Raw genomic sequence first — 55823 nt, forward strand, 5'->3', positions numbered from 1 at the left:
ACGGCGTCCGGATGGCCTAAGAAAACCCCTCTCCCTTTGGGAGAGGGCCGGGGTGAGGGAGCCACGACTACCGCCGCATCGGCATCCGGTCGATGGTGCCGAACAGCGCCTTGAGCGACCAATCCTGCTGCTCCCGCACCTTGACCCCGCCGTCCTTGCCCACCAGATAGAGCGTTGCCGGCTGGCCAGCGCGGGCGTCCAGGGCCTTGAGCAGCGCCCGGGTCTGCTTCGGCCGCAGCGGCTCGCCGTTGCGGCTGCCGGCCTCGCCCACCACCGTATAGAGCACCATTTCCCGCTCGACGAAGGCTTCGCGATTGGCCGGCTGCGCCAGTTCTTCGCGAAGCTTCGCGACCTGGGGATCCTTCGCCGTCGGCGCCACCAGGATCAGCGGCCGCGTCTTCCAGCGTTCCGCCTCCAGAGGGTTGTCGGCGGCCTGGGCCGCCGACGCCAAGCCGGCGATCAGGGTGGTCGCCAGCCCTGCCAGCACCAGAGTCTTCATGGACGCCTTCCTTCCGTTCGTTTGCAGGGAATCGTCCAAAATTGACCCCAACCCGACGCCAGGGATCGCCCCGGCGATTTCGGGTTACACAAAAAACAAAAACCCGCTTTTTTAGAAATCACCAATAACCAGCCTCAGCCAGCAATAAATCATCAGCAAATCGCGCTGATCGAACATTCCTGCCAATTTCAAAAAGAACATTGCGAGGCCTGGCCTGGGCGGACTAACGTAAGCGCCATGCACAACGCCCATACCCTCATCCTCCTCCGGCAGCACCGCTGCCTGCGACTGGTCAGTCCACGACTGCGAAGCTCGACCGCGCTCGCTTCGTAAGTCCCGACCACGCCCAAGGAAAGAATCGCCATGACCATGCTCAAAGATCCCTCGCAGAAGTACCGTCCCTTCACGCCCGTCGCCCTGCCCGACCGCACCTGGCCGGACAAGGTCATCGACAAGGCGCCGATCTGGCTGTCCACCGACCTGCGCGACGGCAACCAGTCGCTGATCGAGCCGATGGACGCCGAGAAGAAGATGGCCTTCTTCAAGTGCCTGGTCGCCGTGGGTCTGAAGGAGATCGAGGTGGGCTTCCCCTCCGCCTCCCAGACCGACTTCGACTTCGTCCGCGAGCTGATCGAGGGCGGTCACATCCCCGACGACGTCACCATCCAGGTGCTGACCCAGGCCCGTGACGACCTCATCGAGCGCACCTTCGAATCGCTCAAGGGCGCCAAGCGCGCCATCGTCCACTACTACAACGCCTGCGCGCCGAGTTTCCGCCGCATCGTCTTCGGCCAGGACAAGGCCGGCGTCAAGGCCATCGCCGTAGCCGCCGGCCAGACCATCGTGCGCCTGGCCGCCGAGCGGCCGGAGACCCAGTGGGGCTTCGAGTACTCCCCCGAGGTGTTCAGCTCCACCGAGACCGACTTCGCCGTCGAGGTGTGCAACGCGGTGATCGCGGTGTTCGCGCCGACCCCCGCCAACAAGCTGATCCTCAACCTGCCCGCCACCATCGAGTGCGCCACGCCCAACAACTACGCCGACCAGATCGAATGGTTCGGTCGCCACATCGACCGCCGCGACAGCGTGCTGATCAGCGTCCACACCCATAACGACCGCGGCACCGGCGTCGCCGCCTCAGAACTGGCGGTGATGGCCGGCGCCGATCGCGTCGAAGGCTGCCTGTTCGGTAATGGCGAGCGCACCGGCAACGTCTGCCTGGTGACCCTGGCGCTCAACCTCTACACCCAGGGCGTCGACCCCGAGCTGGACTTCTCCGACATCGACGCCGTGCGCAAGACCGTCGAGGAGTGCAACCAGCTGCCGGTGCACCCGCGCCATCCCTATGTCGGCGATCTGGTCCACACCGCCTTCTCCGGCTCCCACCAGGACGCCATCCGCAAGGGCTTCGCCCAGCAGAAGCCGGACGCCCTCTGGGAAGTGCCCTACCTGCCCATCGACCCGGCCGACATCGGCCGCGACTACGAGGCGGTCATCCGCGTCAACAGCCAGTCGGGCAAGGGCGGTATCGCCTTCCTGCTGGAACAGGAATACGGCATCAGCCTGCCGCGCCGCATGCAGATCGAATTCAGCCAGGTGGTGCAGCGCGAGACCGATCGCCTGGGCCTGGAGATGACCGCGGCGCAGATCCACGCCCTGCTCGAACAGGAATACCTGCAGGCCAAGAGCCCCTACGCCCTGGTCAGCCACAAGCTGCGCGAGGAAGACGGCACCTCCACCGTCGACATCAAGGTCGCCGTCGAAGGTCGTACCGAGCACTGGCACGGCACCGCCAAGGGCCCGCTGGAAGCCCTGGTCGCCAGCCTGCCGCAGGCGGTGGAAATCATGGACTACCACGAGCACTCCATCGGCGCCGGCGCCAACGCCAAGGCCGCTTCCTACATCGAGGTCCGCCTGGAAGGTCAGCGTCCGCTGCATGGCATCGGCATCGACGAGAACATCACCACCGCCAGCTTCCGCGCCCTGCTCAGCGCCCTGAATCGCGCGGTGACCCAGGCCCAGGCCAAGGCCGCCTGAAACTGACATTCGTCAAACCAAAGGGAATACCTGTCGGTGTTCCCTTTTTTTATGGCGAATCAGCGGAGATACTCCCCGCTTCCTAGGGATCGTCTCGCCTGCCCGCTTCGGCCAGCCGGGCAGCTTGTCTGGATAGGCAATGACCTTCACTCTGTCGCGAAACACCTCTCTGCTGCGTGACGCCACCGCGCTGGCGCTGCTGTTCCTGATCAGTTCGGTCCTGTGCATCCTCTTCACCCGCCAGGCGTCCTCCACCGTGGCCACCCTCTGGTTGCCCAATGGCCTGGCGATCGCCTGGCTGCTGCGCTCGGCGCCCCGGCGCTGGCCGCTGCAACTGCTGGCGGTCTGGCTGGCCGGCGCCCTGGCCGAGTTGCCCTTCAGTGGGGACCCGGCCATCGGCGCGCTCTATTCCCTACCCAATCTGGCCGAGATCCTGTTCGGCGCCTGGCTGCTGCATGGCCGCATCCTCCATCCCGAACGCAATGTCGCGGCCATGGGCCGACTGCTGTTCTACGGGGTGCTGGTGACGCCCCTGGCCGGTACCGCCCTGGGCACCCTGATCGCCGCTCAGCAGGGCAATCCCGAGCTGCTGCGGGTGGCCCTGCACTGGTACCTCGGCGACGCCCTCGGCCTGCTGGTGATGATGCCCCTCGCCTTTCTCGGCCGCCCGCTGCAGTGGCGGCAATTCAGTCGTCAGGGTGCCCGTGAGTTCATCGTCCTGCTGCTGATCAGCCCCGTGCTGGTGCTCGGCCTGCTGGCCTATGTGCCCTACCCCTTCGTCTACGTCTCCACCCTGCTGCTGCTGATGACCCTGAGGCTCACTGCCCTGGGTACCGCGGTGGTCGGCGGCCTGAACATCCTGATCTTCACCTACCTGGTGGCCCACGGTTATCTGCTCGGCGTTCGCGGCGCCACCCTGGTGCAGGAAGCCCTGACCTACATTCCCGTGGCCCTGATGCAGATTCCCCCACTGTTGCTGGCCGCCGCCGTGCAGCAGAGCCGTCACCACAACCAGCGCCTGGCGCGCAACGAGGCACGCTTTCGCCATGCCCTGAGCGCCGCGCCCTACGGCATGGCGCTGCTGTCGGTGGAGGGCCGCCTGAGTCAGGTGAATGCCGCCCTGGAGGCCATGCTCGGCTATCCGCGCCACAGCCTCGACGGCCGGTCGCTCAAGGAGTTGATCGCCGATGGCGAAGAACCCCTGACGATCGAGGAAGGCGAGCAGACCCGCCGTCTGCTGCACCGCGACGGCCAGGGACTGTGGATGCAACTGGCGCTGTCGCCCGACCATGATGATGGCGACCTGCTCACCGGCTATCTGCTGCAGGCCCGCGACATCGACGCCCAGCGCCGCGCCGAGGCGACCAACGCCCGGCTCCGCGAGCGACTGCAACTGGCCATTCGCGCCAGCAACGTGGGGATCTGGGAGTGGGATACCCGCAGTCCGGGTTTCAATGCCGATGCACGGCTGCGCGATCTCTATGGCATCGCCCCGGACAATCTCAGTCGGGACATGGACTTCTGGCTCACCTTCATCCACCCGGACGACAAGGCGCGTTCGCTGGAGGTGTTCGACAAGGTCGCCAGCGAGTCGATGTTCTACACCTTCAACTTCCGCATCAACCGCGGCGGCCCCGGCGGCGAGGTGCGCCATATCCGCTCCGAGCTGATCTCGGTGGTCGAGGCCGACGGCCATGTACGCCTGGTCGGCAGCAACAGCGACGTCACCGAGCACCACCAGCTGACCACGGCGCTCTACGAGGAAAAGGAACGGCTGCAGGTCACCCTGGCCTCCATCGCCGACGCCGTGCTGACCACCGACGTGGACGGGCGCATCCTCTTTCTCAATCCGGTCGCCGAGCAGCTCACCGGCTGGTCGCTGGCGGATGCCCGGGGCCGGCCCCACGAAGAGGTGTTCCTCATCCACGACAGCCAGAGCGACGAGGTCCTGCCCAGTCCGGTGACCCGCTGCCTGCGCGAGCAGACCATCACCTCCCTGGACGAGGGCGCGGTACTGCTCAGCCGCCAGGGTGACAGGCACGAGGTGCAGGATTCGGCCGCGCCAGTGCGTACGGTGGATGGCCGCATCATCGGCGCGGTGCTGGTGTTCCAGAATGTCACCCACGCGCGCAATCTGCAGCGCGAACTGAGCTACAACGCCTCCCACGACGCCCTGACCGGCCTCTACAACCGCTTGAAGTTCGAGCAGGAGCTGGACGCCGCCTGGCAGCAGGCCCAGGCCGGGACCGTCCAGCACGCGCTGTGCTTCATCGACCTCGATCGCTTCAAGGTGGTCAACGACTCCGCCGGCCATGCCGCCGGGGATCTGCTGCTGCGCGAACTGGGCACCCTGCTGCGCGACTCCCTGCGCGGCTCGGATGCCGTGGCGCGGATCGGCGGTGACGAATTCGCCCTGCTGCTGCGCGACTGCGATCTGGTGCAGGCCGAGGCCGTGGCCGAAAAGCTCATCGCCAGCATCGGCGCCGTGCGCTTCAACTGGCAGAGCCGGATCTATGACGTCGGCGCCAGTGCCGGCATCGTCGCCATCACCGCCGAAACCCCGAGCCCGGCCGAATTGATGAGCCAGGCCGACGTGGCCTGCTACACCGCCAAGCACGCCGGGCGCAATCGCGCGGCGCTCTATCGCGCCGGCAGCGAGGACGTCGAGCGCCAGCACCGCGAGATCCTCATGGCCAGCGGCCTGCGCGAGGCCCTGGAGCAGCACCGCTTCGAGTTGCACGCCCAGGCCATCGTCCCTACCCGGAGCCGCAGCGACGCGGCGCAGCATGTCGAGTTGCTGCTGCGCCTGCGCGATGTCCAGGGCCAGCTGATCTCGCCGGCCACCTTCATCCCGGCCGCCGAGCGCTTCGGCCTGATGAGCAGCATCGACCGCTGGGTGGTGCGTCAGGTGCTGGTCGAGCTGGTGCCCTGGCTGCAGGAACGACCCGGGCTGCACGTGGGCATCAATCTCTCGGGCAACAGCCTGAGCGATCCCGACTTCCTGCCCGAATTGCTGGAGCTGATCGCGGCCTCGCCGCTGGATCCGCAGCGCCTGCTCTTCGAGCTGACCGAGACCGCAGTGATCAACAAGCTCTCGGTGGCCTCGGCGCTCATCAGCCAGGTCCGCGAACGCGGCTGCCGCATAGCCCTGGACGACTTCGGCGCCGGCCTCAGCTCCTTCGCCTACCTCAAGCACTTCCGCGTCGACTACGTGAAGATCGACGGCAGCTTCATCCGCAGCCTCGACCAGGATCCGCTGGATCGCGCCATCGTCGAGTCCATCAACCAGGTCGCCCACCACCTCGGCGCCGAGACCATCGCCGAATTCGTCGAGTCCCAGGCCACCTTCGAATTGCTCGGCACCATCGGCGTGGACTACGCCCAGGGCTATGCCCTGGGCAAACCCCTCCCCCTGCGGGAGTGGCCCGGGCCTACGCGCCTCGAACCTTGAGCCGCGGCCATCGGTCGTAACCTGCATGACTCCCCCAACCGGATGAGGATTCCATGCACACTCGTACCCTTGGCCACTCAGATCTCCAGGTGCCCCCGCTCTGCTTTGGTGGCAACGTCTTTGGCTGGACCCTGGACGAAGCCCAGTCCTTCCGCATGCTGGATGCCCTGCTCGAAGCGGGCCTGACTTTCATCGACACTGCCGACGTCTATTCGCGCTGGGCACCGGGCAACCGCGGCGGCGAATCCGAGACCTTGCTGGGCAAGTGGTTCGCCCGCAGCGGCAAGCGCGACCAGGTGATCCTGGGAACCAAGCTGGGCATGGACATGGGTGAGGGTCGCAAGGGCCTCAAGGCCAGCTATGTGCAGCAGGCAGTGGAAGCCTCGCTGAAGCGCCTGCAGACCGATCGCATCGACCTCTATCAGGCGCACTGCGACGACGAGGACACCCCGCTGGAGGAAACCCTGGGCGCCTTCGCGCGGCTGGTGGAACAGGGCAAGGTGCGGGTGATCGGCGCCTCCAACTACAGCGGCCAGCGCCTGCGCGAAGCGGCCCAGGTCGCCGAACGCCTGGGCGTGCCGGCCTACCAGAGCCTGCAGCCCCACTACAACCTGCATGCCCGCCAGGACTACGAGACCGAGCTGGAACCCGTGGTCAAGGAACTCGGCTTGGGCGTGATCAGCTATTTCTCCCTGGCCAGCGGCTTCCTGACGGGCAAGTACCGCACCAAGGACGATCTCCAGGGGTCGCGCGCGGAGATGGTCAAGCGTTACCTGGACGAACGCGGCATGGCCATCCTGGCCGGCCTCGACGAGATCGCCGAGAAGCACGACGCCACCCCGGCCCAGGTCGCCCTGGCCTGGCTGATCGCCCGCCCCAGCATCACCGCGCCGATCGCCAGCGCCACCTCCCAGGCCCAACTGGACGACCTGGTGGCCGCCACCCGGCTGCAACTACCGGCCGACGACATCACCCTGCTGGATCAGGTCAGCGCCTATCGCTGAGGTGTCGCGGCCAGGGGCCGCTCCTACAGGCCTGATCCATACCCCGTAGGAGCGGCCCATGGCCGCGATAGCCCAATCCTCCTACCGCACATAATCCAGCGGCAAGGCGGTGCTGTACTTGATCTGCTCCATGGCGAAGCTGGAGCTGACGTCCAGCAATCCCGGTACCTGGATCAGCCGCTTGTAGACGCCATCGTAGGCGGCGATGTCCGGCACCACGATGCGCATCAGGTAGTCGGTATCGCCGGCCATGCGATAGAGCTCGACCACCTCCGGAATGGCCGCTACCGCCTCATGGAAACGCTGCAGCCAGTCCATGGCGTGCTGATTGGTGCGCACGGAAACGAAGACCGTCACCCCCACGTTGAGCTCACGGGGATCGAGCAGCGCCACCCGGGCGCGGATCACGCCCTGCTCCTCCAGCTTCTGGATACGCCGCCAACAGGCCGTGGTACCCAGGCCGATGCGCTCGGCGATATCGGCCACCGGTCGGGTGCTGTCCTGCTGCAAGATCTCGAGAATGGCACGATCGAAGCGATCCATGAATTCATTTTCTCTACAACGGCTATTAGAGAGAATTCTATTCTGCTCGAAAGCTCAATGAGCGATAAAAAAGCAAATTTCTTCACGCGCGCCAGCGTTAGCCTAGGTCCATTCAAATGCCCGAGGCCGCCATGGACGCTTATCCCCTGTATTTCGATTACGCCGCTACCACCCCTGTCGACGATGTCGTCATCGAAGCCATGCTGGGCTGTATGGGGCGCCAGGGCGTCTTCGGCAATCCCGCCTCTCGCGGCCATGCCTTCGGCAACGACGCCCAGCGCGCCGTGGACACCGCCCGCCAGCAGGTGGCCGACCTGGTTGGCGCCCGGCCCGAACAGCTGATCTGGACCTCCGGCGCGACCGAATCCAACAATCTCGCGCTGCTCGGCGTGGCCCGGCGTCGCGGGCATGGCCATCTGATCACCAGTTGCCTGGAGCACCGGGCGGTACTGGATACCGCCGCCCAGCTGGAAGCCGAGGGCTTCACCGTCACCTACCTGGCGCCAGACGCGGCAGGCCTCATCACCCCTGAGGCCGTCGCCCAGGCCTGGCGAGCGGACACTTGCCTGGTCTCGCTGATGATGGTGAACAACGAGCTGGGTACCCTGACCGATATCGACGCCATCGGCCGGCTGGTGCGCGTCCGGGGCGCCCTCTTCCACGTGGACGCCGCCCAGGCCACCGGCAAGGTCGCCATCGACCTGGCCGGCCTGGAAGTCGATCTGATGTCCTTTTCCGCGCACAAGACCTATGGGCCCAAGGGCATCGGCGCCCTCTATGTCGGTCCGCGCGCCGAGGGTGCCCTGCAGGCGCAGATCCACGGTGGCGGCCATGAGCGCGGGCTGCGTTCCGGCACCCTGGCCACCCACCAGATCGTCGGCATGGGGACCGCTTTCGCCCTCGCCGGCCAGGCCATGGCGCGAGAGAGCGAGCGTCTCGGCCAGTTACGCGAGCGATTCCTGGCCGGGGTACAAACCCTGAACGGCATGCGGCTCAATGGCTGCGCCCGGCAGCGCATTCCCCACACCCTGAATCTGACCTTCGCCACGCCGCTGGACACCGCGGCGCTGCAGCGGCAGCTGGCCTTCTCGACCACCTCGGCCTGCAGTTCGGCCAAGGCGGCGCCCTCCCATGTGCTCCTGGGCCTCGGCCTGACCGCCGAACAGGCGGCGCGCAGCTACAGATTCAGCCTGGGTCGCTACACCACCGCGGCGGACGTGGACCAGGCCATCGCCCTGATCCACCAGCATGCTGCCCAGCCAGCGCCCTTCTGGGCCTGATCAGTCCAGGCGGAAGGCATCGGCATCGCGCTGCGCCGGAAAGCGCTCGCGATAGGCCGTGAGGGCTGCAGCGGACAGCGTGGCGTGGAAGATGCCGGATTCCGCGCCGGCGTCGATCAGGGGCTCCCCCTGGAAGTCCAGCACCTGGCTGTCACCGGCATAGGGATGACCGTTGCCGTCACTGCCGATGCGATTCACCGCGGCGACATAGCAGAGATTCTCGATGGCCCGTGCCGGCAGCAGGCGATTCCAGTGACCGCGCCGCGGCGCCGGCCAGTTGGCCACATAGAGCAGCAGGTCGGTGTCGTCCTGGGCGCGACTCCAGACCGGGAATCTCAGGTCGTAGCAGATCAGCGGGCGGATCAGCCATCCCTTGAGCGACACCCGCAGTCGCTGCTCGCCCGGGGCATAGTGCTCGTGCTCGCCGGCCATGCGAAACAGATGGCGCTTGTCATAGTGCTGCAACTCGCCATCCGGCGTCGCCCACAGCAGGCGATTGCGGTGCTGTCCAGCCGCGTCCCGCACGATCAGGCTGCCGGTGACCACCGCGCCGAGCCGCTGCGCCTGTTCGCTCATCCAGGCCGCTGTCGGACCCTCCACGGGCTCGGCGAGCGCGGCCGATTCCATGGAAAAGCCGGTGGTGAACATCTCCGGCAGGATGATCAGGTCGGTCTCGCCCACGTCCCTCAACAGCGCTTCGAAATGGGCACGGTTGGCGGCCGGGTCATGCCAGGCCAGTTCGCTCTGTACCAGCGCCAGGCGCAGGTCCTGGATGGGGGTCAGATCGCGCATAGCCGCTCCGCTGCCTGGCGCAGGGTGTCTTCGCGCTTGGCAAAGCAGAAGCGCACCAGGCGCAGGTCCGCGGGTGGCGCCTGGTAGAACACCGACAGCGGAATGGCGGCGACGCCATGCTCGCGGGTCAGCCATTCGGCCATGGCCACGTCGTCCAGCTCCGGGCGGATGGCGGAGTAGTCGACCACCTGGAAATAGGTGCCGGCGGCGCGCTGGAAGGTGAAGCGCGAGTTGCCCAGCAGATCGCAGAAGAGATCGCGCTTGGCCTGGTAGAAGGCCGGCAGCTCGCTGAGATGCTCGGGATGGACGGCCATGAAGTCGGCCAGGGCGGCCTGGATCGGCGTCACTCCGCAGAAGCTCACGTACTGGTGCACCTTGCGCAATTCCGCCGACAGCGCCGGTGGCGCCACCACATAGCCGGTCTTCCAGCCGGTGACGTGATAGGTCTTGCCAAAGGAGCTGACCACGAAGGCGCGGGCATAGAGTTCGTCGTGGGCGATGACGCTGGCATGGCGCTCGCCGTCGTAGACCAGGTGCTCATAGACCTCGTCGCTGACCAGATAGAGATCGCGCCCGCGGATCAGCGCGGCCAGGCGGTCCAGCTCGGCGGCGCTGACCAGGGCGCCACTGGGGTTGTGCGGGGTATTGAGTACGATGGCACGGGTGCGCGGACTCAGGGCCGCCTCCAGCGCCGGCCAGTCGATACCAAAGCCCGGCAGCGCCAGGGGCACGTGCACGCAGCGCCCGCCGGCCAGTTGCACCGAGGGCTCGTAGCTGTCGTAGCAGGGATCGAAGACGATCACCTCGTCACCTGGCCGCACCAGCGTCTGCAGGGCGCAGAACAGGCCCTGGGTGGCGCCGGGTACGATGGTGACCTCGGTCTCGGCATCCACCTCTCGGCCATAGAAGGCGGCGACCTTGGCTGCCACCTGCTGGCGCAGCGCCGGCAGCCCGGTCATGGGCGCGTACTGGTTGTGGCCGGCCGCGACATGGCGACCGACCGCCGCGAGCAACTCGGCCGGGCCATCGAAATCGGGAAAGCCCTGGGACAGATTCAGCGCACCGGTCTGGGCGGCGAGCTGGGACATGCGGGTGAAGATGGTGACGGCGAGGCCGGGAAGCTTGCTCTGGATCATCGCGCGGGCACAGGTCTGGCTGGAAGGAGATCGGCAGACTGCGATTTTTTGTGCGAGAGGGCAAGTAGTGCTAAGCCGATCAGCCAGCCAGCGGTCTAGGCATAGCCTGGGTACAAGGCCTGATCCGAACATCCCCTCTCCCTCCGGGAGAGGGCCAGGGTGAGGGCAACCGCTGGCAGTCAGGTCACCCCTTGGCGAGGCGAAGGGGACAAGGCTACGATCTTTTTCACTGCTAGGCCGTCGCAGGGATCACCCTCACCCCAACCCTCTCCCAAAGGGAGAGGGGGAAGTTCGGTGTGCGAGGAGCCTCCTCGCCAGAATCCGCTAACAAAGAGAAAGGGGGCTATTAGCCCCCTTTCCTTCACAACGCCCGACCGGCTTACCGCCGCTTGTCCTTGCGCTTCTTCTCGGCCTTCTTGTGGTGGCTCATCAACCGGCGCTTCTTGTTGACCTGGCGCTCGGTGAGGGTGTTCTTCTTGCCCTCGAAGGGGTTCTCGCCACCGCGGTATTCGATGCGAATCGGCGTCCCCACCAGCTTGAGCACCCGGCGATAGGTCTTTTCCAGGTAGCGGGTATAGGACTTGGGCACCGCTTCCGTCTGGTTGCCGTGGATGACGATCAGCGGCGGGTTGGCGCCGCCCAGGTGGGCATAGCGCAGCTTGATGCGGCGTCCGCTGACCATCGGCGGCTGGTGCTCCTGCACCGCGTCCTCGAGGATCTGGGTCAGGCGGCTGGTAGGCCAGCGGGTGGTGGCCGAGGCGAAGGACTGCTGCACCGACTTGTACAGATGGCCCACGCCGGTGCCATGCAGCGCCGAGATGAAGTGGATGTCGGCGAAGTCGACGAACAGCAGCCGGCGTTCCAGCTCGGTCTTGACGTAGTCGCGCTCGCCGGACTCCATGCCGTCCCACTTGTTGAGGGCGATCACCAGGGCACGACCGGTCTCCAGCACGAAGCCGAGCAGGTTGAGGTCGTGCTCGACCACGCCTTCGCGGGCGTCCATGACAAAGATCACCACGTTGGCGTCCTGGATCGCCTGCAGCGTCTTGACCACCGAGAACTTCTCGACCGCCTCGAAGACCTTGCCACGCCGGCGCACGCCGGCGGTGTCGATCAGGGTGTAGCGTTCTTCGTTGCGCTCGAAGGGGATGTAGATGCTGTCGCGCGTGGTGCCGGCCTGGTCATAGACGATGACCCGTTCTTCGCCGAGCATGCGGTTGACCAGGGTCGACTTGCCGACGTTGGGTCGACCGATCACGGCGATCTTGATGCCGGTGGTCTCGTCGATGCCCTGCACGCGCCGGAAGACGTCACCGCCCTCTTCCGCGGCCGCCCGCACCTGCTCCTCGGAGAGCTCCTCGACCTCGACCTCGTCCTTGGGGAAGACGCCCAGGGCGGCTTCCAGCAGGTTGTTCACGCCACGGCCGTGGGCCGCCGCGATGGGAAAGGCGTCGCCGATGGCCAGCGGGCTGAATTCCGCCCGGGCGATTTCGGGATCGACGGTGTCGACCTTGTTGGCCACCAGGAAGGTGCGCTTGTTTCTCTTGCGCAGGTGCTCGGCGATCATCTGGTCGGCGACGGTCATGCCGTCACGGGAGTCCACCAGGAACAGCACCGCATCGGATTCTTCGATGGCCTGCAGCGACTGCTCGGCCATCTTCAGGTCGATGCCTTCCTCGTCACCGGAGATACCGCCGGTGTCGACCACGATGTAGGTGCGTCCCTGCCACTTGGCTTCGCCGTACTTGCGATCGCGGGTCAGGCCGGCGAAGTCGGCGACGATGGCGTCCCGGGTCTTGGTCAGGCGATTGAAAAGCGTGGATTTGCCGACGTTCGGCCGCCCCACCAGGGCAATTACGGGAACCATGCGGCTCTCCCAGAGCAGAAAACACGATGGCCGCTACCGAACTTCACGGTAGCGGCCATCGGTTGAGGATAATAGTTTCTAGCGCAGACGATAGGCGACGAGTTTACCGCCATTGCCGTAAACGTAGAGCATATCGCCGACGACCAGTGGCCGTACCCGGACGCCGTCACCGTCGACCTTGGTGCGACCGACGAAACGCCCATCGACCTGGCTCAGCAGGTGGATGTAGCCGGCGTAGTCACCTACCACCACGTTGCTCGACCAGACCACCGGCCCGGTGAGCTGGCGACGGGCCAGATCGGCGTTGGTCCAGAGCGCGGAGGTCGAGGATTCCTCGACGGCTTCCACGGTGCCGTTGTCCAGGCTCAGGTAGACGTTGCCGAAGCCTTCGGCCACGCCGTCGTAGCTGGAGGCGTCACGCTGCCAGAGGATCTGGCCGTTGGCCGGATTGAGCGCGACCACGCGGCCGTTGTAGCTGACCACATAGAGGGTGTCGCCCGACAGCGAGAGGCCGCCGTCCACGTCGACGATGCGCTCCAGTTCGGAACGGCCCTTGGGCACGGCGATCTGCTGTTCCCACAGCGGCAGGCCACGCTGCACGTCCAGGGCGACCACCTTGCCGCTGGCGAAACCGGCCATCACCACCTGGTTGGTGACCAGAGGGGCACCGGTGCCCCTCAGACTCAGCACCGGCTGGGTGTCTTCGTAGATCCAGCGACGGGTACCGCTGCCCAGCTCGAAGGCCTGCAGCTTGTCGTCCTGGGACTGCACCACCACCACGTCGTTGTTGACGACCGGAGCGGACAGCACCTCGCTGGAGGCCTGGGCGCGCCACTTCTCGTCGCCGCTGCCGGCGTCGAGGGCGATGACCTGGCCACGCAGGGTACCGACCAGCACCAGACCGGAGCCGACTCCGACGCCGCCGGAGACCGGCAGGTCCAGGTCCTTCTTCCACAGCACCGCACCGGTCTCGCGATTCATCGCCATGACCCGGCCATCGGCATCGGCGGCAAAGATGGTCTGGCCGTCCACGGCCGGGACCAGGCGGTTGTATTCCTTGCCCTGGCCATCGCCCACCGAGCGACTCCAGACTTCATCCAGCCGGACCTCGGCCTTGATGTCCTTCAGCTCGGCCGGCGGCAATTCCTTCTTGCCGGTGCTGCTGCACCCGACGACCGCAAGGGCGAGACCCAGTACCGCGATAGGCTTCCAGCGCAACATCAGGCGTCTCCTTTGGCGAGATCATCGAGTTTCATCTGCAGCACGCCTTCGGCTGCATCGTTGGGCAGCGCGGCGCGGGCTTTTTCGTAGGCGGCGCGGGCCTCGGTCGGCTTCTTCAGCGCCACCAGCAGATCGCCCCGCAATTCTTCGCGGTTGGCGACATAGGCCTTGGGCGCCTCGCCATCCAGCAGCTTGAGGCCCTCTTCGGCCTTGCCCTCGGCCGCCAGCACCCGGGCCAGACGCTGCCGCGCCAGCTCGCCGAGTTCGGCATCGTGGGGCTTGTCCACCACGGCCTTGAGTTCGGCGGCGGCGTCGTCCAGGCGATTGTTCTCCACCGCCACCTTGGCGACGAAGAGACTGCCGTACTGGGCGTAGGCGGTACCGGAATAATCCTGCTTGAGCTTGCCGTAGGTATCGGTCACCCGCGCGGTGTCGACCTTGCCACCGGGCGCCAGCGCGGCTTCCACCAGCTGCTGATAGAGCACCGAGGCGCCTTGCGCCTGGTTGTTCTGATAGCGCTGCCAGCCCTGCCAGCCGAGTACCGCCACCAGGGCGATGACGCCACCGGCCACCAGCGGCTTGCCGTTACGCTGCCACCAGGCCTTGGCGACCACCAGATTGTCGTCGTCGATGGAACTCAAATCCGTTCTCCTCAATTCCCGCGACCGGAACCGGCCGGGGGCAAAATCTCGTCCAGACGAGCGGCCAGGGCCGCGAAATCGACCTTTTCCTGGGGCGCCTCGCCACGCAGGGGCTTGAGCGCCACCTGTTGCGCGGCCAGTTCGTCCTCACCCAGGATCATCGCCCAGAGCGCGCCGCTCTTGTCGGCCTTCTTGAACTGGCTCTTGAAGCTGCCGGCGCCGGCGTTGACCAGCAGACGCAGGTCGGGACGGGCATCGCGCAGCTGCTCGGCCAGCTTGAGGCCGGCCAGTTCGGCCGCCTCGCCAAAGGCGCAGAGATAGAGATCGGCGGGGCGCTGCAGATCACCGGGCAGGCACTCCAGGGTTTCCAGCAGCAGCACCAGGCGCTCGACGCCCATGGCGAAGCCGACGCCCGGGGTGGGCTTGCCGCCGAACTGGGTGATCAGGCCGTCGTAGCGGCCACCGGCGCAGACGGTGCCCTGGGCACCCAGCTTGTCGGTGACCCACTCGAAGACGGTCCGGCCGTAGTAGTCCAGGCCACGCACCAGCTTGGGATTGATCTGGTAGCGGATGCCGGCGGCGTCCAGGCGGGCCTTGAGGCCATCGAAGTGGGCGCGGGATTCGTCGTCCAGGTAATCCGCCAGGGTCGGGGCGTCCTGCAGCAGCGCCTGGGTCTGGGCGTTCTTGCTGTCGAGGATGCGCAGCGGATTGGTGGTCAGGCGGCGCTGGCTGTCTTCGTCGAGTTGCTCGAAGCGTTCCTGCAGATAGGCCACCAGGGCTTCGCGATAACGCGCGCGATCGGCGCTGGAACCCAGGCTGTTGAGCTGCAGGGTGACGGCGTCGGTCAGCCCCAGGCGCTGCCAGAGGCGCGCGGTGAGCACGATCAGCTCCGCGTCGATGTCCGGGCCGGGCAGGTTGAACACCTCCACGCCGATCTGGTGGAACTGGCGATAGCGCCCCTTCTGCGGCTTCTCGTAGCGGAACATCGGGCCGGCGTACCAGAGCTTCTGTACCTGGCCACCCCCGGTCATGCCGTGCTCGAGCACGGCCCGCACGCAACCCGCGGTGCCTTCCGGCCTCAGGGTCAGGGACTCTTCGTTGCGGTCGAGGAAGGTGTACATCTCCTTGTCCACCACGTCGGTGCCCTCGCCGATGCCGCGGGCGAAGAGTTCGGTGAACTCCATGATGGGCAGACGGATCTCGTGGTAGCCATAGCCGTCGAGCAGCGTCGCGAAGGTACGTTCCAGGTAGCGCCAGGCCGGGGTCTGCTCCGGCAGGATATCGTTCATGCCACGGATGGCTTGCAGGGACTTGCTCACGAAAGGGCCTTATTCCTTGATCTTTCAGCTGCGCGCGATGAGCGCGGCATCCGCTTCGGCCTTTTCGGCCGCCTTGCGGCGGATGAGCCCTTCCAGCTCGTCCACCAGATTGTCGTTGTTCAGCTTGGAGGCGGGCTTGCCGTCGATGTACACCAGGTTGTTGGGCGTACCCCCGGTCAGGCCAACATGGGCCTCCTTGGCTTCGCCGGGGCCGTTGACCACGCAGCCGATCACCGCGACGTCCAGGGGCACCAGCAGGTCCTCCAGGCGCCCTTCCAGCTCGTTCATGGTCTTGACCACATCGAAGTTCTGCCGCGAGCAGCTCGGGCAGGCGATGAAGTTGATGCCGCGCGAACGCAGGCGCAGGGATTTCAGGATGTCGAAACCGACCTTGATCTCCTCGACCGGATCGGCCGCGAGCGAGATGCGGATGGTGTCGCCGATGCCTTCGGCCAGCAACATGCCCAGGCCCACGGCGGACTTCACCGTACCCGAACGCAGGCCACCGGCTTCGGTGATGCCCAGGTGCAGCGGCTGCTCGATGCGGGTGGCCAACTGGCGGTAGGCGGCCACGGCCATGAAGACGTCGCTGGCCTTCACGCTGACCTTGAAGTCCGGATAGTCCAGCTTCTCCAGGTGGTCGACGTGGCGCATGGCCGATTCCACCAGGGCTTCCGGGGTGGGCTCGCCGTATTTCTTCTGCAGGTCCTTTTCCAGCGAACCGGCGTTGACGCCGATGCGGATCGGAATGCCGCGCTCGCGGGCCGCGTCGACCACCGCCCGGACCCGGTCTTCGCGACCGATGTTGCCGGGGTTGATGCGCAGGCAGTCCACGCCCAGTTCGGCCACGCGCAGGGCGATCTTGTAGTCGAAGTGGATGTCGGCCACCAGCGGCAGGCTGACCCGCTGCTTGATGCGACCGAAGGCTTCGGCGGCGTCCATGTCGGGCACCGAGACGCGCACGATGTCGGCACCGGCGTCCTGCAGGCGCTGGATCTGCGCCACGGTGGCGTCGACGTCGCAGGTTTCGGTGTTGGTCATGCTCTGCACGGCGATGGGGGCATCGCCGCCGACCGGCACCGAGCCGACCCAGATCTTGCGGGACAACCGACGTTTGATGGGCGATTCGCTATGCATGCTGGTTTCCCATGGGGTCGCCGGACGTCATTGTCCGGCCTGACCGAGTTTGATGCGGGCGGTCTCGCCCTTGGTGTAAGGCGCGAGGTCGACGACCTGGCCGTTGTAGGAGATCTGGGCACCGCGGGCAAAGCCGAGACGGATGTTCACCGGCGCCTTGATCGAGGCGTATTCGAGGCTCTCGCCGCCTTTCTTCACGCCGCTGAAGAGGATCTTGCCGCTACCGTCGCTGACCTGCGTCCAGCAATTGGCAGTGAAGCGGATGTTCAGGCTGTCGCTGCCGGCGACGGGCGCCGCGGCAGGGGCGCTGGCCGGCGCGGCCGGGGTCGCGGCGGCGGGTGCCGTGGGCGCTGGCGAGGTCGAACCCGTGACCGGGGCCGGGGTGGGCGCGGCGGTCGGGGCGGTCATGGCGGCGACGGCATTGGCATCCGGCGTCGGCGTGCCCACCGGGGACGGCAGGGTGGCGGCCGGCTGCTGGGCGGTGACCGGGGGCTGTTCTTCCGGCTCGTCGATGGGATGGATCTCGGTCTTGCCGTCGGCGCCCTCGACCTCGACATGCTCCATGCTCACGGCACTGGCGCTGGAGGCCTGGCGACTGCGCTCCTGCCACCAGAACAGGCCCATGGCGATGATCAGCACCACCAGGATGAAACTGACGAATCTCAGGACATTGCGCGACAACCGCACCGGCTCATCGAGACGCCCCAGGCTGTGCACGGTGCTGCCCTTGGCATCGGTGCCGGTGTAGCCGTCGAAGGTCCGCACCAGTTCGACCTGGTCCAGGCCGAGCAGCTTGCCGTAGGCCTTGGTATAGCCGCGGGCAAAGGTGTGCCCCGGCATCTGCTGATAGTTGCCGGACTCGAGCTGCTCGATGATGCGCTCGCTGAGATTGAGATTCTGGGCGACCTGGGCCTGGCTCCAGCCAAGCGACAGGCGCTTCTGACGCAAGATCTCACCGGGATTGCCCCGTCCGGCGTGTACCGCTTCGGATTGCACTGCGGTCATTTCTGCTCCGACTGAAGTTGACGATATTCAGGTGAGTTCGGGTAGAGGCGCTTCAGCTGCAGGGCATAGCTCGCGGCGGTGTTGCGATCATTGAACACCTCGGCGAGGCGGATCCCGAGCAACAGGCTGCGGGCATCCTGGGGACTGAGCTGGCTGAAGGCCTGGTAATAGCTCCGGGACGGCACATAGTCGCGCGTCTGGTAGGCCAGTTGAGCCAATTCGAACAGGGCCCTGGGCTGATTGCGATCCAGCCGCAGGGATTTTTCCAGATTTTCCTTGCCCAAGTCGACCTGATTGAGTCGCAGGGCGGTCAGGCCGAGATTCTCGAACACCCGGGCGCGCTCGGGGTAGAGACTGTCTTCGGCGGCCTGGGTGAAACGTTCGTAGGCATCCTTGTAGCGCCCCTGCTCATAGAGGAAGCTGCCATAGTTGTTGAGGATGCGGGCATCGCGGGGCCGCTCGCGCAGGGCCAGGCGGTATTCCTGATCGGCCAGGTCGGTCTCGCCCTGGGCCTGGAACACCAGCCCGAGGGCGGCATGGGCGTCGGCGCTGGACGAATCCAGCTCCAGCGCCTTCTTCAGCGGCACCTTGGCCTGTTCGGTGTTGCCCTGCTGGACATAGCCGAGGCCGAGCTGGATGTAGGCATCACGGGCCTGCATCCGCCCCTGGCGGGTATCCATGGGATTGCGGTCACCCTCGGTCACGCAGCCGGCGAGGCCGCCGACCACCAGGGCGAGCGCGACAGCCGCAAAGCGCGTGATCGCCATGGTCGCGCCCTCAGCCCTGGAGCGGCGTTACGGTTTCGGCACCGTCGAGCTGGCGAACGGCGATATAGCGCTGGCTGCGGCGGGTGCGGTCCATGACCTGGCCCACCAGCTGGCCGCAGGCGGCATCGATGTCGTCACCGCGGGTGGTGCGCACCGTGACGTTGAAACCGGCCTGCTGCAGCAGCTCCTGGAAACGGCGGGTGGCGTTCTTGCTCGGCCGCTCGTACCCGGAGTGCGGGAAGGGATTGAAGGGAATCAGGTTGATCTTGCAGGGCACGTTACGCAGCAGCTCGATCATCTGCAGGGCGTGCTCGGGCAGATCGTTGACGTCCTTGAGCAGAGTGTACTCGATGGTCAGGACGCGTTTCTCGCCCAGTTGGCCGATGTATCTCTGGCAGGCGTCGAGCAGCATGGCCAGGGGATACTTGCGGTTGATCGGCACCAGCTCGTTGCGCAGCTCGTCGTTGGGCGCGTGCAGCGACAGCGCCAGGGAGACGTCGATCTGCTTGGCCAGCTCTTCGATCATCGGCACCACGCCCGAGGTGGACAGGGTCACCTTGCGCTTGGAGATGCCGTAGCCGAGGTCGTCCATCATGATGCGCATGGCGGCAACGACGTTGTCGAAGTTCAGCAGGGGCTCGCCCATGCCCATCATCACCACGTTGGTGATGGCACGGTCGATCTTGGCGGGCACGCTGCCAAAGGACTTGTTGGCGATCCACACCTGGCCGATCACCTCGGCGGCGGTGAGGTTGCTGTTGAAGCCCTGCTTGCCGGTGGAGCAGAAGCTGCAGTCCAGCGCGCAACCGGCCTGGGACGACACGCACAGGGTGCCGCGGCCGTTCTGCGGAATGTAGACGGTCTCGACGCAGCTGCCGGAGGCGACGCGGATTACCCACTTGCGGGTGCCGTCGCGGGAGATGTCCTCGCTGACGATCTCGGGGCCACGGATCTCCGCGGCGGCCTTGAGCTTTTCCTTGAGCGCCTTGCCCAGGTTGCTCATGGCGTCGAAATCATCGATGCCGAAGTGATGGATCCACTTCATGACCTGGCCGGCGCGAAAGCGCTTCTCCCCGATGGACTCGAAGAACGACTCGAGTTGCGGCTGGGTCAGGCCCAGCAGATTGACCTTATCGGTGGCTGTGGTCATGGGATCACCTCGACGAAATCTGTTTGAAGCCCGCGCAGGGCGCGGGCGATGCCAGGAAGGCGGGCTGGCCGCTTCCCTGGCCAGCGCTCATCCTTAGCGGATGCGCTCGCAGACTTCGGTGGCTGCGAAGAAGTAGGAGATCTCGCGAGCGGCGGACGCTTCGGAGTCCGAACCGTGGACGGCGTTCTCGTCGATGGAGACGGCGAAGTCGGCACGGATGGTACCGGCGTCGGCCTTCTTGGGATCGGTGGCGCCCATCAGCTCACGGTTCTTGGCGATGGCGTTGTCGCCTTCCAGCACCTGGACCACGACCGGACCGGAGGTCATGAAGGAGACCAGGTCCTTGAAGAAGGGACGCTCTTTGTGTTCGGCGTAGAAGCCACCGGCTTCGCGCTCGGACAGCTGGACCATCTTGGCAGCGACGACGCGCAGGCCAGCCTTCTCGAAGCGGGTGACGATCTCACCGACGACATTCTTGGATACGGCATCGGGCTTGATGATCGACAGGGTACGTTGAACAGACATGTGAACTCCGAATGTGGGAATAGAGCAAAAACGAAACCCGCGGATTATACGCGGGTCCCGGTGAAAAGCGTAGCGCGGTACGGGCGATGCGTCAGGCGGACTCTTCGATCCAGGCGGCCTGGATGGCCTCCAGCACCTTCTCGCCACCCCGCTGGGGATCGTCGTCGAATTCCGGCAGCTCCACGACCCAGTTGCGCAGCTTGAGGAAATTCACGTAGCGCGGATCCACGTCGGGATGGGCGTCGTTGAGTTCGATGGCGATATCCAGCACATCGGTCCATTTCAGTGCCATGACAGCTGTCCTCAGTGACCTTCGGAAACCTGGTTGATGGTGTAGCGCGGAATCTCCACCACCAGGTCTTCGCTGCCAACTACCGCCTGGCAGGACAGGCGCGAACGCATCTCCAGGCCCCAGGCCTTGTCCAGCATGTCGTCCTCGAGTTCATCGGAAGGCTCGAGGGAGTCGAAGCCTTCCTGGATGACCACGTGGCAGGTGGTGCAGGCACAGGACATCTCGCAGGCGTGCTCGATGTCGATACCGTTGCGCAGGGCCGCGGCGATGATGGTTTCGCCTTCGCTGGCTTCGAAGACCGCGCCCTCGGGGCAGTGCTCGGCGTGGGGCAGCAGGGTGATCTGCGGCATGATGGAACTACTCCTCGATATCGTTGAGACGGCGACCCGCCAGGGCCGCCTTGACCGAGGCGTTCATCCGCCGGGCGGCGAAGGCATCGGTCACGTGAGAAAGACGCTTGGTCTGGTCTTCGAGCGCCTGGACGTCGGTGGCGTCCAGCAACTCGGCCAGCCGGCCGATTTCCAGCTCGATCACCTGACGCTCCTCGGCGTCCAGCAGGCGCTCCCCATCGGCGGCCAGCGCGGCGGTGACCGCCTCGATCAGCCGCCGGGCCTCGACCTGCTGCTCGCGTAGCGCGCGGGCCTGCATGTCGTCTCCGGCATGGCGGAAGGAATCCTGCAGCATGTTGGCGATCTCGCCATCGGTCAGGCCATAGGACGGCTTGACCTGGACGCTGGCTTCCACGCCGCTGGACAGCTCGCGGGCGCTGACGCCGAGCAGGCCGTCGGCATCGACCTGGAAGGTGACGCGGATCTTGGCGGCCCCGGCGACCATGGGCGGGAAGCCGCGCAGCTCGAAGCGCGCCAGGGAGCGGGCGTCCTTTACCAGCTCGCGCTCGCCCTGCAGCACATGCACCAGCATGGCGGTCTGGCCGTCGCGATAGGTGGTGAAATCCTGACCCCGCGCCACCGGGATGGTGGTGTTGCGCGGAATGATCTTTTCCATCAGGCCGCCCATGGTCTCGAGTCCCAGGGACAGCGGGATGACGTCCAGCAGCAGCAGTTCTTCGCCGGCGCGGTTGCCGGCCAGGGAATCGGCCTGCAGGGCGGCGCCGATGGCGACCACGCGATCCGGATCGATGTCGGTGAGCGGGGTGCAGTCGAACAGCTCGCCCACGGCTTCACGGACATAGGGCACGCGGGTGGAACCGCCGACCATGACCACGGCGCGGATATCCGCTGGCTCCACGTCCGCATCGCGCAGGGCACGGCGACAGGCCTTGAGGCTGCGCACGACCAGGGGTGCGATGAGGTCCTGGAAGGTGCTGCGGTCCAGCACGCCCGACCAGTCACCGTGACTCACCTCGACGCGCTCGGCGGCCGACAGGGCTTCCTTGGCGGCGCAGGCGCTCTGCAGCAGGCGGCGCTGGGTGCCCGGATCCAGATCGCTGGACAACCCGGCCTGCTGGACGATCCAGCCGGCGATGGCGTGATCGAAGTCGTCACCGCCCAGGGCGCTGTCGCCACCGGTGGCCATGACTTCGAAGACGCCGCGAGTCAGGCGCAGGATGGAGATGTCGAAGGTGCCGCCCCCCAGGTCGTAGATGGCGACCACGCCCTCCTCGCCCCGGTCCAGGCCATAGGCCACGGCCGCCGCGGTGGGTTCGTTGAGCAGGCGCAGGACATTCAGGCCGGCGAAGCGGGCCGCGTCCTTGGTCGCCTGGCGCTGGGCATCGTCGAAGTAGGCCGGCACGGTGATGACGGCGCCGACCAGCTCGCCACCCAAGGTGGCTTCGGCGCGCTCGCGCAGCACCCGCAGGATGTCGGCGGAGACCTCTACCGGACTCTTGCGCCCGGCAGCGGTATCGATGAAGGGCATTTCCGATTCACCGGCGACGAAGCGATAGGGCAACTGCTCGCCCAGCTGCTTGACGTCGGCGATGCCACGCCCCATGAGGCGCTTGACGGAAAGAATGGTATTGAAGGGGTCCTGGGCGGCAGCGGCCTTGGCGCCCGCCCCCACCTCCACGCCAGCGGCGGCGTAGCGCACGGCGGACGGCAGGATCACCTCGCCCTGCAGATCGGGCAGGGTCTCGGCCACGCCACTGCGGACGGCGGCCACGAGGGAATTGGTGGTGCCCAGATCGATGCCCACCGCCAGCTTGCGCTGGTGCGGCTTGGGCGCCATTCCGGGTTCGGCTATCTGCAATAGAGCCATTGGCTAGTCGGCTTATGGTTGTCGGTGCCGGAGCGACACCTGTGATTAATCGTCCAGACGCTCTTCGAGCTGGCGGATCTCGCTGGCCAGCTTGTCGAGAAACTGCATGCGACGGACCAGGCGCTCGGCAGACTCGCGCTGGGCGGGATCCTGCCAGATCGCGGCGAAGGCCTGCTCGATGTCACGCTGCGCATCCTTGAGGCGCTGGCGGAAGGCGGGAATGCCCGCGCTGTCGCCGGCGTCCTGCAGGTCTTCCAACTCCTCGCGCCACTGCAATTGCTGCATGAGGAAGTCGGTGTCCTGGATGGTCGCCTCGAGCGGCATCTCGTGCCCTTCGAGCTCCAGCAGATAGCGCGCGCGGCGCGACGGAGCGCGCAGCACGTGATAGGCCTCGTTGAGCTCGGCCGACCGCTCCAGCGCCTGGCGTCTTTCGCGCTCCGGCGCATCGGCGAAGCGATCCGGATGGACCGTGCGGGCCAGATCGCGATAGCGCGAGGCCAGACCCGCCTGATCGATCTCGAAGGCGGGCTTGATCTCGAACAGGGCGAAGTGACAGGGCTTACCCATGGCGGGCCTCAGATGTTGAAGCTTTCGCCGCAGCCACACTCGCCACGCACGTTGGGATTGTTGAACTTGAAGCCCTCGTTGAGGCCTTCACGCACGAAATCCAGCTCGGTGCCGTCCAGGTAGACCAGGCTCTTGGGGTCGATGATGACCTTGACGCCATGGCTTTCGAACACCTGATCCTCGGCCGCGAATTCATCGACGAACTCGAGTACGTAGGCCAGTCCCGAGCAGCCCGTGGTACGAACACCCAGGCGGATGCCCTCACCCTTGCCGCGTCCGTCGAGGGAACGCTGCACGTGGCGGGCGGCGGACTCGGTCATGCTGATCGCCATGGTTCCTCCTCAGAGCAGGCCTTTCTTCTGCTTGTAGTCGCTGACCGCCGCCTTGATGGCGTCTTCGGCGAGTACCGAGCAGTGGATCTTCACCGGCGGCAGGGCCAGTTCTTCGGCGATCATGCTGTTCTTGATCGACGCCGCTTCCTCGATGCTCTTGCCCTTCATCCACTCGGTGGCCAGGGAGCTGGAGGCGATGGCGGAGCCGCAGCCGTAGGTCTTGAACTTGGCATCTTCGATGATGCCCTGCTCGTTGACCTTGATCTGCAGGCGCATCACGTCGCCGCACGCGGGAGCGCCGACCATGCCGGTGCCGACATCCGGATCGGCCGCGTCGAACTTGCCGACGTTGCGCGGATTTTCGTAGTGGTCGATGACCTTTTCACTGTATGCCATGGTTCAATCCTCACTCATCAGGGGGTGGGTCAGTGGGCTTGCCACTCGACCTGACTCAGGTCTACGCCTTCTTTGAACATGTCCCACAGCGGAGACAATTCACGCAACTTGTTGACGGCTTCGGTGACCTTGCTCGCGGCATAGTCGACGTCTTCTTCGGTGGTGAAGCGACCGAAGGTGAAGCGGATGGAGCTGTGCGCCAGCTCGTCGTTGCGGCCCAGGGCGCGCAGGACGTAGGACGGCTCCAGGGAGGCCGAGGTACAGGCCGAACCGGACGAAACCGCCAGGTCCTTGAGCGCCATGATCAGCGACTCGCCTTCGACGTAGTTGAAGCTCAGGTTCAGGTTGTGCGGCACACGGTGGATCAGGCTGCCATTCAGGTAGACCTCTTCCAGGCCTTCGAACTGCCGGTAGAAGCGCTCGCTCAGGGCCTTGATGCGGGCATTTTCCTGGACCATCTCTTCCTTGGCGATGCGGAAGGCTTCGCCCATGCCGACGATCTGGTGGGTCGCCAGGGTACCCGAACGCATGCCACGCTCATGACCGCCACCATGGGTCTGGGCCTCGATACGCACGCGTGGCTTGCGGCGGACGTAGAGAGCGCCGATGCCCTTGGGACCGTAGGTCTTGTGCGCCGAGAAGGACATCATGTCGACCTTGAGCTTTTCCAGATCGATCTCGACCTTGCCGGTGGACTGGGCGGCATCGACGTGGAAGAGCACGCCACGGGAACGGGTCAGCTCGCCGATGGCGGCGATGTCGTTGACGGTACCGATCTCGTTGTTGACGTGCATGATGGACACCAGGGTGGTGTCGTCACGCAGGGCCGCCTCGACCATCTCGGGGGTGATCAGGCCGTCTTCGCCCGGCTCGAGGTAGGTGACCTCGAAACCTTCGCGTTCGAGCTGGCGGGTGGTGTCCAGCACCGCCTTGTGCTCGATCTTGGAGGTGATCAGGTGCTTGCCCTTGTTCTGGTAGAAGTGCGCGGCGCCCTTGATGGCCAGGTTGTCGGACTCGGTGGCACCGGAGGTCCAGACGATCTCGCGCGGGTCGGCATTGACCAGTTCGGCCACCTGACGACGGGCGTTTTCCACGGCTTCCTCGGCCTTCCAGCCGAACAGGTGGGAGCGCGATGCGGGGTTGCCAAAGTTGCCGTCCACCAGCAGGCACTCACTCATCTTCTGAGCGACGCGCGGATCGACGGGCGTGGTGGCGGAATAGTCTAGGTAGATCGGCAATTTCATCGGTTACTCCTAATCAGACGGGCGTCTCTGCTCAGTCGATGGTGGACGCTTCGATTTTTTCGACCGCTAAAGGCGATTGCTTGCTGGCACAGACCTTGGTGTCCTGACGCTTGGCAACCTGCTGGATCTCGTTGCGGGCGACCAGGTCGGCCAGGGTGATGCCACTGAGGAAGGTGTGGATCTGATCGCTCAGGTCGCACCAGAGGTGGTGGGTCAGACAGGTATCACCCTGGTGACAACCCCCACTGCCCTGGCAGCGGGTGGCATCCACGGATTCGTTGACGGCATCGATCACCTGGGCGACATGGATACCGCCCATGTCGCGCGCCAGCTGGTAGCCGCCGCCGGGACCGCGCACGCTGTTGACCAGCGAGCCGCGGCGCAGCCGGGCAAACAGCTGCTCCAGATAGGACAGCGAAATGCCCTGCCGCTCGGAAATGTCGGCCAGCGACACCGGGCCCCGCTGGGCATGCAGCGCCAGGTCGAGCATGGCGGTTACGGCATAGCGGCCTTTGGTGGTCAGTCTCATGACGAACTCGAGCGGGTTGCATCGGATGACCCCGATTATCGGATTCCCGACAAAAAAGGTCAACTTTAAAACCGACCAAATCACTCAGGCATTATCTATCGGGGGGATAGTCCGCGGATGAGATTCGCCCCGGGCGGCCTTCTGGGTTTCGGTGAGAATGCCGCGCAGGATGTTCATCTCCAGCTTGCTGATGCCGGCCCGGCCATAGAGGCGGCGGAGGCGACTCATTAGGTGACGCGGCTTGGCCGGATCGAGGAAGCCGATCTCCACCAGGGTCTGCTCCAGGTGCTCGTAATAGAGCTCCAGCTCCTCCACCGTCACCGGCTGGGTGTTGAGCATGGCGGTGGCCTCGACCTTGTTCATCTTGGTCGGCTGGTTCTGCGCCGCGAGCCAGGCCATGCGCACCTCGTACACCAGCACCTGGACCGCTGCGGCGAGGTTGAGCGAGCCGAAGGCCGGGTCCGAGGGGATGTGCACATGGTAGTGGCAGCGCTGCAGCTCCTCGTTGGTGAGGCCGGCGTATTCGCGACCGAACACCAGGGCTACCTCGCCACCCTGCTCCACCTGGGCCAGGGAGGTGGTGGCGCATTCGCGCGGATCCAGCAGCGGCCAGGGGATGCGGCGATCGCGGGCGCTGGTGCCCAGCACAAGACTGCAGCCGGTCAGGGCCTCTTCCAGGGTGTCGACGACGATGGCGGCGTCGAGCACGTCGTTGGCCCCGGAGGCGCGGGCATTGGCCTCGCCGCTGGGAAAGTCCTCGGGATCGACCAGATAGAGGCGCGACAAGCCCATGTTCTTCATTGCCCGGGCGGCACCGCCGATGTTGCCGGGATGGCTGGTATTGACCAGAACGACGCGGATGTTGTTCAGCACGTGGCTATCCTCGAGCGGACGCGGGAAGTCGGCGCCGTATACTACGCCCACACGCGCCCGCTTGCCACGAATACCCCTTCCAGCGCCGCGAAGTCTGCTATCATTGCCGGCTTTCCTTATACAACCCAGGTGATTTATCCATGCAGCCCATGCTGAACATCGCACTGCGCGCGGCCCGCAGCGCCGGTGAACTGATTTTCCGTTCGATTGAGCGCCTGGACGTGATCGCCGTCGACGAAAAAGGCGCCAACGACTTCGTCTCCGAAGTCGACCGGGCCGCCGAGCAGACCATCCTCGCCACCCTGCGCAAGGCCTACCCCACCCACGGTTTCTACGGTGAGGAATCCGGCTACCTGGCGGGCGAAGGCGAAGGCGCCGACTACGTCTGGATCGTCGACCCGCTGGACGGCACCACCAACTTCCTCCGTGGCGTCCCGCACTTCTCGGTGAGCATCGCCTGCAAGTACAAGGGCCGCCTGGAGCACGCCGTGGTCCTGGATCCGGTGCGTCAGGAAGAATTCACCGCCAGCCGTGGCCGTGGTGCCGCCCTGAACGGTCGCCGCATCCGCGTCACCAACCGGCGCAGCTTGGAAGGCGCCCTGCTGGGTACCGGCTTCCCCTTCCGTGCCAATGACGTCGACCACCTGGACAACTACCTGGGCATGTTCCGCAGCCTGATCGGTCAGACCGCCGGCATCCGCCGTGCCGGCTCCGCCGCCCTGGACCTGGCCTATGTCGCCGCCGGTCGTTTCGACGCCTTCTGGGAAATGGGGCTGTCGGAGTGGGACATGGCCGCAGGCGCCCTGCTGGTGCAGGAAGCCGGTGGCCTGATCGGTGACTTCAACGGTGGCCACGACTTCCTCGAGAAGGGCCACATCGTCGCCGGCAACCCCAAGTGCTTCCGCGGCCTGCTGACCCAGATCCAGCCGCACCTGCCGGCCTCGCTCAAGCGCTGAGTCCGCCTGGCTTACGAAAAAGCCCCTGCCGGCCATGCCGACAGGGGCTTTTTCTTGCCTGCCGCAAAGAGACTTCGCGGCAGGCCGGCAGGGCTTACTTGACCACTTTCAGACTCGGCCGCGCCGGTGCCGGCTTGGGCGCCTCGGGCTTGCTGCCGCCAGTGTCGGGACCCTGGTCATCCGGCGGGCTGGGCTCGCTGTCGAAGACCATGCCCTGGCCGTTCTCCCGGGCATAGATGGCCAGGATGGCGCCGATCGGGACGTAGAGGTTGTAGGCCACGCCGCCGAAGCGGCCATTGAAGCTCACCGCCTCGTTGTCCATGTGCAGGTCGCGCACGGCACTGGGCGAGGCGTTCAGCACGATCTGGCCGTCGTTGGCATAGCCCGGCGGCACGCGCACCTCGGCGTAGTCGGCATTGACCAGCAGATGGGGCGTGCAGTCGTTGTCCACGATCCACTCGTAGAGCGCGCGGACCAGGTAGGGGCGACTGGAATTCATGGGGTTCTCCTCTAGCGCATCTCACGCTCGGTGACCGAAAGACTGGATCGGAAACTGTCGCGCGCGAACATGCGATCCATGTAGTCCTGTAGCGGCTTGGCGGCCCGGGGCAATTCGACGCCCAGGCGCGGCAGGCGCCACAGGAGGGGGAGCAGGCAACAGTCCACCAGGGAAAAGTCGTCGCTCAGGAAAAAGGGTTTTTCCGCGAAGATCGGCGCCACGCCGGTCAGGCTCTCCCGTAATTCCTTGCGCGCGGTGGCGAGGTCGGCGCCCGGCGCGGCCTGCAGGATGGCGTCCACCAGGCTGCACCAGTCACGGCCGATGCGGTGCATCAGCAGTCGCGACTGGCCACGGGTGACCGGATAGGCCGGCAGCAGCGGCGGATGCGGATAGCGTTCCTCGAGGTACTCCATGAGCACCTCGGTGCCATAGAGCACCAGGTCGCGATCCATCAGCGTCGGCACGGTGCCATAGGGATTGTGCTCGGCCAGCTGCCGCGGACACTCGCCCCGGCGCACGGCGATCAGCTCGCACTCGACGTTCTTTTCCGCCAGGATCAGACGGATCCGATGGCTGTAGTGATCCTCGGGATCATGGAAACAGGTCAGGCGGGTTATGGCGCCCATGGGTCCCTCCCCCGTTGGGGGCGAAGCTGCAAAGGAGGGATTATCTCGCACCTTGCCGCCCGCCACCTAGTCTCATCGCTCACTGTCGGGCAATCGCCGCCAGAATTCGCGCTTGAGCCAGAAGGCCAGGACGGCGAACAGCAGCAGATAGCCCAGCACCCAGGGCGCGAGGCGCCAGGCCAGGCTGCGCTCGGGCGCGGCGGAATAACCGAGGTAGGCGACCAGATCGTCGACGGTGCGCGCGAACTGCTCGGACGTCTGGGCGCCGCTGCCGGGTTCCAGGCGCAGCACGCAACGTCCCGCGCTGCAGTCGCGCACCTGGCGGCCGCGCAGGGCAGCCAGGACGTCGGGCATGCGCGTGCCGGGTGCCCTGAGGTTGTCGACCCCGAGCGGCCGCCCGGGCGCCACATAGAATTCCTGCAGAAAGGCGCGCAGCCAGGCCTCGCCGCGCACCGCGGCGATCAGGGTGAGATCCGGCGGCACGCTGCCAAAGGCACGCCGGGCGTCCTCGGGCTTGAGCAGCCCGAGCATGGGCGCGCTGGGGGTGCGCCCGGGCGCCCAGCTGGCGAGGTCGAGGTGAAGATCGGCGGCGACCCGGTCGAAGCGCTGGTACTCCTGGCCATGGCAGGCCAGGCAATAGCGGCCGAAGCTGATGGCACCGGCCCGGGGATCGCCTTCGGTGCCCATGGCCAGACCACTGCCCAGCAGCAGGACCAGCAGCAGAACGCGACTCATGACCGGGACTCCGCTGGCGTACGCGGACGACCCAGCCTGCTGTACCAGGGCATGCCCAGCAGGCCGATGAAATAGACACCCGCCGCCAGACGCGCCAGCAGCAGGCGCCCATCGGTCAGGGCGACTACGCCCAGCACGCCCAGGGCGACAAAGGCCAGGCAGGCCAGGTACAGCCCCAGTCGCGCCGGCCAGGCCTTGTGGCGGACCGAGCGGACCGGACTGCGATCCAGCCAGGGCAGCACGAACAGCAGGGCGATGGCCAGGGCCGCCAGGCCGAGACCGCCGGCCTTGCTCGGCACCGCGCGCAGCAGCGCATAGAAGGGTGCCAGGTACCAGGGCGGCGCGATATGTGCGGGAGTCACCAGCGGATCGGCCGGTTGCTGGTTGGCCGGTTCCAGCACCAGACCGCCCAGGTCAGGCGCCAGCAGCACCACGGCGAGAAAGACCAGCAGGAAGACCGCCAGGCCGCAGAGGTCCTTGAGCGTCAGATAGGGATGGAAAGGCACCCCGGCGGCACCGCTGACATCGCGCTCGTCACCCTCGGGATTGTTCGAGCCGGTCTGGCGCAGGGCGACGACGTGCAGGCTCACCAGCGCAAGGATCAGCAGTGGCAGCCCGACCACGTGCAGGGCCTGGAAGCGGCGCAGGCTGGCATCGGACAGCACTATCCCGCCGCGCAGCAGGTCGGCCAGGGTCGGGCCGATCAGGGGCACGGCCTCGACGGCACTGAGGGACACCTGGGCGCCCCAGTAGGAAAGTTGTCCCCAGGGCAGCAGATAGCCGAAGAAAGCCTGGGCCAGCAGCAGCAGATAGAGCAGCACGCCAAAGCTCCAGACCAGCTCCCGTGGCGCGCGATAGGAGCCATAGAGCAGGCCGCGCAGCATGTGCAGATAGAGGCAGACGAACAGCGCCGAGGCGCCCACCGCGTGCAGATAGCGGATCAGCCAGCCGAAGGGCACCTCGCGCATGAACAGCTGGACCGAGGCGAAGGCACCCTTCACGGTGGGCTCATAGCCGAACAGCAGCCAGAGTCCGGTCAGCACCTGCAGCGCCAAGATGAAGAGCAGCAGCGAGCCGAACAGATAGAAGACGTTGAGGTTGCGCGGCACCCGGTAGTCGCTGAGGTGCCGGCGCCAGAAGGCGCCGATCGGCAGCCGTCGCTCCAGCCAGCCGGGCTCCCTGTCCCTCATGCCACGCCCTCCCCGTCGCTGCCGATCACCAGCAGGCTCTCGCCTTTGAAGTGATAGGGAGGCACGGCCAGATTCAGGGGTGCCGGCTGGTCGCGATAGACCCGCCCAGCGAGATCGAAATGGGAGCCATGGCAGGGACAGAGATAGCCTTGGTTCGTCGTTGCGGTGTCCAGGGAGGGAATACAGCCCAGGTGGGTGCAGATAGCGGTGACCACGAAGATGTCCGGCCGCCGCGATCTCAGCCGTGGATCGACATAGGGTGGCTGGCTGGATTCCCGGGAATCCGGGTCGGCGAGGCCGGCCTGGTCGGCCAACAGCCGGGCCTGGTCGGCCGCACTGCGGCGCAGCACGCAGACTGGCTGGCCGCGCCACTGCACCGTGAGTTGCTCGCCTTCGCGCAGGGTTTTGAGATCCACCTCGACCGGCGCCGCCGCCACCTCCGCCGAACGACTGGGCCGCAGGGCGCAGACGAAGGGCACGCTACCCGCCACCAGTCCCAGGCCGCCGACGGCGGAGGTGGTGGCGATCAGCAGGCGGCGGCGTTGGGTATCGGGGGCGTCGTCGGTCACGTCAGGCTTCCCGGCTCCATCTCCAGCGTCACGCCGAAGCGCTCGCGCACCGAGGCGCGGATGCGCTCGGCCAGGGCCAGGACGTCGCGACTGCGGGCGCCGCCGAAGTTGACCAGCACCAGCGCCTGGGCGGCATGCACCCCCACGGCGCCATCGCGATGACCGCGCCAGCCGGCCTGGTCGATCAGCCAGCCGGCGGCCAGCTTGACGCTGCCATCGGCCTGCGGATAGGTCGGCAGACCTGGATAGCGGCCCTGCAGCGCGGCGGCTTCGGCAGCGGTCACCACCGGATTCTTGAAGAAGCTGCCGGCATTGCCCAGCACCGCCGGGTCGGGCAGTTTGCTCTGGCGGATGCTGCAGATGGCCGCGCTGACGGCCTCGGGGGTTGGCTGCGTGACGCCCGCCTCGGTCAGGGCCTGGCGCACCGGGCCGTAGTCCAGCACCAGCTGCGGCTTACGACTGAGGTGGAAGCGCACCCGCAGCACGATCCAGCGACCAGCCTCGGCCTTGAAGCGACTCTCGCGGTAGGCGAAGGCGCAATCGGCCGGACTGAGGTCATGGAGTTCGCCGCTGTGGCGGTCGAGCGCCGTGACGCCCGCACATCTGTCCTTCAATTCGACGCCATAGGCGCCGATGTTCTGGATCGGCGAGGCGCCCACGGTGCCCGGGATCAGGCTGAGATTTTCCAGGCCGTACCAGCCATTGGCCAGGGTGGCCATGACGAAGGGGTGCCAGGGCTCGCCGGCTTCGGCTTCCACCAGCAGGGCATCGCCCTCCTCCGCCAGCAGACGGATGCCGCGCGAGGTCAGCCGCAGCACCAGGCCCTCGACCCGTTCGGGCAGGACCAGGTTGCTGCCACCGCCCAGCACCCGCAGGGGCACGCCCAGTTGCCGGGCCAGCGCCAGGGCCGCGCGGACCTCGACGTCACTGGCGGCTTCCAGATAGCGGTCGGCTTCTGCCACCAGGCCAAAGGTATTGAGGCCCTGCAGCGGGACCTGCTGTTGCAGCTCAGCAACCATGACGGGCAGCCACCTCGGCGACCAGGCCATCGCAGGCGCTTTCCAGCAGGTCGAGGACCCGCTCGAAGCCGGCTGCACCGCCGTAATAGGGATCGGGCACCTCGTCCACCGCCAGGCCCTGGCGCGCCAGGAAGAGTTCGGGCACCGCGCCCGCACCCGGACGCAGCTGCTCCAGCCAGGCGAGGTTGTCCTGGTCCATGGCCAGGATCAGATCGAAGCGCTGGAAATCGTCCTCAGCGACCTGGCGCGCGCGCAGGTCGCCGATGTCATAGCCGCGACCGGCCGCGGCCTGGATGGCCCGGGCATCCGGTGCCTTGCCGACATGCCAGTCACCGGTGCCGGCCGAGTCCAGCTCCACCGCCTCGGCAAGGCCCGCGGCGTCCAGCTTGGCCCTGAGGATGCCTTCGGCGGTGGGCGAGCGGCAGATGTTGCCCATGCAGACGAACAGGATGCGCAGGGTCATCTAGGCTCCCAGCAGGCGACGGACGCGTTCGAGATCTTCCAGGGTATCCACGCCGGCCTGGGGCGCTTCCAGGGCATCGGCGACATGGATGCGCACGCCGTGCCAGAGGGCGCGCAATTGCTCCAGGGCTTCGGTCTCTTCCAGGGCGCAGGGACCCCAGCTGACGAAATCGGCAAGGAAGCCGGCGCGGTAGGCGTAGATGCCGATGTGGCGACGATAGGGAAAGCCCTGGGGCAGCTGCGCGCGATCGCTGGCGAAGGCGTTGCGCGCCCAAGGCAGCGGTGCTCGGCTGAAGGTCAGTGCCAGGCCGTTCACGTCGGTGCTCACCTTGACCACATTGGGATTGAACAGGCTATCGACGTCACTGATCGGCTCAGCCAGGGTGGCTACCCCGGCTTCGGGATGGGCGGCGAGGTTGGCCGCCACCTGGTCGATCACCGCCGGCGGAATCAGCGGCTCGTCGCCCTGGACGTTGACCACCAGGGCGTCGCTGGCCAGGCCGAGCAGCTCGGCCACCTCGGCCAGGCGATCGGTGCCCGAGGCATGGTCGGCGCGGGTCAGCAGGACCCGGGCGCCAAAGCCTTCGCAGGCACGCAGGATGTCGTCGTGGTCGGTCGCCACCACCACCTGCTCGGCGCCGCTGCGGCGGGCCTGCTCCCAGACGTGCTGGATCATCGGCTTGCCGGCGATGTCGAGCAGCGGCTTGTTGGGCAGCCGGGTGCTGGCCAGTCGCGCCGGAATGACGACGGTGAAGGCGGTGCTCATTTATCCAGACGCTCGTCCGTGGTGATGATGCGCGCCTCGCTTTCCAGCATCACCGGGATGCCGTCGCGAATCGGGAAGGCCAGGCCGGCGGCCTTGCTGATGAGCTCGGTCTTGTCGTCGCTCAAGATCAGCGGGCTCTTGGTCAGGGGGCAGGCAAGGATGTCCAGCAGCTTGAGATCCATGGGCAGAGGTTCCGTCAGTGAGAGTGTTCGGGCAGGAGTCGGTCGAGACGCCCGTCCAGCCAGGCGACGAAGGCGGCCGAGGGCTGGGCGTCCACCGCCAGGTACCACCAGTCGGCGGCGGCGAAGGACCGGCACTTGACCGCGTCCTTCTCGGTCATCACCAGCGGCAGCGCGGGGGTGAAAGTCAGGTCCGCGGCGCTGTAGGTGGCGTGATCGGCGAAGGCATGGGGCAACGGCTGCCAGTGTAGTCCTTCGAGGGTGGCGAAGAAACGCCCGGGGTTGCCGATGCCGGCCAGGGCGTGCAGGCGCTGCCCCGGCGGAAAGAAATCCAGCGGTCGCGTCTCGCCGCTGCGCAGATTGACCAGGGCACTGGGCTGCAGGGTCAGGCCGAAGCCGTCGGCCGGATCGACTGCGGCGCCGTTGTGGATCACGGCGTCCACCTCGGCCAGGCGCTCCAGGGGTTCGCGCAGGGGGCCTGCCGGCAGGCAGCGACCGTTGCCGAAGCCGCGCGCCGCATCGACCATCACCAGCTCCAGGTCGCGGGCCAGGCGATAGTGCTGCAGGCCGTCGTCGCTAAGGATGACGTCGAGCGATTCTTCGGCGAGCAGGCGTTCGACGGCGCGACCGCGGTCGGGATCCGTCACCAGCGCCACCCCGGTGCGCTGCACGATCAGCAGCGGCTCGTCGCCGGCGACGGCGGCGGTGTCGCTGGCCCGGACCCGCCAGGGCAGACTCGGCGGCGTGGCGCCATAGCCGCGGCTGACCACCCCGACCTTGAGCCCACGGGCGCGCAGGTGGCCGATCAGCCAGAGGATCATGGGCGTCTTGCCGGTACCGCCCACGGTGAGATTGCCCACCACGATGACCGGTACCGGCGCGCGATGGATGCTGCCCTGCCCCGCCAGGAAACGCTGGCGCTTGCGCCGGGCGACCCGGCGATAGAGGACTTCGAGCGGCGCCAGCAGGCCCAGGGCCGGATGCCCCTGGTACCAGGCGCGGACCAGGCGCTCGCCCAGGCTCACGGCCGTTTCGCCTGGGCCTCGAGGGTGGTGATGCGCAACTGGCTGAAACCCAGCTTGCCGGCGGCGTCCATGGCCATGACCACCGCCTGGTGGGTGGCGCGGCCATCGGCGGTGATCACCAGCGGCAGGCTGTTGTCGCCGCCGGATTCCCGCTGCAGCGCGGTGGTCAGGCCGGTCAGGTCGTTGCGCGCCAGGGTCTGGCCGTTGAGCGCCATCTGGCCTTCGGCGGTGATGCTGATTTCCAGGATCTTGCCCTGGTTGGCGGCCGCGGCGGCGCTATCGGCCTCGGGCAGTTCGATCTTCAGCTGGCTGGGCTTGCTGAAGGTCGCGGTCACCACGAAGAACAGCAGCAGGACGAAGATGACGTCGATGAAGGACGCCAGGTTGATATAGACCTCTTCGCGAGCGGCGCCCCCGGCGCGGCGACGGAATTTCACGCCGGGGCTCCTTCGCGGACGTCCACCTCGCGATCGCCGTGAAGGATGTCCACCAGCTTGACCGCTTCCTGCTCCATGCCCACCACCAGCTCATCGACCCGGCGCAGCAGGTAGCGATGGAAGAACACCGCGGGAATCGCCACCAGCAGGCCGGTGGCGGTGGTGACCAGGGCCTTGGAGATGCCACCGGCGAGGATGGGCGCATTGGCCATGCCGTCGTTCATGAAGGCGCTGAAGATGTCGATCATGCCGAACACCGTACCCAGCAGACCCATCAGGGGCGCCAGGGCGGCGATGCTGCCGAGGGTGTTGAGGTAGCGCTCGAGGTCGTGCACCACGCGGCTACCGGCTTCCTCGATGGCTTCCTTCATGATGTCGCGGCCGTGGCGGGAATTGGCCAGGCCCGCGGCGAGGATGTCGCCCAGGGGCGAGCCGGCGCGCAATTCGCGCAGCCGCTCGGCATTGAGCTGCTTGTCCTGGATCCAGCGCCAGACCTGGGCGAGCAGCGTCGGCGGTGCGACCCGGCTGCGCCTGAGGGTCCACAGCCGCTCGGCGATGATGGCCGTGGCCAGGATGGAACTGAGAATGATCGGCAGCATCATCCAGCCGCCCGCTTTGACCATTTCGAACACGAGACCGTTACCCCTGCCGCAAAATGCGGCCACTCTAGCACGAACGCCGGAGAGCCTGTTCAAGGGCTCGCGAGCTAGAGACAAACAAGGCGACAAGACCTGAGGAAGCGGAGTTTACGAATGGTAAATGAGCATTCCGAAGGTCTTTTCAACGCGGTTTGGCCGACGCGCAGCAGCCTTTGAATAGGCTATCAGGGTGTCGGCGGGCTTATCCGCCACCAATGCCGCACCTGGCGTTGCCCGCGTGGTACTTCCCAGCGACCCAGGGTCCAGCTCAGGGCGCCCCGCTCGACGGTGTCGTAGGGCAGCACGCCGCGCTCGCGATAGCGCGCCAGTACCTGGGGATGGGGATGGCCATAGCGATTGTTCAGCCCTCGGGAGATGAGCACGCCACGTGGCTGGACGGCGTCGATGAAGGCGGCGCTGGAGCCGCTGCGACTGCCGTGGTGCGGCGCGACCAGCCATTCCGCCGCCACGGGCACACCGCTGGCCAGCAGTTCGGCTTCACGGCGGGCGTCGATGTCGCCGGTCAGCAGCAGGCGCTCGCCCCTGGCCACGACGCTGAGCACGCAGGAGGACGCGTTGGAATCCGCCGCGGGGTGCCACCAGGTGGTGAAGGCGACCTCGTTCCAGCGCCACTCGGCCCCATCCGTGCAGTCCCGGGCGTGCAGTTCCGGCGTGAGGCGTCCCGCCTCGCCACTGAGCACCTGTCCTGGCGGCAGTCCCCTGGCCACGGCCGGCGCACCACCGGCGTGGTCGGCATCGGCATGACTGAGCAGCATGACGTCCAGGCTGCCGATGCCGAAGGCCTTCAGGTTGGGCAGGACGACCCGGGCGCCGCTGTCGTAGCTGCCCTGGCGCGGACCGGCATCATAGAGCAGTGCATGGTCACGGGTGCGCACCAGCACCGCCAGGCCCTGCCCCACGTCCAGCACGGTGATCCGTGCCAGGCCCTCCGCGGGTAGCGGTGGCGGGGGAAACAGCCCCGGCAGCATCAGCAGCGCGCCGAAGACTCGCAGCGGCACCCCCGCGGGCAGCAGGGCCAGCAGCGCGCCCAGCCCCGCCAGCCATAGCGCCCAAGTCGGTGCCAATACCGGTTGCCAGGCCGCCCCCAGGTGCGCCAAGCCGCCCAGCAGCCAAAGCAGTCCCTGCAGCAGGCCACCCGCCAGCAGCAAGGCCGGAGTTCCCAGCGGCGACCAGAGCAGGGACAGCAGCGTCCCCGCCAGGGCCAGGGGCACGATGGCCAGGTCCATCAGCGGCACGGCCAGGGCATTGGCCAGCGGGCCGCTCAGACTCAAGGGCAGGCCCAGCGCCAGCAGCAGCGGCGCCAGGCCCACGGCCATGCACCACTGGGCGCGTCCGAGGGTGAGCCACCAGGGCAGGCGGCCCAGGCGGCCAGCAAAGCTCCACAGCAGCAACAGTACGGCGCCAAAGGACAGCCAGAATCCAGGCAGCAGACTGACCAGCGGATTGGCGGCCAGCACCAGTACCAAGGCCAGCAGCACGGCATCCGCCAGCCGCACCTGCTGGCGCCCGAGTTGCCAGACCAGGCCCAGGGTGACCATGACGCAGGCCCGCTGCACCGGCACCTCGAAGCCGGCCAGCAGTCCGTAGCCCAGCGCAGTGGCGATGGTCAGCACCGCCGCGGACAGGCGCCAGGGCAGCCGGCGCGGCCAGAAGCCATGCCGTGCCAGGAGGACCACTCCGGCGTAGACGCCCAGGGCGATCAGGCCGATGTGCTGCCCGGAGATGACCATCAGGTGCACGGTGCCGGTGTCCTGGAACAGCTGCCACTGGGCATCGGTGATGCCCGAGCCGTCGCCCACCACCAGGGCGGCGAGCAGCCCGCCCTGCCCGGCCGGATCGCGCCTCTGCAGGTATTGCCGGATGCCGTCGCGCCAGGTCGCCAGGCCACTGGCGGCGGCCAGGCGCTGGCCATCCTTGACGCTGCCGGTGGCGCCTATGCCTTGGGCCAGCAGCCAGGCTTCGCGATCCTGGCCGAGGGGGTTGACCAGACCGGCGGGGCCGCGCAATTCCGCGGCCAGGCGCCAGCGTTCGCCGGCCAGCGGGCGCGGCCCGCCGTGCCAGCTCAGGCGGATCCGCGCCGGCAGCTCAAACGCGCGGCGGCTGGTCGCCCCGGCGAGCACGAAACTCACCGAATCGGCGTCCACCGTGGGCAGCCCGCTGATCTGGCCGTCGATCCACAGCACCCGCTGTTCCAGCGCCGGATCCAGGCGATCGTCCAGCGCCCAGTGGCCATTGAGCAGCGCCCAGGCCAGACCCAGCCCGAGGGCACCGAGCGCCAGGAGGCGGGTGAACAGCAGCACCAGGGCCACGGCCGCGAGGGCCGCCAGCAGCGGTAGCGACGGCAGCGTGGCGAAGGCGCGCAGGAGCAGCACGCCCAGGGCAAAGGACAGCAGAGCGGCGCGCATCAGGACTCCATCCATGGAGAGCCGAAAGGGCTTCAGAAGCGCGGATTAGAGCAGTTTGGACACCACAGGACCAGGGGCATGGCGCCACCTGGCCCGGCAGGAATCAGTCGTAGCGCAGGGCTTCGGCCGGTGAGGTGCGCGAGGCGCGCCAGGCGGGATAGAGGGTCGCCAGGAAACTCATGCTCAGGGCGGCCACGGCGATCAGCACCACGTCTTCCAGCTCCAGCCGCGACGGCAGGTTGCTGATGAAGTACATGTCGCCGCCAAATAGCTTGTGGCCGACCAGGCGCTCCAGGGCGGCGATCCAGCTGCTGACGTTGAGCGCCGCGATGACGCCCAGCACGCCGCCGATCAGGGTACCGACCAGGCCGATCACCGTGCCCTGCACCATGAACACCGCCATGATCTGCCCGGGCGTGGCGCCCAGGGTGCGCAGGATGGCGATGTCGGCCTTCTTGTCGGCCACCACCATGATCAGGGTGGCGATGATGTTGAAGGCGGCCACGGCGACGATCAGCAAGAGCAGCAGGCCGATCATGGTCTTTTCCATCTGCATGGCCTGGAACAGGCTGCCCTGGGAGATCGTCCAGTCGCGCGCCTGGTAGCCGTCGCCGAGGGCCTTGGCCACGTCACGGGAAATGCGCGGCGCCTGGAACAGATCGTCCAGCGCCAGGCGGATGCTTTCCACCTGGCCCGGCTGCCAGCCCTTGAGCGGCGCGGCATCGGCGACGTTGATCAGCGCCAGGGAGGCATCCAGTTCGGCGCCGACCTTGAAGGTGCCGACCACGGTGAAGCGCCGCAGCCGCGGGGTGATGCTGCCGGTGGCGCCGACCTCGGGGATGATCACCGTGACCTGGCTGCCCAGCTCCAGCTGGAAGCGCCGCGCGGCGATCTCGCCCAGCACGATGCCGAATTCGCCAGGCTTGAGGGCGTCGAGACTGCCCTGGGTCATGCGCTCGCCAACGATGGACACGCGTTTTTCCTGGGCGGGATCGATGCCGTCCACCAGCAGCGGCTGCATGCGCCCCCGTACCGAGAGCATGCCCTGCAACTGGGTATAGGGCACCGCCGCCAGCACATGGGGCTGCTGCTCGGCCTTGGCCGCCAGCGGGCGCCAGTCGTCCAGCGGCTGGGCCGCGCTGATGAAGGCATGGGGCACCATGCCGAGGATGCGGCCACGCATTTCCTCCTGGAAGCCGTTCATCACCGACAGCACCAGGATCATGGCCAGCACGCCCAGCGCCAGGCCGAACATGGAGACCAGCGAGAAGAAGGAGATAAACGACTTGCGCCGCTTGGCGCGGGTGTATCTCAGGCCGATGAACAGCGAAAGCGGTCTGAACATGGCGACCTCAGACCTGCCGGGCCGGCGTGGCATCGACCAGATGGCCTTCGTCCAGGCGCAGCATCCGGTCCATCTGGCCGGCCAGCACCTGGTCGTGGGTCACCACCAGGAAGGCGGTGCGCAGCGAGGTGGACAGCTCCAGCATCAGATCCTGGATGCCGTGGGCGGTGTGCTGGTCGAGGTTGCCGGTGGGTTCGTCGAGCAGCACCAGCTTGGGCTGGTTGACCAGCGCCCGGGCGATGGCCACGCGCTGGCGCTCGCCACCGGACAGCTCGGCCGGCTTGTGGCCCAGGCGATGGCCGAGACCGACCCGCTCCAGCAGCTTGGCGGCGCGCTCGCGGGCCTCGCCGATGGAGGCCTTGCCGATCAGCAGAGGCATGCAGACGTTTTCCAGGGCGCTGAATTCGGGCAGCAGGTGGTGGAACTGGTAGACGAAGCCCATGGCGCGATTGCGCAGGAGGCCGCGGGCCTTCTCGTTGAGCGCCGACAGCTCCTCGCCGTCGAGCCAGACACTGCCGCTGCTGGGGGTATCCAGGCCGCCGAGCAGGTTCAGCAGGGTGGTCTTGCCCGACCCCGAACTGCCGACGATGGACACCCGCTCGCCCGGTTGCAGGGTCAGCTGGACGTTGCTCAGCACCTCGACGGTCTGGGGGCCTTCCTCGTAGCGCTTGCCCAGGTCCTGGCAACGCAAAACGGCTCGATCATTCATAACGCAGGGCCTCGGCGGGTTGGGTACGGGCGGCGCTCCAGGAGGGATAGAGCGTGGCCAGGAAGCTCAGGGCAAAGGACGCGCCGCAGACCAGCAGGACGTCGTGCAGCTGCAGCTGCGCCGGCAGGTAGTCGATGAAGTACACCTCGGCGTTGAGGAACTGGTGCCCGGTGACCCGCTGCACCCAGGCCAGGGCGGCGCTGACGTTGAGCGCGGCGAGCACGCCCAGCAGGCAGCCGATGGCGGTGCCGATGACGCCGATGAAGGTCCCCTGGACCATGAACACCGCCATGATCTGCCGGGGCGTGGCGCCCAGGGTGCGCAGGATGGCGATGTCGGATTTCTTGTCGGTCACCACCATCACCAGGGTGGAGACGATGTTGAAGGCGGCCACGGCGACGATCAGCAGCAGGAGCAGGCCGATCATGGTCTTTTCCATGCCGATGGCCTGGTAGAGATTGCCGTGGGTGCGGGTCCAGTCGCGGGCGTACCAGTCGTTGCCCGGCAGCTGGCGAGCGATGTTCCAGGACACGTCCGGCGCCTGGAACAGGTCGTGCAGCTTGAGGCGCACGCCCTGCACCGCGTTCGCCGGCCAGCGCTGCAGCCGCGCGGCGTCCTCGATGTCGATCAGGCCCACCGAGCCGTCCAGCTCGCCGGCGCCGACGCTGAAGATGCCCACCACGGTGAATCTCTTCATGCGCGGAAACATGCCGGCCGGGGTCACGGCCACTTCCGGGGCGATATAGGTGAGCTTGTCGCCGACCTTGACGCGCAGTTTCTCGGCGGCCAGGGAGCCGATGATGATGCCGAATTCGCCCGGCTTGAGGTCGTCGAGCCGGCCCTCGCGCATGAAGCTGGGGATGATCGAGACCTTGGGCTCCTCGGCCGGATCGATGGCGTTGAGCAATACCGTCTGCACCGCCTTGTCGTGGGCCAGCATGCCCTGCAACTGGGTGAAGGGCGCCACCGCGGCCACCTGGCTGTTCTGCAGCGCCAATTCGCGCACGCTGCGCCAGTCGTTGACCGGCTGGTAGGACTCCACCGTCGCATGGGGAATCATGCCGAGGACGCGATCGCGCATCTCGCGATCGAAGCCGTTCATGACCGACAGCACCACGATCATCACGACCACGCCGAGGGCCAGGCCGATCATGGAGGTGAGCGAGATGAAGGAGACGAAATGGTTGCGGCGCTTGGCGCGGACGTAACGCAGGCCAAGGTAGATCGGCAGGGGTCTGAACATAGGCTCGCTTGCACGGCGGAAAGACGTAGGCGCCCTGCGGGTTGGACGGCGACACCGTGCCGGCTCGCCGGCTACACTCGGGGCCATCACCCACGGAGCGGCCCGACATGACCACCCCAGACGCGCGTGAACGGCGGGAATACTATCGCATCACCGACCGTATCGCACTGCAAATCAGCCCTGCCGACGGGGTCCCCGGCGAGACCGCGCCGCTGTTCGCACTCCTGAGCGAACTGCATCAGCTGGAATTCGAATCCCGTCACCTGCTGCGCAATCTGGACGAGCGCGACCGCGCCGTCACCGCCTGCCTGCGCCTGGTGCACAAGCGCCTGGACCTGCTCGGCCAGGCCTTTACCTGGAATCTCCTGCACGACAGCGGCGCCACCCGCGACGTGGTGCTGTCCGAAGGCGGCCTGGCCTTCGTCGATGCCGAGCCCTATGCCCTGGGCACCCGCCTCGACCTGCGCATGGCATTGCCGCCCCAGGGCCTGGGCCTGCAGGTGCTGGCCGAGGTGACCGGCTGCCAGGCCGTCAAGGGCGGGTACGAGATCGGCACCAGTTTCATCGACCTGGAAGACGCCCAGCGCCAGCTGCTGGCGCGCCACGTCCTGCGCCAGCAGGCCCGGGTGCGCCGCGCCGACCGTGGAGACGAGGCGTGAAACGCCCCTGGCTGGCGCTCCTGCTGCTCGGCGCCGCCCTGCCCGGCTGGGCCGAGACCCTGCAGATCCCGCTGGGCCAGCAGGGCGATGGCAGTACCCCGCTGCCTCTGCGTGGCGACAGTCGCAGCCAGGTCCTGGAGCGCTTCGGCCTGCCCGATCAGGAGCACCCGCCGGTCGGTCGGCCAGCCATCCGCCGCTGGGACTACAGAGATTTCAGCGTCTATTTCGAAAACGACCGGGTGCTGGATGCGGTTCGCGAACCGCAGCGCCCGGTCCCCTCACCCTAGCGCCAAGGAGCCCTCATGACCCTTATTTACGGACACCGCGGCGCCCGCGGCGAAGCCCCAGAAAACACCCTGGCTGGTTTCGAGCTGTGCCTGGAACTGGGCGTCACGCGCTGCGAGCTGGACCTGCACCTCTCACGGGACGGCGAGCTGGTGGTGATCCACGACCCGACCCTGAAACGCACCACCGGTCGTGGCGGCAAGGTCAGCGAAAAGGCGGTCGCCGATCTAATCGCCCTGGATGCCCGCCAGGGCGGACCGGTGTGGCCGCGCCCCTGCCCCATCCCGACCCTGCGCGAGCTGTTCGAGAAGTGTTCCTTCGAACACTGGCAGCTGGAGGTGAAGAGCGCCTCGCGAGTGCGGGCGGCGCAGACCGTGAGAGCCATCGCCCAGCTGGTCGAGGAATTCGGCCTGCAGGACAAGGTGACCGTCACCAGTTCCTCGCGCGAGGTCCTGCGCGCCCTGCAGCGCGACACCCCACAGCTGGCGCGTGGACTGGTGGCGGAATACGCCTGGCTGGATCCGCTCAAGGTGGCCGCTCACTACGACTGCCACCTGCTGGCGCTGAACTGGACGCTGTGCACCCCGGAACGGCTGCTCAAGGCTCAGCGCCAGGGCCTGCACGTCTCGGTCTGGACGGTGAACGACGCCAGCCTGATGCGCCGCCTGGCCGACTTCGGCGCGGACAGTCTGATCACCGATTTTCCGAGCCTGGCGCGGCGAACGCTGGGGTAGGCTCCTGCCTGCCCGAGCAGTCGCGGCCATGGGGTCCGTCGCTGCGGCCGCCTCTGCGGGACTCTGATGCTTCACTGATCGCGGCCATGGGCCGCTCCTACAGGCTCGATGTAACCGTAGGAGCGGCCCATGGCCGCGATAAAGACAGCGCTCCTACCTCTAGGCAAACACCCGTAGGAGCGGCCGCAGCGGTGGACCGCCATGGCCGTGATGCGAGCCGACTCCGTAGCGTGGAAAACGGCGCAGCCTTTTCCACTGGAGACTGCTACGGGGAGCACCCTCACCCCAGCCCTCTCCCGAGGGGAGAGGGGGGCTAGCCGAGCGGACATTCGCCTCCGTCCGCTCAACCTGGGCCGACTCAAAACAACCGATTCAAGCCATCGAAAGCCGCTACCCGGTAGGCCTCGGCCATGGTCGGGTAATTGAAGGTGGTGTTGACGAAATAGCGGATGCTGTTCGCCTCGCCTTCCTGGTTCATGATCGCCTGGCCGATGTGCAGGATCTCCGAGGCCTGGTCGCCGAAGCAGTGCACGCCCAACACCTGCAGGGTCTCGCGGTGGAAGAGGATCTTCAGCATGCCCACCGGTTCGCCGGAGATCTGCGCCCGCGCCATGCTCTTGAAGAAGGCCTTGCCGACCTCATAGGGCACTCGCTCCTGGGTCAGCTCGCGCTCGGTCTTGCCCAGCGAACTGATCTCGGGAATGGTGTAGATGCCGGTGGGAATGTCGTTGACCACCCGCCCGTTGTTGTCGTGCAGGATATTGTCCGAGGCCGAACGTCCCTGGTCGTAGGCGGCACTGGCCAGGCTTGGCCAGCCGATGACGTCGCCCGCCGCATAGATGTTGGCGACCGAGGTCCGGTAGTTCTCGTCGACGGTGACCTGGCCCCGGCTGTTGACCGAGATGCCCACGTTCTGCAGGCCCAGCTGGTCGGTGTTGCCGGTCCGGCCGTTACACCACAGCAGGGCATCGGCGCGCAGCTTCTTGCCGGACTTCAGGTGCAGGACGACGCCGTTTTCTTGGCCTTCGATGCGCTCGTATTCCTCATTGTGACGAATGAGCACATTGTTGTTCTGCAGGTGATAGCTCAGGGCGTCCGAGATCTCGTCGTCGAGGAAGCTGAGCAGCTGGTCGCGGTTGTCGATCAGGTCCACCAGCACGCCGAGACCACTGAAGATGGAGGCGTATTCGCTGCCAATCACCCCGGCACCATAGATGATCAGCCGGCGCGGGGTATGGGTCAGCGACAGGATGGTGTCGCTGTCGTAGATGCGCGGATGGCTGAAGTCTACGTCCACCGGGCGATAGGGTCGCGAGCCGGTGGCGATGACGACCTGCTTGGCCACCAGGCGCTCCAGGTCGCCACGCAGGTTGACGATCTCGATGGTGTTCTCGTCGGCGAAGCTGGCGGTACCGAAGAACAGGTCGACGCGATTGCGCGCGTAGTAGCTGGTGCGGGACGACACCTGGCGGGCGATCACCCGCTCGGCGCTGCGCAGCACGTCGGGAAAGGAGAACCAGCGCGGCTCGCCGATGGAGCGGAACATCTCGTTGGTGTTGAACTGGATGATCTGCTTGACCGAATGGCGCAGCGCCTTGGAGGGAATGGTGCCCAGGTGGGTGCAGTTGCCGCCGACCACCTGGCGATTGTCCACCACCGCCACGCGACGGCCATTCTTGGCGGCGTTCATCGCCGCGCCCTCGCCTGCCGGTCCCGAACCCAGTACCACCACGTCGTAGCTATAGACCGCCATGCTTTCTCCTCAGAAGGTTAGCCGTCCGCAGGCGACGGCTGGAGCCGGACCGCCTCGCGAGAGACCGGATCCGGCGCGAGATCGCCCCAGGGGGCTGCGACCTCTTGTCACGGGTCGCTATTGTGGCGCAAAACCCGGTCAAAACGAAAACGGGAGCCACGCGGGCTCCCGTTTTTTCTTGCAAGTCAGCCTTGCCTAGGACGCAAGACTCAGGCCGGGAAGGCCGGCGGATTGACACCCGCCATCTCTTCCAGCACCCGCACGACCTGGCAGCTGTAGCCGAACTCGTTGTCGTACCAGACATAGAGGACGACACGGTTGTCGCTGACGATGGTGGCACCGGCATCGACCACACCCGCATGACGGGAGCCGACGAAGTCGCTGGACACCACTTCCGGCGAGTTCACGAAGTCGATCTGCTTGTGCAGCGGCGAATGCAGCGCCATCTCGCGCAGGTACTCGTTGATCTCGTCCTTGCTGGTGGCGTTTTCCAGGTTCAGGTTGAGGATCGCCATGGAGACGTTGGGCGTCGGCACGCGGATGGCGTTGCCGGTCAGCTTGCCAGCCAGTTCCGGCAGCGCCTTGGCCACGGCCTTGGCGGCGCCGGTCTCGGTGATGACCATGTTCAGCGCGGCGCTGCGGCCACGGCGATCGCCCTTGTGGAAGTTGTCGATCAGGTTCTGGTCGTTGGTGTACGAATGCACGGTCTCGACGTGACCGTTGACGATGCCGTACTTGTCGTTGACCGCCTTGAGGATCGGCACGATGGCGTTGGTGGTGCAGGAGGCCGCGGTGACGATGGTGTCTTCGGCGGTGATGGTGTCATGGTTGATGCCATGCACGATGTTCTTCAGGCTGCCCTTGCCGGGTGCGGTCAGCACCACGCGGGAGACGCCCTTGCACTTGAGGTGCTGGCCCAGGCCTTCGGCATCGCGCCACTTGCCGGTGTTGTCGACCACGATGGCATCCTGGATGCCGTACTGGGTGTAGTCGACGGTGGTGGGATCGTTGGAGTAGATCACCTTGATCAGGGTGCCGTTGGCACACAGGGTGCTATTGGCTTCGTCGACAGTGATGGTGCCGTCGAAGGAACCGTGCACGGAGTCGCGACGCAGCAGGCTGGCACGCTTGACCAGATCGTTGTCGGCGCCCTTGCGCACGACGATGGCGCGCAGGCGCAGGCCGTCGCCGCTACCCTGGTGCTCGATGAGGATGCGCGCCAGCAGACGACCGATGCGACCGAAGCCGTAGAGGACGACATCCTTGCCCTTGCGCTGCTCGACGCCCTGCTTGCCGACCACGGCGGACAGCTCGCTGCGCAGGAACTCCTTGAGGTCGCGACCGGCGCCTTCGGCCTTGAATTTCAGGCTCAGACGGGCGAGGTCGATGGAGGCGGCGCCCAGTTCCAGCTCGCTCAGGGCCTTCACCAGCGGGTAGGTGTCCTGCACGGACAGCTCGACGTTGTCGATCTGGCGGGCGAACCGGTGGGCCTTGAGAATGGAGATCACCGAACGGTTGACCAAACCGCGACCGTAAATGGAGGTCACAACATTGTTGTTACGGTACAGCTGACCAATCAGGGGAATCATGGCCTCGGCGAGCGCTTCGCGATCGATCCATTCTTCAAGGCACTGCTCAGGCTTCTGACTCACGACAAATCCTTCCCTATGTAGGAGCTGAAAAAAGGAACTACATTATGACCGCGCTGCCTGTCCCAGGCAATCTACGCGCGTCGCTGCACTGACAGCGTGAAAGCCCGGTCGTTACAATCCCAACCCTCCCGAAATCCACCGGAGTTCCGCCCGCGTGTCAGTTTTGCGTACCCCGTCAATTCCTGAAACCGCCGGCCGCCAGCAGTGGGGCAATCTGCCCGGCGCCGCGCTAGCCCTCGCCATCGCTGAAGCCGCCAAGGCCGCGACCCGCCGCTTCACCCTGCTGATCACCCAGGACAGCCAGACCGCTGATCGCCTGGAGCAGGAACTGCGCTTCTTTGCCCCTGAACTTCCGGTACTGAATTTTCCCGATTGGGAGACGCTGCCCTACGATGTCTTCTCGCCCCACCAGGACATCATCTCCCAGCGTGTCGCCACCCTTTATCGGCTGCCGGAGCTGTCCCACGGCATTTTGGTAGTCCCTCTGGCGACTGCCCTACACCGCCTGGCGCCCACGCGCTTCCTGCTCGGCAGCAGCCTGGTGCTGGACGTCGGCCAGCGGCTGGACGTGGAAGCCACCCGCGCGCGCCTGGAAGCGGCCGGCTATAGATATGTGGATACGGTGTACGAACACGGCGAATTCGCCGTGCGCGGCGCCCTGATCGATCTCTTTCCCATGGGCAGCAACCTGCCTTACCGGATCGACCTGTTCGACGACGAGATCGAGACGCTGCGTACCTTCGATCCGGAAACGCAGAGATCCATCGACAAGGTCGACAGCATCCGTCTGCTGCCGGCGCGGGAATTCCCGCTGCATAAGGAGGCGGTGACCGGCTTTCGTGCGCGGTTCCGCGAAAGATTCGACGTGGACTATCGCCGCTGCCCCATCTATCAGGATCTGGCCAGCGGCATTACCCCGGCAGGCATCGAGTACTACCTGCCGCTGTTCTTCGACGAGACCTCGACCCTCTTCGACTATCTGCCGGCCAACACCCAGGTGTTTTCCCTGCCGGGTATCGAACAGGCCGCCGAGCAATTCTGGACCGATGTCCGTAATCGCTACGAAGACCGCCGGGTCGATCCGGAGCGGCCGCTGCTGCCGCCGGCCGATGTCTTCCTGCCGGTGGAAGACTGCTTCGCCCGGCTGAAGGCCTGGCCGCGGGTGGTCATCGGCGCGGACGACCTGGAAGCCGGCGTGGGCCGCGAGCGCTTCGCCGCACGCGCCCTGCCGGACCTGGCCATCGACGCCAAGGCCAGCCAGCCGCTGGCGGCCCTAGAGCACTTCATCACCGATTTCCCCGGTCGCGTGCTGTTCACCGCGGAAAGCGCCGGTCGTCGCGAGGTGCTGCTGGAGCTGCTCGCCCGACTGAACCTGCGCCCTGGCCAGGTCGACGGCTGGGCAGCCTTCCAGGCCAGCGCCGAGCGCATCGCCATCGCCCTGGCGCCGCTGGACGAAGGCCTGGTGCTGGATGACGCCGGCGTCGCCCTGATTCCGGAGAATCCGCTGTTCGGCCAGCGCATCATGCAGCGCCGCCGGCGCGAGAAGGGCCGCGACGCCGGCGAGAACGTCATCAAGAACCTCACCGAGCTGCGCGAAGGCGCGCCGGTGGTGCACATCGACCACGGCGTCGGCCGCTACATGGGCCTGATCACCCTGGAGCTGGACGACCAGCCCCAGGAATTCCTGCTGCTCGAATACGCCGACGACGCCAAGCTCTATGTGCCGGTGGCCAACCTGCACCTGATCGCCCGCTACTCGGGCACCGACGACGCCCTGGCGCCGCTGCACAAGCTGGGTTCCGAGACCTGGCAGAAGGCCAAGCGCAAGGCCGCCGAACAGGTGCGCGACGTGGCTGCCGAACTGCTCGACATCTATGCCCGGCGCGCCGCGCGCAAGGGCTATGCCTTCAAGGACCCGGCCGTCGACTACGCCACCTTCTCCGCCGGCTTCCCCTTCGAGGAGACACCGGACCAGCAGGCCGCCATCGAGGCGGTGCACAAGGACATGCTGGCGGGCACGCCCATGGATCGCCTGGTCTGCGGCGACGTGGGCTTCGGCAAGACCGAGGTGGCCATGCGCGCGGCTTTCATCGCCGTGCACGGTGGCCGCCAGGTGGCGGTGCTGGTCCCCACCACCCTCCTCGCCCAGCAGCACTACAACAGCTTCCGCGATCGCTTCGCCGACTGGCCGGTACGTGTCGAGGTGATGAGCCGCTTCAAGTCGGCCCAGGAAGTCGCCGCTGCTGCACGCGAGCTGGCCGAAGGCAAGATCGACATCATCATCGGCACCCACAAGCTGTTGCAGGGCGACGTGAAGTTCAAGGACCTGGGCCTGGCCATCATCGACGAAGAGCACCGCTTCGGGGTGCGCCAGAAGGAACAGCTCAAGTCGCTGCGCAGCGAGGTGGACATCCTCACTCTCACCGCCACGCCGATCCCACGCACCCTGAACATGGCCGTGGCCGGCATGCGCGACCTGTCCATCATCGCCACCCCGCCGGCTCGGCGTCTCTCGGTGCGCACCTTCGTCATGGAGGAGCAGAACGCGGTGATCAAGGAAGCCCTGCTGCGCGAACTGCTGCGCGGCGGCCAGGTGTACTTCCTGCACAACGAGGTCAAGACCATCGAGAAGCGGGCCCGCGAACTGGCCGAACTGGTGCCGGAGGCCCGCGTCGGCATCGGCCACGGACAGATGCGCGAACGCGATCTCGAACAGGTGATGAGCGATTTCTACCACAAGAGATTCAACGTGCTGGTGGCCTCGACCATCATCGAGACCGGCATCGACGTGCCCAATGCCAACACCATCATCATCGAGCGCGCCGACAAGTTCGGCCTGGCCCAGCTGCACCAGCTGCGCGGCCGGGTCGGCCGTAGTCACCACCAGGCCTATGCCTATCTGCTCACCCCGCCGCGCAAGGGCATGACGCCGGACGCCGAGAAGCGCCTGGAAGCCATCGCCGGTGCCCAGGACCTGGGGGCAGGCTTCATCCTGGCGACCCACGACCTGGAGATCCGCGGCGCCGGCGAACTGCTCGGCGAAGGCCAGAGCGGCCAGATCCAGGCGGTCGGCTTCACCCTCTACATGGAAATGCTGGAGCGCGCGGTCAAGGCCATCCGCAAGGGCGAGCAGCCCAACCTGGAACAACCCCTGGGCGGCGGTCCGGACATCAACATGCGCGTGCCCGCGCTGATCCCGGAAGACTACCTGCCCGACGTCCATGCGCGGCTGATCCTCTACAAGCGCATCGCCTCGGCGGCGGACGAAGACGCCCTCAAGGAATTACAGGTGGAGATGATCGACCGCTTCGGGCTCCTGCCGGAACCGACCAAGAACCTGGTGCGCCTGACGCTGCTCAAGCTGCGTGCGGAAGGCCTGGGCATCGTCAAGGTGGATGCCGGGCCTCAGGGCGGACGGCTGGAATTCGCCGCCGACACCCAGGTGGATCCGCTGGTGCTGGTGAAGATGATCCAGGCGCAGCCGAAGAAGTACCGGCTGGAAGGCGCGACCCTGTTCAAGTTCCAGGTACCCATGGAGCGGGCGGAAGAGCGCTTCAACGTCCTGGAAGCCCTGTTCGACCGCCTGACGCCCGCCGCCAGCTGATCGAAGAGCCGCTCCCGGTCCCGGGAGCGGCTCGGGCGCTATCAGCCCGCCAGCACCTCGGCCAGCACCTGCCGCACCTCGTCGATGCCGCTGGCCAGGACGGCTTCGATCTCGGCCATGGTGATTTCCCGCTGCACCTTGCCGGCCGCCGGATTCACTACCAGCGCCAGGCAGGCGTAGGGCAGGCCCAGCTCGCGGGCCAGGGCCGCTTCCGGCATCCCGGTCATGCCGACGACGTCGCAGCCGTCGCGCTCCAGCCGGACGATCTCCCCCGCCGTCTCCAGGCGCGGCCCCTGGGTCGCGGCATAGACGCCATGGTCGCTGTGCGGCAGTTGCAGGCTGCGCAGTGCGCCGAGCAGACGCTGCCGCAGGGGCTCATCGTAGGGAAAGCTGAAGTCGATGTGGGTGACGTGCTCGAGGTCGGCCCCTTCGAAGAAGGTATGGCCGCGCCCCCAGGTGTAGTCCACCAGTTGATGGGGCACGCACAGATGGCCGCTGCCCATGGCGGCGTGGATACCGCCCACGGCGTTCACCGCGACGATGGCCTCGGCCCCGGCCTCCTTGAGCGCCCAGAGATTGGCGCGGTAGTTGACCTGATGCGGCGGAATGCGATGGGGATGGCCATGGCGCGCCAGGAACAGCACCGGGCGCCCGGCATAGTGGCCGCGCTGCACGGGCGCCGAGGGCGCGCCCCAGGGCGTCTCGAAGGTCTGGGCCTGGTCCAGCTCCAGACCCGCGAGCGCGGTGAGGCCGGTACCGCCGATGATGGCGTAGGTAGTCATGGGAATGTCCTTTAGATGAGGTCAGCCTGGCGCAACCGCCGCAGGGCAAAACTCCACTGCGGTTGCTGCCGGTAATCGAGATCGACGTGGCGGCGGGCCCTCATGCTGGCCAGCCGCGGCGCGGGCGAGACGCCCAACTGCTGCACCCGGGTCAGGGCCAGCTCGGCCGCTGCGCGGTCATTGCACACCAGCCCCATGTCGCAGCCGGCGCTGAGCGCGGCCTCGACGCGCTGGCCGGCATCGCCCGCCACGTGGGCGCCCGCCATCGACAGGTCGTCACTGAAGATCACGCCCTGGTAATCCAGTTCGCCGCGCAGGATGTCCTGCAGCCAGCGCCGGGAAAAGCCGGCCGGCTGGGGATCCACCGCGGGATAGATGACGTGAGCGGGCATCACCGCGCCCAGGGTCGGCAACAGGGCCTGGAAGGGGCGCAGGTCGGTGCGCAGCAGGGTATCGAGATCGCGCTCGTCGGTGGGAATGGCATAGTGGGAATCGGCTTCGGCCCAGCCATGCCCGGGGAAGTGCTTGCCGGTGGCGGCCATACCGGCGTCGCCCATGCCGGCGATGAAGGCACCACCCAGTTCGATCACCTGCTCGGCCTTGCCGAAGGAACGTGCGCCTATGACCTGGCTGCGCCCATGGTCGACGTCCAGCACCGGGGCGAAGCTGAAGTCCAGGCCCACCGCCAGGATCTCGGTCGCCATCAGCCAGCCGCAGAGGCGGGCCAGTTCCGCGCTGTCCGCGCGACCGCCCAGTTGCCCCATGGCCGGCAGCCGCACCACGTCACGGCGCAGGCGCTGCACGCGACCGCCTTCCTGGTCCACGGCCAGCAGCAGTTCCGGCCGCAGGGCGCGGATGGCACGGCATAGCTCGCGAACCTGGCCCGGGGTTTCGATGTTGCGGGCGAACAGGATCAGTCCGCCCACCTCCGGCTGACGCAGCAGCTGGCGATCCTCGGCGGTGAGCCAGGTGCCAGCGATATCGACCATCAGGGAGCCTTGCATGGGTACCTCGTCCGAATGCTCCGGCGCACGGCGCCGTGAAAGGGACGCAAGCTTACCCCAGCCACCCTTGATGCCGCAGCCTAGTAGGTCTCGGCCGTCTCCACGGCGACCGGCCGCCGCGGCCGATACTGGGCCTGGGCCAGTTCCGGTGCGTGCATCGCCGTGGGCGCCCGCATGCCGGTGGCGAGGAAGGGCACCATCAGCCGCAGCACCTGGTCGGTGTGGGTATCGACGCCGAAGTCGTTCTCGCCGATCGCCCGCAGCGCCTTGATGCCGGACATGCTGAACACCGCCGCCCCCAGCATGAAGTGGGCGCGCCAGAACAGCTCCAGGGGCGGAATCTCGGGAACGGCCCGATTCACCAGCAGCAGGAAGCGGCGGAAGGCGCGGCCATAGGTCTGCTCCAGGTATTTGCGCAAGTGCCCCTGGCTCTGGCTGAACGCCAGTCCCAGCAGCCGCATGAACACCGAGAGGTCATTGCCATGCCGCGGCTTAATGGCCAGGGAGTGATCCACCAGCAGATTCAGCAGCGCCTCCAGGCTCACCTCCTCGCCATTCCTGGGCTGCCACTGATCCAGATCCCGCTCCAGGTTGAAGCAGAAGGGATCGAGAAAGCGCGAGAACACCGCCTGGATCAGGGCCTTCTTGGACCCGAAGTGATAGTTGACCGCCGCCAGGTTGACCCCGGCTCTGGTGGTGATGAGTCGCAGCGAGGTCTCGGCAAAGCCGCGCTCGGCGAACAGTTGCTCGGCCGCATCCAGAATGCGCTCCACGGTATCCGACTGCGCCATGACCTTCCCCGGTAGATGAATTCCGTTTGAAACATATGTTTCAAACGCTATCGAAGTCAATCGCGGTTCGGTCGGCGAGCGGCCAGCTGATGGCCTGGAAGCCGCGTCTTTCCACCCTCTGCGGGCTTCTGGTCACGATCGCGGCCTGTCGTCCGAAGTCGTGGTCGGCGGCCTTGCCTACCACCCGGAGTTACTGTATATAATCACAGCATCATTAGACGACGCGACGTGCATCATGCTGAAACTGACACCGCGACAAGCCGAGATCCTGGCCTTCATCAAGCGTTGCCTCGAAGCCAATGGCTTTCCGCCTACCCGCGCGGAGATCGCGCAGGAGCTTGGTTTCAAATCGCCGAATGCGGCCGAGGAGCACCTCAAGGCGCTGGCCCGCAAGGGTGCCATCGAGATGACGCCGGGCGCCTCCCGGGGCATCCGCATCCCGGGTCTGGATACCTCACGCAAGGCCGACGAGAGCCTGCCGGTCATCGGTCGGGTCGCTGCGGGCGCCCCCATCCTGGCCGAGCAGAACGTCGAGGAAAATTGCGCCATCAACCCGGCCTTCTTCCAGCCGCGTGCCGACTACCTGCTCAAGGTCAAGGGCATGAGCATGAGAGACGTCGGCATCCTCGATGGCGACCTGCTGGCCGTCCATGTGACCCGCGAAGTGCACAACGGCCAGATCGTCGTGGCCCGGGTGGGCGACGAAGTCACCGTGAAGAGATTCAAGCGCTCGGGCAACCAGGTCACCCTGCTGGCGGAAAATCCCGAGTTCTCCCCTATCGAAGTCGATCTTTCCACCCAGGAATTCGCCATCGAAGGGTTAAGCGTTGGCGTCATCCGCCGCTAACGTCTAAGGCTGGCCTTCGGGCCAGCCGTTATCACGCCTTTATGCCTTACGCCGAAGTCTTGATCGGGGGTATCTGTTCGCGCTCCGGAAAGCGCTCAAGACCAGGCTGAGCACAGTGACGTCATGTATCCGTGGTACATGATCTCGAGTGGATTTGATCGAGTCGCCTCCAGGAGGTCGCCATGCAATTTCCCCTGATGTTCGATGCGCCGCGCTCGTCGGTTCAAGAGCTGGATCTGGCACCGGAGTTCCTGCTGCAGGAGCTGACCGCCTTTCTGCCCAAGCCCGGCAAGCAGGCCCGGGAACTGCCCGCCGCTCCACTGCCGGACACGTTCAGCGAGATGTCCCTGCACGGCAGCCAGGAACAGTGTCTGCAGTTGCTGGCGCCCATCCTGCGCCAGTTGAGCGACAAGGACGATGCCCGCTGGCTGACCCTGGTCACCCCGCCGTCGCTGCTCAGCAACGCCTGGTTGCGCAGCACCCATCTGAATCCGGAGCGTGTGCTTCTGCTACAGACGCCGAGCGCTGCCAAGACGCTGCAATTGGCCTGCGAGGTGCTGCGCAAGGGGCAGAGCCATACTGTGATCAGCTGGTTGCACGACCTGAGCGATGCGGGCAAGCAGCAGCTGGCACGTGCCGCGGCCCAGGGCAACAGCCAGAGTCTGAACGTCAGATTCGCGTAGGAAGCAGGCGGCGGGACGGGATGTAGCGGCGGCATTCCAGGACGGAATGCCGGATCTGAAAAAGAATCAGTGCAGGACGCGCGGTTGATCGTCGCGCTGGAGGCTATCGCCTTCGGCCAGGCGCCCGGCCATCTGCACACCCAGGTTGAACATGGCCTTGGCCACCTCTATCTGCTGTCCATGCAGGAAATCCTTGGCATCGCTGGAAAACTCCAGGGTAACGAGGGCTTCCTCGTCGTCCGCACGGCGCAACACGATGCGACCATCGGAGAGTTCAACGATTTCCAGGTAGGCAGTAGTCATTCAGTATCTCCACAGCTAAGCGGACAGTGTAACAGCGTGGGGTCTGAGAGGCTGACTTGCCTGAGCCTTTTTCGACGGTCTGCAAGGCCATCGTCCTGACGGCCTCTATGGCATTGTAGCGAGAACTACCCTACCACTCGGTCATGGCGCCACGGAATCTGAGCGCCGTCTGCTTGAGGCTTTCACGCCAGGCTTCCACCTCCTCGAGACCCAGCTCCGGCTCGGCCGGCTCCAGGCTGACCGCCTCGATCAAGGGCAGCGTCGGATCCTGCTTGGGTCGCCGGGGTGCCTGGGGCGGCTGCAGCAGCCGCTGGTACTCGGCGATCAGTCGCGCCAGCCAGGTCTCGGGGTTACCGGCCAACTCGATCAGCTCGCCCATTTCCGGGCTGGGCGCTTCGTTGAGCGCCTCGGGAGCGAGCAGAACGGCCAGCGAGGTGGCCTCCATGGTGGGGTGGCGGTAAAAGCCCGCCACTTCCTGACAGAGTCCCAGCAAGGCGCCGTGCAGGTGAAACAGGCAGGCTTCCCGCTCGGCCATGATCCGGCCCTGGCTTTGCGCGGCGGGCGCAGCCTGGGCCAGGCGCCAGCTTTCCAGGGCCAGACCGGCAAAGTACAGCTTCTGGTTGGTGCGGGTATAACGCTCGTTGGCCATGCCCTTCTCCTGGAGCCGGCTCACGCCGGCCTCCTGTCTGCAGTTGGCGCTAGAGACGCTAGCGCTTTTCTTCCACCTGCCACTTCTTGCCGTCGTAGAAGGCCTTCCAGCCGGTGGGCTTGCCCTCGACCTCGGTCTGCACGTACTGCTCCTTGGTCTTGCGGCTGAAGCGGATCACCGCCGGACGGCCTTCAGAGTCCTTCACCGGGGCACTGAGCAGATAATGGTACTTGGGATCGATCTCGTCGCGATGGGGTAGCAATTCGCTGACCAACGGCGCGCGGGTCTCGCGATTCTTCGGGAAGCCACTGGCAGCCAGGAACAGCCCCGAAGCGCCATCGCGCAGCACATAGGTGTCGTCGACCTTTTCGCAGCGCAGCTCCGGCATGGGCACGGCGTCCATCTTCGGCGGGGCCGGCTCGCCGTTCTTGA

General features: G+C 66.5%; 57 protein-coding genes (1 of these 57 running past the window's edge). 11 read left to right on the top strand and 46 right to left on the bottom strand.

All coding sequences use genetic code 11. From position 1 onward, the window contains the following. Window positions 1-67 precede the first annotated feature (67 nt). Window positions 68-499 carry a DUF4174 domain-containing protein gene (locus OXS31_RS19030; RefSeq protein ID WP_267401385.1) on the bottom strand — a complete coding sequence of 144 codons (432 nt, stop codon included), beginning with the start codon at window positions 497-499 and terminating at the stop codon, window positions 68-70. 363 nt (window positions 500-862) lie between these two features. Between OXS31_RS19030 and leuA the strand changes: the two genes are divergently transcribed. The 3 genes from leuA to OXS31_RS19045 all read left to right on the top strand — a co-directional run bounded on the left by leuA (window position 863) and on the right by OXS31_RS19045 (window position 6988). Further along, window positions 863-2533 (top strand): 2-isopropylmalate synthase, encoded by a 1671-nt coding sequence (gene leuA / locus OXS31_RS19035; protein WP_007162440.1) that lies wholly within the window; start codon window positions 863-865, stop codon window positions 2531-2533. Window positions 2534-2672: 139 nt separating this feature from the next. Next, on the top strand, window positions 2673-5984 hold the full coding sequence (locus OXS31_RS19040) for an EAL domain-containing protein (protein ID WP_267401386.1): 3312 nt from the start codon (window positions 2673-2675) through the stop codon (window positions 5982-5984). 53 nt (window positions 5985-6037) lie between these two features. Then, a complete protein-coding gene (locus OXS31_RS19045; RefSeq protein WP_267401387.1) occupies window positions 6038-6988 on the top strand; it encodes an aldo/keto reductase in 951 nt (316 codons plus the stop codon). A gap of 81 nt (window positions 6989-7069) precedes the next feature. Here OXS31_RS19045 and OXS31_RS19050 read toward each other — a convergent pair whose 3' ends face one another. Next, on the bottom strand, window positions 7070-7531 hold the full coding sequence (locus OXS31_RS19050) for an Lrp/AsnC family transcriptional regulator (protein WP_007162437.1): 462 nt from the start codon (window positions 7529-7531) through the stop codon (window positions 7070-7072). Between the two features lie 131 nt (window positions 7532-7662). Here OXS31_RS19050 and OXS31_RS19055 point away from each other — a divergent pair, with 131 nt between their 5' ends. Next, on the top strand, window positions 7663-8811 hold the full coding sequence (locus tag OXS31_RS19055) for an aminotransferase class V-fold PLP-dependent enzyme (RefSeq protein ID WP_267401388.1): 1149 nt from the start codon (window positions 7663-7665) through the stop codon (window positions 8809-8811). Here OXS31_RS19055 and OXS31_RS19060 read toward each other — a convergent pair whose 3' ends face one another. From OXS31_RS19060 to trmJ, 20 genes are all read right to left on the bottom strand, one after another. Further along, entirely contained in the window at window positions 8812-9603 is a 792-nt protein-coding gene (locus OXS31_RS19060; protein WP_267401390.1) for an amidohydrolase, read from the bottom strand. Further along, window positions 9591-10739: a pyridoxal phosphate-dependent aminotransferase gene (locus OXS31_RS19065; protein ID WP_044341667.1), complete on the bottom strand. Its 1149-nt coding sequence runs from the start codon at window positions 10737-10739 to the stop codon at window positions 9591-9593. The genes OXS31_RS19060 and OXS31_RS19065 overlap by 13 nt, the downstream gene beginning before the upstream one ends. Window positions 10740-11118: 379 nt before the next feature. Continuing rightward, window positions 11119-12606, bottom strand: coding sequence for a ribosome biogenesis GTPase Der (gene der / locus OXS31_RS19070; protein ID WP_007162433.1), 1488 nt, complete (start codon window positions 12604-12606; stop codon window positions 11119-11121). Window positions 12607-12684: 78 nt separating this feature from the next. Continuing rightward, the gene (gene bamB, locus OXS31_RS19075) at window positions 12685-13827 is read right to left on the bottom strand and encodes an outer membrane protein assembly factor BamB (protein WP_027601482.1); all 1143 of its coding nucleotides are present in this window, start codon (window positions 13825-13827) and stop codon (window positions 12685-12687) included. Then, window positions 13827-14468, bottom strand: coding sequence for a tetratricopeptide repeat protein (locus tag OXS31_RS19080; protein WP_007162431.1), 642 nt, complete (start codon window positions 14466-14468; stop codon window positions 13827-13829). The genes bamB and OXS31_RS19080 overlap by 1 nt, the downstream gene beginning before the upstream one ends. Before the next feature lie 11 nt (window positions 14469-14479). Further along, entirely contained in the window at window positions 14480-15787 is a 1308-nt protein-coding gene (gene hisS / locus OXS31_RS19085; RefSeq protein ID WP_007162430.1) for a histidine--tRNA ligase, read from the bottom strand. A gap of 24 nt (window positions 15788-15811) precedes the next feature. Further along, complete coding sequence (ispG, locus tag OXS31_RS19090) at window positions 15812-16924, bottom strand: flavodoxin-dependent (E)-4-hydroxy-3-methylbut-2-enyl-diphosphate synthase (protein ID WP_007162429.1); 1113 nt, start codon at window positions 16922-16924, stop codon at window positions 15812-15814. A gap of 27 nt (window positions 16925-16951) precedes the next feature. Beyond that, a complete protein-coding gene (locus tag OXS31_RS19095; protein WP_058790684.1) occupies window positions 16952-17929 on the bottom strand; it encodes a helix-turn-helix domain-containing protein in 978 nt (325 codons plus the stop codon). Next, window positions 17926-18696, bottom strand: coding sequence for a type IV pilus biogenesis/stability protein PilW (pilW, locus tag OXS31_RS19100; RefSeq protein ID WP_007162427.1), 771 nt, complete (start codon window positions 18694-18696; stop codon window positions 17926-17928). The genes OXS31_RS19095 and pilW overlap by 4 nt, the downstream gene beginning before the upstream one ends. Before the next feature lie 10 nt (window positions 18697-18706). Beyond that, a complete protein-coding gene (gene rlmN, locus OXS31_RS19105) occupies window positions 18707-19846 on the bottom strand; it encodes a 23S rRNA (adenine(2503)-C(2))-methyltransferase RlmN (protein ID WP_007162426.1) in 1140 nt (379 codons plus the stop codon). Between the two features lie 93 nt (window positions 19847-19939). Further along, the gene (gene ndk, locus OXS31_RS19110) at window positions 19940-20371 is read right to left on the bottom strand and encodes a nucleoside-diphosphate kinase (RefSeq protein WP_007162425.1); all 432 of its coding nucleotides are present in this window, start codon (window positions 20369-20371) and stop codon (window positions 19940-19942) included. 91 nt (window positions 20372-20462) lie between these two features. Beyond that, a complete protein-coding gene (gene iscX / locus OXS31_RS19115; protein ID WP_007162424.1) occupies window positions 20463-20663 on the bottom strand; it encodes a Fe-S cluster assembly protein IscX in 201 nt (66 codons plus the stop codon). Window positions 20664-20674: 11 nt separating this feature from the next. Further along, a complete protein-coding gene (fdx, locus tag OXS31_RS19120) occupies window positions 20675-21013 on the bottom strand; it encodes an ISC system 2Fe-2S type ferredoxin (RefSeq protein ID WP_007162423.1) in 339 nt (112 codons plus the stop codon). Between the two features lie 7 nt (window positions 21014-21020). Continuing rightward, a complete protein-coding gene (gene hscA, locus OXS31_RS19125; RefSeq protein ID WP_144948231.1) occupies window positions 21021-22880 on the bottom strand; it encodes a Fe-S protein assembly chaperone HscA in 1860 nt (619 codons plus the stop codon). Between the two features lie 45 nt (window positions 22881-22925). Further along, a complete protein-coding gene (gene hscB, locus OXS31_RS19130) occupies window positions 22926-23447 on the bottom strand; it encodes a co-chaperone HscB (protein WP_007162421.1) in 522 nt (173 codons plus the stop codon). 8 nt (window positions 23448-23455) lie between these two features. Continuing rightward, on the bottom strand, window positions 23456-23779 hold the full coding sequence (iscA, locus tag OXS31_RS19135) for an iron-sulfur cluster assembly protein IscA (RefSeq protein ID WP_007162420.1): 324 nt from the start codon (window positions 23777-23779) through the stop codon (window positions 23456-23458). 9 nt (window positions 23780-23788) lie between these two features. Continuing rightward, a complete protein-coding gene (iscU, locus tag OXS31_RS19140; protein WP_007162419.1) occupies window positions 23789-24175 on the bottom strand; it encodes a Fe-S cluster assembly scaffold IscU in 387 nt (128 codons plus the stop codon). 29 nt (window positions 24176-24204) lie between these two features. Next, window positions 24205-25419 carry an IscS subfamily cysteine desulfurase gene (locus OXS31_RS19145; protein ID WP_042138185.1) on the bottom strand — a complete coding sequence of 405 codons (1215 nt, stop codon included), beginning with the start codon at window positions 25417-25419 and terminating at the stop codon, window positions 24205-24207. A 31-nt stretch (window positions 25420-25450) separates the two neighbouring features. Then, the gene (gene iscR, locus OXS31_RS19150; protein WP_027598345.1) at window positions 25451-25948 is read right to left on the bottom strand and encodes a Fe-S cluster assembly transcriptional regulator IscR; all 498 of its coding nucleotides are present in this window, start codon (window positions 25946-25948) and stop codon (window positions 25451-25453) included. Window positions 25949-26032: 84 nt separating this feature from the next. Beyond that, window positions 26033-26821, bottom strand: a complete 789-nt coding sequence (gene trmJ / locus OXS31_RS19155; protein ID WP_027598346.1) for a tRNA (cytosine(32)/uridine(32)-2'-O)-methyltransferase TrmJ — start codon at window positions 26819-26821, stop codon at window positions 26033-26035. Window positions 26822-26961: 140 nt separating this feature from the next. Between trmJ and suhB the strand changes: the two genes are divergently transcribed. Beyond that, window positions 26962-27777, top strand: coding sequence for an inositol-phosphate phosphatase (gene suhB, locus OXS31_RS19160; RefSeq protein ID WP_027598347.1), 816 nt, complete (start codon window positions 26962-26964; stop codon window positions 27775-27777). Between the two features lie 94 nt (window positions 27778-27871). Here suhB and OXS31_RS19165 read toward each other — a convergent pair whose 3' ends face one another. From OXS31_RS19165 to OXS31_RS19240, 16 genes are all read right to left on the bottom strand, one after another. Continuing rightward, window positions 27872-28276, bottom strand: a complete 405-nt coding sequence (locus tag OXS31_RS19165) for a ClpXP protease specificity-enhancing factor (RefSeq protein WP_007162414.1) — start codon at window positions 28274-28276, stop codon at window positions 27872-27874. 11 nt (window positions 28277-28287) lie between these two features. Then, window positions 28288-28902: a glutathione S-transferase N-terminal domain-containing protein gene (locus OXS31_RS19170; RefSeq protein ID WP_027598348.1), complete on the bottom strand. Its 615-nt coding sequence runs from the start codon at window positions 28900-28902 to the stop codon at window positions 28288-28290. Window positions 28903-28974: 72 nt separating this feature from the next. Then, on the bottom strand, window positions 28975-29637 hold the full coding sequence (locus tag OXS31_RS19175) for a cytochrome c1 (protein WP_267401395.1): 663 nt from the start codon (window positions 29635-29637) through the stop codon (window positions 28975-28977). Beyond that, on the bottom strand, window positions 29634-30827 hold the full coding sequence (locus OXS31_RS19180; protein ID WP_267401396.1) for a cytochrome bc complex cytochrome b subunit: 1194 nt from the start codon (window positions 30825-30827) through the stop codon (window positions 29634-29636). The genes OXS31_RS19175 and OXS31_RS19180 overlap by 4 nt, the downstream gene beginning before the upstream one ends. Next, on the bottom strand, window positions 30824-31396 hold the full coding sequence (petA, locus tag OXS31_RS19185; protein WP_267401397.1) for a ubiquinol-cytochrome c reductase iron-sulfur subunit: 573 nt from the start codon (window positions 31394-31396) through the stop codon (window positions 30824-30826). The genes OXS31_RS19180 and petA overlap by 4 nt, the downstream gene beginning before the upstream one ends. Further along, window positions 31393-32415, bottom strand: a complete 1023-nt coding sequence (murB, locus tag OXS31_RS19190) for a UDP-N-acetylmuramate dehydrogenase (protein WP_267401398.1) — start codon at window positions 32413-32415, stop codon at window positions 31393-31395. The genes petA and murB overlap by 4 nt, the downstream gene beginning before the upstream one ends. After that, window positions 32405-32878: a low molecular weight protein-tyrosine-phosphatase gene (locus OXS31_RS19195; protein ID WP_267401400.1), complete on the bottom strand. Its 474-nt coding sequence runs from the start codon at window positions 32876-32878 to the stop codon at window positions 32405-32407. Before OXS31_RS19195 ends, murB begins: the two co-directional genes overlap by 11 nt. Continuing rightward, entirely contained in the window at window positions 32879-33643 is a 765-nt protein-coding gene (gene kdsB, locus OXS31_RS19200; protein ID WP_044343183.1) for a 3-deoxy-manno-octulosonate cytidylyltransferase, read from the bottom strand. Continuing rightward, complete coding sequence (locus OXS31_RS19205) at window positions 33640-33825, bottom strand: Trm112 family protein (RefSeq protein WP_007162406.1); 186 nt, start codon at window positions 33823-33825, stop codon at window positions 33640-33642. Before OXS31_RS19205 ends, kdsB begins: the two co-directional genes overlap by 4 nt. A 14-nt stretch (window positions 33826-33839) precedes the next feature. Continuing rightward, complete coding sequence (gene lpxK / locus OXS31_RS19210) at window positions 33840-34847, bottom strand: tetraacyldisaccharide 4'-kinase (protein ID WP_267401404.1); 1008 nt, start codon at window positions 34845-34847, stop codon at window positions 33840-33842. Beyond that, window positions 34844-35284: a biopolymer transporter ExbD gene (locus OXS31_RS19215; protein WP_007162404.1), complete on the bottom strand. Its 441-nt coding sequence runs from the start codon at window positions 35282-35284 to the stop codon at window positions 34844-34846. Before OXS31_RS19215 ends, lpxK begins: the two co-directional genes overlap by 4 nt. Then, entirely contained in the window at window positions 35281-35916 is a 636-nt protein-coding gene (locus tag OXS31_RS19220; RefSeq protein WP_007162403.1) for a MotA/TolQ/ExbB proton channel family protein, read from the bottom strand. Before OXS31_RS19220 ends, OXS31_RS19215 begins: the two co-directional genes overlap by 4 nt. 191 nt (window positions 35917-36107) lie before the next feature. Further along, the gene (locus tag OXS31_RS19225; protein WP_267401405.1) at window positions 36108-38348 is read right to left on the bottom strand and encodes a DNA internalization-related competence protein ComEC/Rec2; all 2241 of its coding nucleotides are present in this window, start codon (window positions 38346-38348) and stop codon (window positions 36108-36110) included. 103 nt (window positions 38349-38451) lie between these two features. Continuing rightward, entirely contained in the window at window positions 38452-39693 is a 1242-nt protein-coding gene (locus tag OXS31_RS19230; RefSeq protein ID WP_027598358.1) for a lipoprotein-releasing ABC transporter permease subunit, read from the bottom strand. 7 nt (window positions 39694-39700) lie between these two features. Continuing rightward, window positions 39701-40402 (bottom strand): lipoprotein-releasing ABC transporter ATP-binding protein LolD, encoded by a 702-nt coding sequence (lolD, locus tag OXS31_RS19235; protein WP_026083696.1) that lies wholly within the window; start codon window positions 40400-40402, stop codon window positions 39701-39703. Further along, on the bottom strand, window positions 40395-41645 hold the full coding sequence (locus tag OXS31_RS19240) for a lipoprotein-releasing ABC transporter permease subunit (RefSeq protein ID WP_267401407.1): 1251 nt from the start codon (window positions 41643-41645) through the stop codon (window positions 40395-40397). The genes lolD and OXS31_RS19240 overlap by 8 nt, the downstream gene beginning before the upstream one ends. A 107-nt stretch (window positions 41646-41752) precedes the next feature. Here OXS31_RS19240 and OXS31_RS19245 point away from each other — a divergent pair, with 107 nt between their 5' ends. The 3 genes from OXS31_RS19245 to OXS31_RS19255 are packed head-to-tail and all read left to right on the top strand — an operon-like array spanning window position 41753 to window position 43323. Next, the gene (locus OXS31_RS19245; RefSeq protein ID WP_027598360.1) at window positions 41753-42304 is read left to right on the top strand and encodes a PilZ domain-containing protein; all 552 of its coding nucleotides are present in this window, start codon (window positions 41753-41755) and stop codon (window positions 42302-42304) included. Continuing rightward, window positions 42301-42591, top strand: a complete 291-nt coding sequence (locus OXS31_RS19250) for a phosphodiesterase (protein ID WP_267401409.1) — start codon at window positions 42301-42303, stop codon at window positions 42589-42591. Before OXS31_RS19245 ends, OXS31_RS19250 begins: the two co-directional genes overlap by 4 nt. Before the next feature lie 15 nt (window positions 42592-42606). Continuing rightward, on the top strand, window positions 42607-43323 hold the full coding sequence (locus OXS31_RS19255; RefSeq protein WP_074584748.1) for a glycerophosphodiester phosphodiesterase: 717 nt from the start codon (window positions 42607-42609) through the stop codon (window positions 43321-43323). 358 nt (window positions 43324-43681) lie between these two features. Here OXS31_RS19255 and sthA read toward each other — a convergent pair whose 3' ends face one another. Continuing rightward, the gene (gene sthA, locus OXS31_RS19260; RefSeq protein WP_027598363.1) at window positions 43682-45076 is read right to left on the bottom strand and encodes a Si-specific NAD(P)(+) transhydrogenase; all 1395 of its coding nucleotides are present in this window, start codon (window positions 45074-45076) and stop codon (window positions 43682-43684) included. 209 nt (window positions 45077-45285) lie between these two features. Continuing rightward, window positions 45286-46728, bottom strand: a complete 1443-nt coding sequence (locus tag OXS31_RS19265; RefSeq protein ID WP_044342599.1) for a glyceraldehyde-3-phosphate dehydrogenase — start codon at window positions 46726-46728, stop codon at window positions 45286-45288. 154 nt (window positions 46729-46882) lie between these two features. On the opposite strand from OXS31_RS19265, the gene mfd reads away from it, so the two are divergent. Further along, window positions 46883-50332, top strand: coding sequence for a transcription-repair coupling factor (gene mfd, locus OXS31_RS19270; RefSeq protein WP_144962235.1), 3450 nt, complete (start codon window positions 46883-46885; stop codon window positions 50330-50332). Between the two features lie 41 nt (window positions 50333-50373). Here the strand turns inward: mfd and OXS31_RS19275 are convergent, their stop codons facing one another. The 3 genes from OXS31_RS19275 to OXS31_RS19285 all read right to left on the bottom strand — a co-directional run bounded on the left by OXS31_RS19275 (window position 50374) and on the right by OXS31_RS19285 (window position 52909). Then, on the bottom strand, window positions 50374-51114 hold the full coding sequence (locus OXS31_RS19275; RefSeq protein WP_267401411.1) for an S-methyl-5'-thioinosine phosphorylase: 741 nt from the start codon (window positions 51112-51114) through the stop codon (window positions 50374-50376). 11 nt (window positions 51115-51125) lie between these two features. Next, entirely contained in the window at window positions 51126-52118 is a 993-nt protein-coding gene (nagZ, locus tag OXS31_RS19280) for a beta-N-acetylhexosaminidase (protein WP_044342601.1), read from the bottom strand. A gap of 80 nt (window positions 52119-52198) precedes the next feature. Beyond that, the gene (locus OXS31_RS19285) at window positions 52199-52909 is read right to left on the bottom strand and encodes a TetR/AcrR family transcriptional regulator (RefSeq protein ID WP_007162390.1); all 711 of its coding nucleotides are present in this window, start codon (window positions 52907-52909) and stop codon (window positions 52199-52201) included. A gap of 235 nt (window positions 52910-53144) precedes the next feature. Between OXS31_RS19285 and lexA the strand changes: the two genes are divergently transcribed. Both lexA and sulA read left to right on the top strand, forming a co-directional pair. After that, on the top strand, window positions 53145-53756 hold the full coding sequence (gene lexA / locus OXS31_RS19290) for a transcriptional repressor LexA (RefSeq protein ID WP_007162389.1): 612 nt from the start codon (window positions 53145-53147) through the stop codon (window positions 53754-53756). A gap of 182 nt (window positions 53757-53938) precedes the next feature. Next, on the top strand, window positions 53939-54439 hold the full coding sequence (gene sulA, locus OXS31_RS19295; RefSeq protein ID WP_027598368.1) for an SOS-induced cell division inhibitor SulA: 501 nt from the start codon (window positions 53939-53941) through the stop codon (window positions 54437-54439). A 66-nt stretch (window positions 54440-54505) separates the two neighbouring features. On the opposite strand, the gene OXS31_RS19300 is transcribed toward sulA, so the two are convergent. From OXS31_RS19300 to topA, 3 genes are all read right to left on the bottom strand, one after another. Beyond that, window positions 54506-54742 carry a hypothetical protein gene (locus OXS31_RS19300; protein WP_007162387.1) on the bottom strand — a complete coding sequence of 79 codons (237 nt, stop codon included), beginning with the start codon at window positions 54740-54742 and terminating at the stop codon, window positions 54506-54508. Window positions 54743-54872: 130 nt separating this feature from the next. Continuing rightward, entirely contained in the window at window positions 54873-55391 is a 519-nt protein-coding gene (locus OXS31_RS19305) for a DUF6586 family protein (RefSeq protein ID WP_007162386.1), read from the bottom strand. 58 nt (window positions 55392-55449) lie between these two features. Next, a protein-coding gene (gene topA, locus OXS31_RS19310) for a type I DNA topoisomerase (RefSeq protein WP_027598369.1) crosses the window boundary here: on the bottom strand, window positions 55450-55823 show its final stretch. The gene runs 2233 nt beyond the window's last position; 374 of the gene's 2607 nt are visible here — the last part of the coding sequence; its start codon lies off the right edge, out of view; it ends in the stop codon at window positions 55450-55452.

This window comes from Pseudomonas sp. GM_Psu_1, assembly GCF_026544185.1.
Lineage (GTDB): Bacteria > Pseudomonadota > Gammaproteobacteria > Pseudomonadales > Pseudomonadaceae > Chryseomonas > Chryseomonas oryzihabitans.

Bases quoted from the DNA above. Each gene is read 5' to 3' on its own strand.
- OXS31_RS19255 (WP_074584748.1), top strand. From the start codon at position 42,607: ATGACCCTTATTTACGGACACCGCGGCGCCCGCGGCGAAGCCCCAGAA.
- OXS31_RS19095 (WP_058790684.1), bottom strand. From the start codon at position 17,929: ATGACCGCAGTGCAATCCGAAGCGGTACACGCCGGACGGGGCAATCCC.
- iscA (WP_007162420.1), bottom strand. From the start codon at position 23,779: ATGGCGATCAGCATGACCGAGTCCGCCGCCCGCCACGTGCAGCGTTCC.
- OXS31_RS19030 (WP_267401385.1), bottom strand. From the start codon at position 499: ATGAAGACTCTGGTGCTGGCAGGGCTGGCGACCACCCTGATCGCCGGC.
- OXS31_RS19055 (WP_267401388.1), top strand. From the start codon at position 7,663: ATGGACGCTTATCCCCTGTATTTCGATTACGCCGCTACCACCCCTGTC.
- OXS31_RS19065 (WP_044341667.1), bottom strand. From the start codon at position 10,739: ATGATCCAGAGCAAGCTTCCCGGCCTCGCCGTCACCATCTTCACCCGC.
- OXS31_RS19240 (WP_267401407.1), bottom strand. From the start codon at position 41,645: ATGTTCAGACCCCTGCCGATCTACCTTGGCCTGCGTTACGTCCGCGCC.
- OXS31_RS19230 (WP_027598358.1), bottom strand. From the start codon at position 39,693: ATGTTCAGACCGCTTTCGCTGTTCATCGGCCTGAGATACACCCGCGCC.
- lexA (WP_007162389.1), top strand. From the start codon at position 53,145: ATGCTGAAACTGACACCGCGACAAGCCGAGATCCTGGCCTTCATCAAG.
- OXS31_RS19300 (WP_007162387.1), bottom strand. From the start codon at position 54,742: ATGACTACTGCCTACCTGGAAATCGTTGAACTCTCCGATGGTCGCATC.
- hscB (WP_007162421.1), bottom strand. From the start codon at position 23,447: ATGGGTAAGCCCTGTCACTTCGCCCTGTTCGAGATCAAGCCCGCCTTC.
- sulA (WP_027598368.1), top strand. From the start codon at position 53,939: ATGCAATTTCCCCTGATGTTCGATGCGCCGCGCTCGTCGGTTCAAGAG.
- OXS31_RS19145 (WP_042138185.1), bottom strand. From the start codon at position 25,419: ATGAAATTGCCGATCTACCTAGACTATTCCGCCACCACGCCCGTCGAT.
- OXS31_RS19225 (WP_267401405.1), bottom strand. From the start codon at position 38,348: ATGCGCGCCGCTCTGCTGTCCTTTGCCCTGGGCGTGCTGCTCCTGCGC.
- OXS31_RS19045 (WP_267401387.1), top strand. From the start codon at position 6,038: ATGCACACTCGTACCCTTGGCCACTCAGATCTCCAGGTGCCCCCGCTC.
- OXS31_RS19285 (WP_007162390.1), bottom strand. From the start codon at position 52,909: ATGGCGCAGTCGGATACCGTGGAGCGCATTCTGGATGCGGCCGAGCAA.
- iscU (WP_007162419.1), bottom strand. From the start codon at position 24,175: ATGGCATACAGTGAAAAGGTCATCGACCACTACGAAAATCCGCGCAAC.
- iscX (WP_007162424.1), bottom strand. From the start codon at position 20,663: ATGGCACTGAAATGGACCGATGTGCTGGATATCGCCATCGAACTCAAC.
- ndk (WP_007162425.1), bottom strand. From the start codon at position 20,371: ATGTCTGTTCAACGTACCCTGTCGATCATCAAGCCCGATGCCGTATCC.
- OXS31_RS19165 (WP_007162414.1), bottom strand. From the start codon at position 28,276: ATGAATTCCAGTCGCCCCTACCTGGTCCGCGCGCTCTACGAGTGGATC.
- OXS31_RS19205 (WP_007162406.1), bottom strand. From the start codon at position 33,825: ATGGATCTCAAGCTGCTGGACATCCTTGCCTGCCCCCTGACCAAGAGC.
- iscR (WP_027598345.1), bottom strand. From the start codon at position 25,948: ATGAGACTGACCACCAAAGGCCGCTATGCCGTAACCGCCATGCTCGAC.
- nagZ (WP_044342601.1), bottom strand. From the start codon at position 52,118: ATGCAAGGCTCCCTGATGGTCGATATCGCTGGCACCTGGCTCACCGCC.
- OXS31_RS19170 (WP_027598348.1), bottom strand. From the start codon at position 28,902: ATGGGCGCCATAACCCGCCTGACCTGTTTCCATGATCCCGAGGATCAC.
- suhB (WP_027598347.1), top strand. From the start codon at position 26,962: ATGCAGCCCATGCTGAACATCGCACTGCGCGCGGCCCGCAGCGCCGGT.
- fdx (WP_007162423.1), bottom strand. From the start codon at position 21,013: ATGCCGCAGATCACCCTGCTGCCCCACGCCGAGCACTGCCCCGAGGGC.
- hscA (WP_144948231.1), bottom strand. From the start codon at position 22,880: ATGGCTCTATTGCAGATAGCCGAACCCGGAATGGCGCCCAAGCCGCAC.
- murB (WP_267401398.1), bottom strand. From the start codon at position 32,415: ATGGTTGCTGAGCTGCAACAGCAGGTCCCGCTGCAGGGCCTCAATACC.
- OXS31_RS19180 (WP_267401396.1), bottom strand. From the start codon at position 30,827: ATGAGGGACAGGGAGCCCGGCTGGCTGGAGCGACGGCTGCCGATCGGC.
- der (WP_007162433.1), bottom strand. From the start codon at position 12,606: ATGGTTCCCGTAATTGCCCTGGTGGGGCGGCCGAACGTCGGCAAATCC.
- OXS31_RS19195 (WP_267401400.1), bottom strand. From the start codon at position 32,878: ATGACCCTGCGCATCCTGTTCGTCTGCATGGGCAACATCTGCCGCTCG.
- lolD (WP_026083696.1), bottom strand. From the start codon at position 40,402: ATGAATGATCGAGCCGTTTTGCGTTGCCAGGACCTGGGCAAGCGCTAC.
- kdsB (WP_044343183.1), bottom strand. From the start codon at position 33,643: ATGAGCACCGCCTTCACCGTCGTCATTCCGGCGCGACTGGCCAGCACC.
- OXS31_RS19175 (WP_267401395.1), bottom strand. From the start codon at position 29,637: ATGAGTCGCGTTCTGCTGCTGGTCCTGCTGCTGGGCAGTGGTCTGGCC.
- OXS31_RS19275 (WP_267401411.1), bottom strand. From the start codon at position 51,114: ATGACTACCTACGCCATCATCGGCGGTACCGGCCTCACCGCGCTCGCG.
- OXS31_RS19245 (WP_027598360.1), top strand. From the start codon at position 41,753: ATGACCACCCCAGACGCGCGTGAACGGCGGGAATACTATCGCATCACC.
- OXS31_RS19050 (WP_007162437.1), bottom strand. From the start codon at position 7,531: ATGGATCGCTTCGATCGTGCCATTCTCGAGATCTTGCAGCAGGACAGC.
- ispG (WP_007162429.1), bottom strand. From the start codon at position 16,924: ATGCATAGCGAATCGCCCATCAAACGTCGGTTGTCCCGCAAGATCTGG.
- OXS31_RS19060 (WP_267401390.1), bottom strand. From the start codon at position 9,603: ATGCGCGATCTGACCCCCATCCAGGACCTGCGCCTGGCGCTGGTACAG.
- OXS31_RS19040 (WP_267401386.1), top strand. From the start codon at position 2,673: ATGACCTTCACTCTGTCGCGAAACACCTCTCTGCTGCGTGACGCCACC.
- sthA (WP_027598363.1), bottom strand. From the start codon at position 45,076: ATGGCGGTCTATAGCTACGACGTGGTGGTACTGGGTTCGGGACCGGCA.
- OXS31_RS19305 (WP_007162386.1), bottom strand. From the start codon at position 55,391: ATGGCCAACGAGCGTTATACCCGCACCAACCAGAAGCTGTACTTTGCC.
- leuA (WP_007162440.1), top strand. From the start codon at position 863: ATGACCATGCTCAAAGATCCCTCGCAGAAGTACCGTCCCTTCACGCCC.
- rlmN (WP_007162426.1), bottom strand. From the start codon at position 19,846: ATGACCACAGCCACCGATAAGGTCAATCTGCTGGGCCTGACCCAGCCG.
- pilW (WP_007162427.1), bottom strand. From the start codon at position 18,696: ATGGCGATCACGCGCTTTGCGGCTGTCGCGCTCGCCCTGGTGGTCGGC.
- bamB (WP_027601482.1), bottom strand. From the start codon at position 13,827: ATGTTGCGCTGGAAGCCTATCGCGGTACTGGGTCTCGCCCTTGCGGTC.